Origin of the sequence: Streptomyces sp. UG1 (assembly GCF_049974585.1) — a bacterium.
Classification (GTDB): domain Bacteria; phylum Actinomycetota; class Actinomycetes; order Streptomycetales; family Streptomycetaceae; genus Streptomyces.
Map to the genome: position 1 here is coordinate 227,693 of NZ_JBNGGG010000005.1, position 52,812 is coordinate 280,504.

The 52,812-nt window shown below is 71.6% G+C and carries 40 protein-coding genes and 1 riboswitch (1 of these 41 running past the window's edge); of the genes, 23 read left to right on the forward strand and 17 right to left on the reverse strand.

Annotation, left to right across the window (positions count from 1 at the left end; genetic code table 11):
* Nucleotides 1-802, reverse strand: the 5' portion of a protein-coding gene (locus tag ACP4J3_RS08000; RefSeq protein ID WP_426531931.1) for a serine hydrolase domain-containing protein. Its footprint begins 284 nt before the window's first position; the window shows 802 of its 1,086 coding nt (coding positions 1-802); the start codon lies at nucleotides 800-802; its stop codon lies beyond the left edge, outside the window.
* A 210-nt stretch (nucleotides 803-1,012) separates the two neighbouring features.
* Here ACP4J3_RS08000 and ACP4J3_RS08005 point away from each other — a divergent pair, with 210 nt between their 5' ends.
* The 8 genes from ACP4J3_RS08005 to ACP4J3_RS08040 all read left to right on the forward strand — a co-directional run bounded on the left by ACP4J3_RS08005 (nucleotide 1,013) and on the right by ACP4J3_RS08040 (nucleotide 16,789).
* On the forward strand, nucleotides 1,013-3,247 hold the full coding sequence (locus tag ACP4J3_RS08005; RefSeq protein WP_426531840.1) for a serine/threonine-protein kinase: 2,235 nt from the start codon (nucleotides 1,013-1,015) through the stop codon (nucleotides 3,245-3,247).
* 186 nt (nucleotides 3,248-3,433) lie between these two features.
* Nucleotides 3,434-6,502 (forward strand): protein kinase, encoded by a 3,069-nt coding sequence (locus ACP4J3_RS08010; protein WP_426531933.1) that lies wholly within the window; start codon nucleotides 3,434-3,436, stop codon nucleotides 6,500-6,502.
* A 152-nt stretch (nucleotides 6,503-6,654) separates the two neighbouring features.
* Complete coding sequence (locus ACP4J3_RS08015; RefSeq protein WP_426531842.1) at nucleotides 6,655-8,370, forward strand: serine/threonine-protein kinase; 1,716 nt, start codon at nucleotides 6,655-6,657, stop codon at nucleotides 8,368-8,370.
* A gap of 119 nt (nucleotides 8,371-8,489) precedes the next feature.
* Entirely contained in the window at nucleotides 8,490-9,629 is a 1,140-nt protein-coding gene (locus tag ACP4J3_RS08020; RefSeq protein ID WP_426531844.1) for a serine/threonine-protein kinase, read from the forward strand.
* Nucleotides 9,630-9,739: 110 nt separating this feature from the next.
* Entirely contained in the window at nucleotides 9,740-11,416 is a 1,677-nt protein-coding gene (locus ACP4J3_RS08025; RefSeq protein WP_426531846.1) for a serine/threonine-protein kinase, read from the forward strand.
* A 38-nt stretch (nucleotides 11,417-11,454) separates the two neighbouring features.
* Nucleotides 11,455-13,221 carry a protein kinase domain-containing protein gene (locus tag ACP4J3_RS08030; RefSeq protein ID WP_426531848.1) on the forward strand — a complete coding sequence of 589 codons (1,767 nt, stop codon included), beginning with the start codon at nucleotides 11,455-11,457 and terminating at the stop codon, nucleotides 13,219-13,221.
* A gap of 131 nt (nucleotides 13,222-13,352) precedes the next feature.
* Complete coding sequence (locus ACP4J3_RS08035; RefSeq protein WP_426531850.1) at nucleotides 13,353-14,966, forward strand: succinic semialdehyde dehydrogenase; 1,614 nt, start codon at nucleotides 13,353-13,355, stop codon at nucleotides 14,964-14,966.
* A 29-nt stretch (nucleotides 14,967-14,995) separates the two neighbouring features.
* Nucleotides 14,996-16,789 carry a GMC oxidoreductase gene (locus tag ACP4J3_RS08040; RefSeq protein WP_426531852.1) on the forward strand — a complete coding sequence of 598 codons (1,794 nt, stop codon included), beginning with the start codon at nucleotides 14,996-14,998 and terminating at the stop codon, nucleotides 16,787-16,789.
* A 97-nt stretch (nucleotides 16,790-16,886) separates the two neighbouring features.
* Here the strand turns inward: ACP4J3_RS08040 and ACP4J3_RS08045 are convergent, their stop codons facing one another.
* Nucleotides 16,887-17,963 carry an LAETG motif-containing sortase-dependent surface protein gene (locus ACP4J3_RS08045; RefSeq protein WP_426531854.1) on the reverse strand — a complete coding sequence of 359 codons (1,077 nt, stop codon included), beginning with the start codon at nucleotides 17,961-17,963 and terminating at the stop codon, nucleotides 16,887-16,889.
* A 1,003-nt stretch (nucleotides 17,964-18,966) separates the two neighbouring features.
* Between ACP4J3_RS08045 and ACP4J3_RS08050 the strand changes: the two genes are divergently transcribed.
* On the forward strand, nucleotides 18,967-19,404 hold the full coding sequence (locus ACP4J3_RS08050) for a hypothetical protein (protein ID WP_426531856.1): 438 nt from the start codon (nucleotides 18,967-18,969) through the stop codon (nucleotides 19,402-19,404).
* Nucleotides 19,405-19,676: 272 nt separating this feature from the next.
* Here ACP4J3_RS08050 and ACP4J3_RS08055 read toward each other — a convergent pair whose 3' ends face one another.
* Nucleotides 19,677-19,808 (reverse strand): hypothetical protein, encoded by a 132-nt coding sequence (locus ACP4J3_RS08055; protein ID WP_426531858.1) that lies wholly within the window; start codon nucleotides 19,806-19,808, stop codon nucleotides 19,677-19,679.
* A gap of 22 nt (nucleotides 19,809-19,830) precedes the next feature.
* Between ACP4J3_RS08055 and ACP4J3_RS08060 the strand changes: the two genes are divergently transcribed.
* Together ACP4J3_RS08060 and ACP4J3_RS08065 are read left to right on the forward strand one after the other, a co-directional pair.
* On the forward strand, nucleotides 19,831-20,520 hold the full coding sequence (locus ACP4J3_RS08060; protein ID WP_426531860.1) for an RHS repeat-associated core domain-containing protein: 690 nt from the start codon (nucleotides 19,831-19,833) through the stop codon (nucleotides 20,518-20,520).
* Nucleotides 20,521-20,546: 26 nt separating this feature from the next.
* On the forward strand, nucleotides 20,547-20,915 hold the full coding sequence (locus ACP4J3_RS08065) for a hypothetical protein (RefSeq protein WP_426531862.1): 369 nt from the start codon (nucleotides 20,547-20,549) through the stop codon (nucleotides 20,913-20,915).
* Nucleotides 20,916-21,509: 594 nt separating this feature from the next.
* On the opposite strand, the gene ACP4J3_RS08070 is transcribed toward ACP4J3_RS08065, so the two are convergent.
* A complete protein-coding gene (locus ACP4J3_RS08070; protein ID WP_426531864.1) occupies nucleotides 21,510-21,881 on the reverse strand; it encodes a hypothetical protein in 372 nt (123 codons plus the stop codon).
* Nucleotides 21,878-22,141 carry a hypothetical protein gene (locus tag ACP4J3_RS08075; protein ID WP_426531866.1) on the reverse strand — a complete coding sequence of 88 codons (264 nt, stop codon included), beginning with the start codon at nucleotides 22,139-22,141 and terminating at the stop codon, nucleotides 21,878-21,880. Before ACP4J3_RS08075 ends, ACP4J3_RS08070 begins: the two co-directional genes overlap by 4 nt.
* Nucleotides 22,142-22,331: 190 nt before the next feature.
* Between ACP4J3_RS08075 and ACP4J3_RS08080 the strand changes: the two genes are divergently transcribed.
* Nucleotides 22,332-23,495, forward strand: a complete 1,164-nt coding sequence (locus ACP4J3_RS08080) for a hypothetical protein (RefSeq protein WP_426531868.1) — start codon at nucleotides 22,332-22,334, stop codon at nucleotides 23,493-23,495.
* Nucleotides 23,496-24,051: 556 nt separating this feature from the next.
* Here the strand turns inward: ACP4J3_RS08080 and ACP4J3_RS08085 are convergent.
* Nucleotides 24,052-24,333 (reverse strand): chorismate mutase, encoded by a 282-nt coding sequence (locus ACP4J3_RS08085; RefSeq protein WP_426531870.1) that lies wholly within the window; start codon nucleotides 24,331-24,333, stop codon nucleotides 24,052-24,054.
* 357 nt (nucleotides 24,334-24,690) lie between these two features.
* On the opposite strand from ACP4J3_RS08085, the gene guaA reads away from it, so the two are divergent.
* Nucleotides 24,691-26,265, forward strand: coding sequence for a glutamine-hydrolyzing GMP synthase (guaA, locus tag ACP4J3_RS08090; protein WP_426531872.1), 1,575 nt, complete (start codon nucleotides 24,691-24,693; stop codon nucleotides 26,263-26,265).
* Nucleotides 26,266-26,286: 21 nt separating this feature from the next.
* Here guaA and ACP4J3_RS08095 read toward each other — a convergent pair whose 3' ends face one another.
* The gene (locus tag ACP4J3_RS08095) at nucleotides 26,287-26,760 is read right to left on the reverse strand and encodes a pyridoxamine 5'-phosphate oxidase family protein (protein ID WP_426531874.1); all 474 of its coding nucleotides are present in this window, start codon (nucleotides 26,758-26,760) and stop codon (nucleotides 26,287-26,289) included.
* A gap of 151 nt (nucleotides 26,761-26,911) precedes the next feature.
* Here ACP4J3_RS08095 and ACP4J3_RS08100 point away from each other — a divergent pair, with 151 nt between their 5' ends.
* On the forward strand, nucleotides 26,912-27,718 hold the full coding sequence (locus tag ACP4J3_RS08100; RefSeq protein WP_426531876.1) for a class II aldolase/adducin family protein: 807 nt from the start codon (nucleotides 26,912-26,914) through the stop codon (nucleotides 27,716-27,718).
* A 30-nt stretch (nucleotides 27,719-27,748) separates the two neighbouring features.
* Here ACP4J3_RS08100 and ACP4J3_RS08105 read toward each other — a convergent pair whose 3' ends face one another.
* Nucleotides 27,749-28,633, reverse strand: coding sequence for a DUF4429 domain-containing protein (locus ACP4J3_RS08105; protein WP_426531878.1), 885 nt, complete (start codon nucleotides 28,631-28,633; stop codon nucleotides 27,749-27,751).
* Between the two features lie 356 nt (nucleotides 28,634-28,989).
* On the opposite strand from ACP4J3_RS08105, the gene ACP4J3_RS08110 reads away from it, so the two are divergent.
* Together ACP4J3_RS08110 and ACP4J3_RS08115 are read left to right on the forward strand one after the other, a co-directional pair.
* Nucleotides 28,990-30,270 carry a hypothetical protein gene (locus tag ACP4J3_RS08110; protein ID WP_426531880.1) on the forward strand — a complete coding sequence of 427 codons (1,281 nt, stop codon included), beginning with the start codon at nucleotides 28,990-28,992 and terminating at the stop codon, nucleotides 30,268-30,270.
* A gap of 393 nt (nucleotides 30,271-30,663) precedes the next feature.
* Nucleotides 30,664-31,194: a DoxX family protein gene (locus ACP4J3_RS08115; RefSeq protein WP_426531882.1), complete on the forward strand. Its 531-nt coding sequence runs from the start codon at nucleotides 30,664-30,666 to the stop codon at nucleotides 31,192-31,194.
* On the opposite strand, the gene ACP4J3_RS08120 is transcribed toward ACP4J3_RS08115, so the two are convergent.
* Both ACP4J3_RS08120 and ACP4J3_RS08125 read right to left on the reverse strand, forming a co-directional pair.
* The gene (locus ACP4J3_RS08120; RefSeq protein WP_426531884.1) at nucleotides 31,191-31,403 is read right to left on the reverse strand and encodes a hypothetical protein; all 213 of its coding nucleotides are present in this window, start codon (nucleotides 31,401-31,403) and stop codon (nucleotides 31,191-31,193) included. The two genes, ACP4J3_RS08115 and ACP4J3_RS08120, sit on opposite strands and share 4 nt — an antisense overlap.
* The gene (locus ACP4J3_RS08125; RefSeq protein ID WP_426531886.1) at nucleotides 31,390-32,763 is read right to left on the reverse strand and encodes a PspC domain-containing protein; all 1,374 of its coding nucleotides are present in this window, start codon (nucleotides 32,761-32,763) and stop codon (nucleotides 31,390-31,392) included. The genes ACP4J3_RS08120 and ACP4J3_RS08125 overlap by 14 nt, the downstream gene beginning before the upstream one ends.
* Nucleotides 32,764-32,906: 143 nt before the next feature.
* Here ACP4J3_RS08125 and ACP4J3_RS08130 point away from each other — a divergent pair, with 143 nt between their 5' ends.
* Nucleotides 32,907-34,232, forward strand: a complete 1,326-nt coding sequence (locus ACP4J3_RS08130; protein WP_426531888.1) for a PspC domain-containing protein — start codon at nucleotides 32,907-32,909, stop codon at nucleotides 34,230-34,232.
* Nucleotides 34,229-34,948, forward strand: coding sequence for a LuxR C-terminal-related transcriptional regulator (locus tag ACP4J3_RS08135; protein WP_426531890.1), 720 nt, complete (start codon nucleotides 34,229-34,231; stop codon nucleotides 34,946-34,948). Before ACP4J3_RS08130 ends, ACP4J3_RS08135 begins: the two co-directional genes overlap by 4 nt.
* 42 nt (nucleotides 34,949-34,990) lie before the next feature.
* Here ACP4J3_RS08135 and ACP4J3_RS08140 read toward each other — a convergent pair whose 3' ends face one another.
* Nucleotides 34,991-36,061: an NlpC/P60 family protein gene (locus ACP4J3_RS08140; protein ID WP_426531892.1), complete on the reverse strand. Its 1,071-nt coding sequence runs from the start codon at nucleotides 36,059-36,061 to the stop codon at nucleotides 34,991-34,993.
* A gap of 491 nt (nucleotides 36,062-36,552) precedes the next feature.
* On the opposite strand from ACP4J3_RS08140, the gene ACP4J3_RS08145 reads away from it, so the two are divergent.
* Nucleotides 36,553-36,906, forward strand: a complete 354-nt coding sequence (locus ACP4J3_RS08145; protein WP_426531894.1) for a hypothetical protein — start codon at nucleotides 36,553-36,555, stop codon at nucleotides 36,904-36,906.
* Here ACP4J3_RS08145 and ACP4J3_RS08150 read toward each other — a convergent pair.
* Together ACP4J3_RS08150 and ACP4J3_RS08155 are read right to left on the reverse strand one after the other, a co-directional pair.
* Entirely contained in the window at nucleotides 36,884-37,912 is a 1,029-nt protein-coding gene (locus ACP4J3_RS08150; RefSeq protein WP_426531896.1) for a tellurite resistance/C4-dicarboxylate transporter family protein, read from the reverse strand. The genes ACP4J3_RS08145 and ACP4J3_RS08150 overlap by 23 nt on opposite strands.
* A gap of 228 nt (nucleotides 37,913-38,140) precedes the next feature.
* Nucleotides 38,141-39,313 carry an NlpC/P60 family protein gene (locus tag ACP4J3_RS08155; RefSeq protein WP_426531897.1) on the reverse strand — a complete coding sequence of 391 codons (1,173 nt, stop codon included), beginning with the start codon at nucleotides 39,311-39,313 and terminating at the stop codon, nucleotides 38,141-38,143.
* Between the two features lie 8 nt (nucleotides 39,314-39,321).
* Nucleotides 39,322-39,488: riboswitch (cyclic di-AMP (ydaO/yuaA leader) on the reverse strand.
* A gap of 376 nt (nucleotides 39,489-39,864) precedes the next feature.
* Here ACP4J3_RS08155 and pcrA point away from each other — a divergent pair.
* Nucleotides 39,865-42,351, forward strand: a complete 2,487-nt coding sequence (pcrA, locus tag ACP4J3_RS08160; protein WP_426531899.1) for a DNA helicase PcrA — start codon at nucleotides 39,865-39,867, stop codon at nucleotides 42,349-42,351.
* Between the two features lie 71 nt (nucleotides 42,352-42,422).
* Here pcrA and ACP4J3_RS08165 read toward each other — a convergent pair whose 3' ends face one another.
* Together ACP4J3_RS08165 and ACP4J3_RS08170 are read right to left on the reverse strand one after the other, a co-directional pair.
* A complete protein-coding gene (locus ACP4J3_RS08165; protein ID WP_426531901.1) occupies nucleotides 42,423-43,925 on the reverse strand; it encodes a M23 family metallopeptidase in 1,503 nt (500 codons plus the stop codon).
* A gap of 237 nt (nucleotides 43,926-44,162) precedes the next feature.
* On the reverse strand, nucleotides 44,163-45,023 hold the full coding sequence (locus ACP4J3_RS08170; protein ID WP_426531903.1) for an esterase/lipase family protein: 861 nt from the start codon (nucleotides 45,021-45,023) through the stop codon (nucleotides 44,163-44,165).
* A 542-nt stretch (nucleotides 45,024-45,565) separates the two neighbouring features.
* On the opposite strand from ACP4J3_RS08170, the gene ACP4J3_RS08175 reads away from it, so the two are divergent.
* Nucleotides 45,566-45,988, forward strand: a complete 423-nt coding sequence (locus ACP4J3_RS08175; protein WP_426531905.1) for a cobalamin B12-binding domain-containing protein — start codon at nucleotides 45,566-45,568, stop codon at nucleotides 45,986-45,988.
* On the opposite strand, the gene ACP4J3_RS08180 is transcribed toward ACP4J3_RS08175, so the two are convergent.
* Both ACP4J3_RS08180 and ACP4J3_RS08185 read right to left on the reverse strand, forming a co-directional pair.
* Nucleotides 45,964-47,628, reverse strand: a complete 1,665-nt coding sequence (locus tag ACP4J3_RS08180) for a DUF5691 domain-containing protein (protein ID WP_426531907.1) — start codon at nucleotides 47,626-47,628, stop codon at nucleotides 45,964-45,966. The genes ACP4J3_RS08175 and ACP4J3_RS08180 overlap by 25 nt on opposite strands.
* 106 nt (nucleotides 47,629-47,734) lie before the next feature.
* Nucleotides 47,735-49,090, reverse strand: coding sequence for an SWIM zinc finger family protein (locus ACP4J3_RS08185; protein ID WP_426531909.1), 1,356 nt, complete (start codon nucleotides 49,088-49,090; stop codon nucleotides 47,735-47,737).
* A gap of 167 nt (nucleotides 49,091-49,257) precedes the next feature.
* On the opposite strand from ACP4J3_RS08185, the gene ACP4J3_RS08190 reads away from it, so the two are divergent.
* Together ACP4J3_RS08190 and ACP4J3_RS08195 are read left to right on the forward strand one after the other, a co-directional pair.
* Nucleotides 49,258-50,388 (forward strand): ATP-binding protein, encoded by a 1,131-nt coding sequence (locus ACP4J3_RS08190; protein ID WP_426531911.1) that lies wholly within the window; start codon nucleotides 49,258-49,260, stop codon nucleotides 50,386-50,388.
* A 379-nt stretch (nucleotides 50,389-50,767) separates the two neighbouring features.
* On the forward strand, nucleotides 50,768-52,812 hold a 2,045-nt coding region (locus tag ACP4J3_RS08195), incomplete at its 3' end, for a DUF5682 family protein (protein ID WP_426531935.1).

Sequence of the window (52,812 nt, forward strand, 5' to 3'; positions counted from 1 at the left end):
CGTAGAAGCGGTCGAGGTCGGCGAGCGTGGTCACCAACTCGCCGGCGGCGCCCGCCACCCGCGGGTCGAGTTCGGTGACATCGGCCCCGCCGGTGGAGTAGGCGCGGCCGTGCGGAGCGGGAAGCGAGGTGCGGGATCCAGGGAAGGAGGTGCCGGTCAGACCCAGCGGAGCGATGATGCGCCGCTCGGCCTCGGCGGCGTACGAGTGGCCGGTGACCCGCTCGACGACCAGGCCGAGCAGCACGTAGTTGGTGTTCGAGTAGGAGAAGCGGCCGGAGTCGGCCGGGGAGTGGGTGAGCGCGATGCGTACGGCCTGAAGGGGCGTCACGGGGACGGTGCCCCTGGTCGCGGCGGTGAAGTCGTACAGGCCACTGGTGTGGGTCAGCAGGGAACGAAGGGTCAGCGCGCGCCCGTCGTTGCCCGCCCCGCGCACCAGGTGCGGCAGGTGCTGCTCCACCGAGTCGGACAGGGACAGCCGTCGCTCGGCGGCCAATTGCAGTACGACCGTCGCGATGAAGGTCTTCGTCATGCTGCCGGCGCGGAAGTGGTCGGTGCGGGCGATGCCGTGGCCCGCCCGGACGTAACGGCTGTCCGTCTGCCCGCGGGTCAGCAGGGCCGCCGCGGGGGCCTCGCCCCGGGTGACGACCCGCGCGAGGAGGGCGTTCGTCGCCGGGGGCCTGGACACCGAGGAGGCGTTGAGGGCCGACCAGGAGATCGGCGCCACGGCGAGGAGTGCCGGGGAGACCAGGCCGAGGAGGGTCAGCAGCACAGGAACGGCCAGTGGTGTCCGCAGCGGCGGCATCGCCGGTCGCGCCATACGCGTTCCTCTCCTCGTCGAGGGCTCATCATGCCGGGTGGCGGAACGTGCGGTTCAGCGGGCCTCGGTCGCCACGGGGCCGGGACGTTCGGGCCGTGCGGTCGGGCGGCGGTTCGAGGGGCACCCTGGGCGCCGGGCACTTGTCGGGTGAGAGACAATGGAGGCTCTGTCAGGGCGGGTTGTATGAGGGGACGCATGTCGGAGGCGGAGCGGGCGGGGACATCTCGTCAGGACACTCGTCAGGACGACCTTGAACGTCTCCTCGCGGGGCGGTACAGGCTGGGTGGGGTCCTCGGCCGAGGCGGTATGGGCACGGTGTGGCGTGCCGTCGATGAGACGCTGGGGCGGACCGTCGCCGTCAAGGAGCTGCGGTTCCCGTCGAACATCGACGAGGAGGAGAAGCGGCGGCTGATCACGCGCACCCTGCGTGAGGCCAAGGCGATCGCGCGGATCCGCAACAACAGCGCGGTGACGGTGTTCGACGTGGTCGACGAGGACGACCGGCCGTGGATCGTGATGGAACTCGTCGAGGGCAAGTCGCTCGCCGAGGTCATCCGGGAGGACGGCCTGCTGGAGCCCAAGCGGGCGGCCGAGGTCGGCCTGGCGGTGCTCGACGTGCTGCGCTCCGCGCACCGCGAGGGCATCCTGCACCGCGACGTGAAGCCGTCGAACGTCCTGCTGGAGTCCGACTCCGACCGGGTCGTGCTCACCGACTTCGGCATCGCCCAGGTCGAGGGCGACCCGTCCATCACCTCGACCGGCATGCTCGTCGGCGCGCCCTCCTACATCTCCCCGGAGCGGGCGCGCGGCCACAAGCCGGGCCCCGCGGCCGACCTGTGGTCGCTGGGCGGGCTGTTGTACGCGTCGGTCGAGGGCGTGCCGCCGTACGACAAGGGCTCGGCGATCGCCACGCTCACGGCGGTGATGACCGAGCCGCTGGAGGAGCCGAAGAACGCGGGGCCGCTGAAGGACGTCATCTACGGCCTGCTCACCAAGGACCCCGAGAAGCGGCTGGACGACGCCGGTGCGCGGGCGATGCTCAACGCCGTCATCCACAGACCCGGGCCCAAGGCCGAGCCGGAGCCGGTGGACGCGACGAAGGTCGTGCCGTTGCCGCCGCAGCCCGACGGGTCCAAGGGCAAGGGGGACAAAGGACGTTCCGGTGCCGATGCCGGGTCGGCGGCGGTGGGCAAGCGGGGTGAGGAGGCCGGGGAGCGGTTGCGCGGGGCGTTTCGTTCCGTGCGGAAGGCCGCGGTGAGTGCGGGGGCGGCCGGGGCGGCTGCCGCTCGGAGCAAGTCCGGGGGCGAGAAGGCGGCTTCCGAGTCGGGCGGTACGGCGGCGTCCGGTGGATCGTCCACGGTGGCGGACGGGGCCGGGGCCGGGGTCGGGGCCTCGTCGCGGGGCGAGGGAGCGGGTCGTGCCTCCGGTGACGGGGGCGGGAGCGGGGCCGGGAACGGCGACGCTTCCGGTTCCGGCTCAGCCTTGGGTGCCAGTGCCAGTGCCAGTGCCAGTGCCAGTGCCAGTGCCAGTGCCGGTGCCAAGGCCGCGGCCGCGAATGCCGGTGGTGAGCGGGATGGGCAGAGTGGGAACGGGCAGAGTGGGGGTCGTAGTTCGGGGTGGCCCGTCGTGCCGCCGCCGGATCTGCCGCCGCGGCCGGTGCCCCGAGCGCCGCTCACGGATGTGGTGCCGAAGCGGACGCTGGTGATCATCGCGGTGGTCGTGGCGCTCGCCGTGATCGGTGTGGTGCTGGCCATCGCGCTGCGTGACGGCGGTGACTCGACGGGGGCGGCGAGCGGTGGCGGGGGCAAGCCCTCCGCCAAGGCGAGCGAGAGTGCCGACACCAAGAAGGACGAGGAGGACGGTACTCGTACGGACGGCGAGGAGTCCGCGACGAGCGGCTCCGGGTCGGAGTCCGGTTCCGGTGCGGGGACGACGCCGAGTGCCGAGGCGAGCGCGACCGGTGGGAGCGGTGCCGAGGCGGGGTCCGGCGGCGGCAGTGGGGCCGTCTTGACGTACGACGGCAGTCAGGGGTACTCGATCGGGCTGCCCGAGGGGTGGAAGTACCGGTCGACGGACGACGCGGGGGACCGGTTCACGGGTCCTGACGGGCAGAAGCTGCTCGTCGCCTGGACGTCCGCGCCGCAGGAAGAGCCGGTGGCGGACTGGAAGAACCAGGAGCAGTACATGACGCGCTCGCAGTACAAGAGGATCCGCATAGAGGCGGTGGACTTCAACGGCTGGAACACTGCCGACTGGGAGTTCACCTATGTCGAGGGCGGCACGAAGTACCGGACGATCGACCGTGGGTTCGTCGTGAACGACCAGCTCGGATATGCGCTGATGTACACCGCGAAGGATGCCGACTGGGGCAGTGATCTTCGCAAGGACACCTGGAAGACGCTGACCGATTCGTTCAAGCCGAAGTCGTGAAGTGAGCCGCTGCGGGGTTTGGGCCCGTGGAGACGGGGATTGAGCCGTGAGATCCGGCAACCCCTCTTTGCGGGTTGCCTCCGGCACGTATCGTGAAAGCTTGCGGACCGTGCGCATCCAGTCGTGCGTCCGGAACGGGACGCAAGACGAACGGAATTGACTGACATGGCGGCCGGGGGAGGCAACGTGGAGGAATACGCGGGGCGTGTGCTCGCCGACCGCTACCGCCTGCCGCTGCCGCCCTCCGACGAGTACGAACTCACCGAGACCCGCGCCTTCGACACCTACAGCGGGCAGGAAGTCCTCGTCCGGCAGGTGCCGTTGCCCGAAGTCGTCGAGGCGGAGGTGCTGGACGCCGAAGGGCTGCCCGACGGATTCACCGCACGGGACGCCGGGGAGCGCGGGGCGGGGCGGCGGCCCGCGGCGCGTTCGAGTACGCGCCGGCCCAGTGACCCCGCCGTGCGGCGGGCGGTCGAGGCGGCGCAGGCCGCGGCGCGGATCCCCGACCATCCCCGGCTGGACCAGGTCTTCGACGTGTTCGCCGAGGGCGGCTCGTTGTGGATAGTGAGCGAGTTGGTGGCCGCGCGTCCGCTGGCCGCACTGCTCGCCGAGCAGCCGTTGACGCCGTATCGGGCGGCCGAGGTCGCCTCCGACGTGCTCATGGCGCTGCGGGTGCTGCACGCGCATGGCTGGGTGCACCGCAACATCACCGCCCGCACGGTGCTCGTCTGCGACGACGGCCGGGTCATGCTGACCGGGCTCGCGGCCGGGGCCGCGGAGGAGGCGCTGTGCGGGTACGACCCGGTGCCGGCCGAGGACGGTGACGGCGGCGCGGGCGGCGGGGCCGTGGCGGTCGGGGGTGGCGCGGCCCCGGGCGGCGGGCCGGCTCCTGGCGGAGGCTTTGGCGGCGGGGGCGGTGTCGGGCCGGCCGGACAGCGCCCGGGGGCCGCCTCGGTGAGTGGGCCCGGCATCGACGGTACGGATCCGGAGGCTGCCCGGCGTGCCGCGATCGAGGCGCGTGCGGCGGGCGGGCTGCCGGTGGCCGCGGCCGATGAGGGCGACGGGACCGGGGCCGCGGGGCAGGCGCCGGGCGGTGCGCTGGAGACCGGCGGGGACATCAGGGCCGCGCGGGCCGGGGCGATCGCCGCGTATCGGGCGGGCGCCCGTGCGGCGGCCCGGGTGCAGGAAGGCCGGCAGAACGGACGCGTCGCGCTGCCCGGCGCCCGCCCGGAGCCCGAAGGCGGCCCCGCGTCCCAGACCAACGGCGCGGCGCAGCAGCCGTATGCCCCCGGCAACGGTGGCGCGACGTCGCCGGGGCAGCAGCCCTACGCCCCCGGCAACAGTGGCACGACGCCGCCGGGGCAGATCGCCGACCCGTACGGCGTGGAGGCCATGCCCTGGCACGGTGCCGCGTCGCGTATCGGAGCCGGTGGCACACCGACGGAAGAGGGCCCCGAGCGCACGGCACTGCCACCGGCGGGCCAGGGCACCCCGCCGGGGTTCCGTACACGTCCCGGCGAGGACCCGCCCGCACCGGGCTTCGGCGGGCTGCCGACCGGCGGCTTCTCCGAGGGCGACCCGCTCGCTCCCGGCTTCGGCGGGCGCCCTGGTGGTGGGATTCCGGCCCGTGAGGGCGGGGCAGGCTCACCCGCCCCGGGCTTCGGTGGGCGTCCCGGCGGCGGGATTCCGGCCCCTGAGCGCGAGGCGGGCTCGTCCGCTCCCGGTGTTCGGGGCTTCGCGGGGCCCGGTGGTCCTGCTCAGGGAGCCGGTGGCTTCTCCGAGGGCGGTCCGCTCACCCCCGGTGTTCGAGGCTTCCCAGCTCCCAGCGCCGCCCCCGCTCCCGGGCCCGATGGTCTCCCCGAGGGTGGTCTGCCCGCAGCCGGAACCACAGCCTCCCCCGCACAGGGCACCGGCACCCCGCCCCCGGCCCGCTGGAACGACCTCGTGGCTGGCACCCCCGGCACCCCCGGCCACCGGGGCACCCGCGGTCCCACCACCGCGCTCGCCGCGGAGCGGGCGCGGCAGGCGCGGATGGCTGTGGTCGGGCCCGTGACCGAGCGGTGGGCGCCGGAGCAGGCCGGGCCCGTGCACGAGAACTGGCAGCTCGCCGCGCCGATCGGGCCCGCGACCGATCTGTGGGCGCTGGGGGCGCTGCTCTTCCGGGCCGTGCAGGGGCACGCGCCGTATCCGGAGGAGTCGACGGCCGAGCTGGTGCAGATGGTGTGCGCGGAGCCGCCCGCCTTCGCCGAGGAGTGCGGGCCGCTCAGGCCGGTCGTGGAGTCGCTGCTGCGTCAGGACCCCACCGAGCGCCTCGACTTCGAGGAGCTGCGGGGCTGGCTGCGGTCGCTGGTGCGGTCGGCGCCCGAGCCGGATGCCGGTACGTATGTCGTCGCCGCGCCGCCGGTCGACCCGAACCGGCTGCCGATCGTGCGCCGCCGGGGCGAGCTGGTGCGCCGGCGGCGGGCCGGGCTGCCCGCGCACCACGGGCGGCACAAGCGGGCCAAACGGGAGGCGGCGCCCTCGCCCCGCAGGCTGGGGCGTACGTTGCTGGTGCTCGTGCTGCTGGGCATGGCCGCGGCGATCGCGTACGCCATGCTGTTCATGCCGAAGGCCGGCCAGGGCGACGGCGCCACGGCGGACGCCGGCCGCACCGGTGCCGCGGGCCAGGCCGACCAGGCCGAGCCCGAGGGCTCCGCCGAGGCGAGCAGTGAGCCGCGGCCCGACCAGACCTCCCCGGAGTCCGACGGCGGTCCCACGGAGTCGGCCGGTTCCACGGAGCCGCAGACCAACGGCCCCGAGGTCCCCGACGGCTTCACCCTGCGCAAGGACGACGCCGGCTTCCAGGTCGCCGTCGCCAACGGCTGGAACCGCACGCCGAAGAACGGAAGCGGGCAGGTCGTGTACTCGCACGGCGACTTCGACCTCATCGTCGTACCGGGGCGGGACACCACGGACCGGTACGGCAGCGACCCGATGGTCTACCAGCGGGAGCACGAGCGCGAGTTGCAGCCCTACCGCGACTCCAGTTGGGCCTCCTCCGGTGGGCTGAAGACCATTCGGGTCGGCGAGCGGGTCATGGCCGAGGGGCAGTTCACCTGGACCGACGACCAGGGGCGCGAGCTGTTCGTGCGCAATCTCGCGATCCTGATCGGCGGGCGGTACCACGTGGTGCAGTTGCGCGGTCCGGACGCCGAGCGGGACGAGGTGACCCGGCTGTTCGAGCAGGCGTCGGCGACGTACCAGGTCACCGGGTGATTGTGCCCGCGGACGCAGGGTGATGGTTGCTTCCGTTTGCCGAAAGCGACAACCATCACAGTGCGGTCTCCTTGGCACCCCCGTGGTTCCGGTCGCGTCGGCCGGTCCTTACCCTGACCCTGTCAAGACCATTGCGGGGCAACGTGAATCAGATGCAGGGCCAGCTCGTTTCGGGTCGCTACCGGCTCGCCGACGCGATCGGCAGCGGCGGTATGGGCCGTGTCTGGCGTGCCCACGACGAGGTGCTGCACCGGGCGGTGGCGATCAAGGAGCTGACCGCCGCGCTCTACGTCTCCGAGAGCGACCAGGAGCGGCTGCTCGCGCGCACGCGCGCGGAGGCCCGCGCCGCCGCGCGCATCAACCACTCGGCCGTCGTCACCGTGCACGACGTGCTGGAGCACGACGGCCGGCCGTGGATCGTGATGGAGCTGGTCGAGGGGTACTCGCTGGCCGACGCGGTCAAGGAGCGCGGACGCGTCGAGCCGGCCGAGGCCGCCCGGATCGGCCTGTGGGTGCTGCGGGCCCTGCGCGCCGCGCACTCCGCGGGGGTCCTGCACCGCGACGTCAAGCCCGGCAACGTGCTGATCTCCGCCAACGACGGCCGCGTCCTGCTGACCGACTTCGGTATCGCCCAGATCGAGGGTGACACCACCATCACCCGCACCGGAGAGGTCGTCGGCTCGGTCGACTACCTCGCCCCCGAGCGCGTCCGCGGCCACGACCCGGGCCCCGCCTCCGACCTGTGGGCGCTCGGCGCGACGCTGTACACGGCCGTGGAGGGCCGCTCGCCGTTCCGCCGCACCTCGCCGCTGGGCACCATGCAGGCGGTCGTCGAGGAGGAGGCCGCCGATCTGCAGCACGCCGGCTCGCTCGGGCCCGTGATCACCGCCCTGCTGCGCAAGGATCCGGCCACCCGGCCCGGCGCGGCCGAGGCCGAGCAGATGCTGGCCGAGGCTGCGGAGGGGCGGCGGCCGAGCGCGGCGCAGGTGTACGTGCCGACGCAGCACACCCGGTACGAGCCGGAGGCGCACAGTGCCGGGCACACGCCGGAGGCGCACACGGGCCGCGGGCACGCCGGCGCGCCCGCGGCCACCGGGGCGGCGACCGCGGCGACCGGCACGCCGTACCCCCCGATGGCCGGTCCGACGACGATCGGCCGACCGTACGACACAGGCGGCACAGGCGCCGGCACCGGAGCCCCGCCCGCCCCGCCGGCCCGCAAGCGCCGGAAGCTGCGCACGTTCGCCCTCGTCGTCGCCCTCGCCGCGATCGTCGGCGGCGGGACCGCGGTAGCGCTGCAGGAGTGGGGGCCCAAGGACGGCGGCGGCACCTCGGCCTCGGTCACGCCCGGTCCCACGGCGAGCGAGTCGCCGCGCCCGGAGGGAGGCGTTCCGGCGTCCTGGGAGCGCTACGAGGACCCCCTCGGCTTCAGCCTCTATCTGCCCAAGGGCTGGGAGCGGGAGGTGGTCGGCAAGGAGTTCGAGGGTCTCCAGCAGGTCGACTACACGCCCGACGGCGGCAAGCACTTCGTCCGGATCGCCGTCGACACCTCGCCCGACTTCGCGAACGCCTACGACCACCAGCGTGACCTGGACGACTATTTGAGGCCGAGGCTGGTCGACTACGCGACCGTGTCGCTGAAGAAGAACCTCTACCGCGACCGCGAGGGCTCCCTGTGGGAGTACACGTGGACCCAGCTGGCCAAGGACTCGCCCTTCCCCGGGCCGCGCCGCGCCATCGACCAGGCGTACATCGACCGGGACGGCACGGAGTACGCGATCCTCATGTCCACGCCGGAGTCGGACTGGGCGACGAAGCGCAAGCAGTTCTCGGCGGTCCTCAAGGGCTGGCAGGCGAGCGGTACCTGAGTCTCGAAGGGGCGGCCTTCCAGGCCGGCACCGGCGGCTTTTGAAGTCGTTTGCTCCTTTGCATAGTTGGCCGATCGGCGCCCCGGAGTCGATCCATCCGGTGCGGCATGATGGGGCGCATGGGGACCGAGAGCGCCAATTTCCGTGTGATCGCGGGGCGTTACCGCCTCGAGGCGAGGCTCGGTCGCGGCGGCATGGGTGTGGTGTGGCGGGCGACCGACCAGTTGCTCGGACGGCAGGTGGCCGTCAAGGAGCTGCCCCTCGACGAGACGCTCTCCGCGGTGGAGTCCCGGCGGCAGCGCGAGCGCACGCTGCGCGAGGCCCAGGCGGTGGCACAGTTGAGCCACCCGAACGTCATGGTCGTCCACGACATCGTCGAGCACGACGAACGCCCCTACATCGTCATGGAGTTGATCGACGGCGACTCCCTCGCCGACCGGATCGCGACACACGGGCCCGTCGACGCGCCGGAGGCCGCCCGGATCGGCGCCGACCTGCTGAACGCGTTGCGCACGGCGCACGCGGCCGGCGTCCTGCACCGGGACATCAAACCGGCCAACGTGGTCATCGAGAACGGCACCGACCGCGTGGTCCTCACCGACTTCGGCATCGCCCAGGTGCCGGGCACGCCCACGCTCACCGAGTCCGGGTCCTTCGTCGGCTCGCCCGAGTACACCGCGCCCGAGCGGATGTCCGGCGGCGGCACCGGCCCCGCCTCCGACCTGTGGTCGGTGGGGGCGCTGCTGTGTGCGGCCCTGAGTGGCGAATCTCCGTTCCGACGCGACTCGTTGAGCGGCACCGTGCTCGCCGTCGTGGCCGAGGAGATACGTCCGCCCGCGCAGGCGGCGCCGATCCTGGCCGTCGTACAGGGGCTGCTGGAGCGGGACCCGGGGCTGCGGTTGGACGCGGTGGCGGCGGAGCGGATGCTGCGGGAGTTCCTGGAGACGGGGCACGCCTCCGTGCCGAAACGGTTCAGCAGAGCGGAGCGTCCGTACTCGACCCGCAGTGTGCTGGCCACGGTCGTGCTGGTCGCCGCGGTGGCGGTGGCGGGGGTGTCGGCGGCGGCGCTGCTGGTGAGAGGGGGTGGGGACGGGGGTGTGGTGCCGACCGGTTCGGCGCCGGGCACGTCGGTCGGACGGCCGAGTACGGCGACCGCCTCCCGTACGCCCGGTCCGACTCCCTCGCTCACCCCGTCTCCGTCGCCGAGCACTTCGGGCACAACGGGTACGTCAGCTCCGGCGCCCGCCAACTCCGAATAATCCGCCAACTCCGAATAAAGGGGAGATAAGTAGCACTGTGAGTCACGGCTCTGTGACCGGAAAGCGATCCCTCTGGCTCCCGTACCGCCCGCCGCGATATGGATGGAGCCATGAGCAGCAACGGGGGAGCCCCTTACCGGTCCGACGAGCCGACGAGTTTTGAACTGCAACCGCCGCAGCGGAACCCGCCCGCGCCCGTCCCGCACCCGGACAACCCGTACGCGGCGCCCGCCGGGGCCGTACCGCAGCAGACGGCGCCCGCCCGGCCTGCGTCCCCCGCCGCGCCCACCCCCACCCCCGACCCGGGCACGGGTCGGTTGATAGCCGGCCGCTACCGGCTGCTGGCCAAGCTCGGGCACGGCGGCATGGGCACGGTCTGGCGAGCCAAGGACGAGACGGTGGACCGCGAGGTCGCCGTCAAGGAGCCCCGGGTACCGGATCATCTTCCCGAACGCGAACGTGACAACGCCTTCGAGCGGATGCGCCGCGAGGCCCGCGCCGCGGCCCGGCTCGACCACCCCGCGGTGGTGAACGTGCATGACGTGGCGGTCGTGGACGGCCGGCCGTGGATCGTGATGGAGCTGGTGCAGGGCCGTTCGCTGGGCGACGCGTTGCAGGAGGGCACGCTCGGGGCCCGGGACGCGGCGAGAATCGGCCTCGAAGTGCTCGGCGCGCTGGAGGCCGCGCACGCGGCGGGCATCCTGCACCGCGACGTGAAGCCGGACAACGTCCTGCTGGGCCGGCACGACCGCGTCGTCCTCACCGACTTCGGCATCGCCCAGATCGAGGGCGAGACCAACCTGACCGACACCGGCGGCTTCGTCGGCTCACCCGAGTACATCGCGCCCGAGCGGGTGCTGGGCCAGCGCCCGGGCCCGGCCAGCGACCTGTGGTCCCTGGGCGTCGTGCTCTACGCGGCGACCGAGGGCGTCTCGCCGTTCCGGCGCAGCAACACGCCCGCGACGCTCCAGTCCGTCCTCAACGCCGTGCCCGCGGCGCCCGCCGCCGCGCAGGGCCCGCTCGCCGAGGCCATCAACGGCCTGCTCCAGAAGGACCCGGCGCGCCGCCCGAACGCCGCGCAGACGCGAGCGCTGCTGGAGAAGGCGGCCGATCCGCCGGCCCAGGCCGCCACGCAGGTCGTGCGGATCCCCGAGGGCGTCAAGGCGGGCATCCGGCTGGGCCCCAAGGCCCTGCTGGGACTCGGCGCTGCGGTCGTCGCGGCGGCGGCGACGGCGTACCTGGTGATCGCCGACCCGTTCGCGGGACCGCTGCCGGACCACTGGACGACCCAGCAGGAGAAGGCGCTCGGCGCGACGCTGGCGGTGCCCGACGGATACAAGCGGGCCCAGCCCGAGAAGTCGGACGACGACCACTGGGTCACGTACACCGACGAGAGCGGCGCCGTCTGGATCGGCCTGTCGCTGGAGAAGAAGGCCGAGGACACGAGCAGGAACATCGCCGACTCCGCGGCCGCCGAGATGTACGACGACAACAGCGAATTCAAGGAGAGCGGCGACTACAAGCTCGGCATGTCCGAGGGCGCGACGACCGTGCCCGAGGGTGAGACCACGTACCAGGGCAAGCCGGCCGCCGAGAACACCGTCGTCTACAAGACCACCGACAGCCAGAACCCGCGCCCGCGCGAGATGAGGATCTTCTACTACAAGACCTCCGCCGGGGACATGTACAAGCTCACCATCAACTACCCCGGCAAGGGCGACTTCACCGACCGCGGTCGTGAGGTGGCGCGGACCGCCATCGCGAACCTGGACATCGACAAACTCTGAACTGGCGGAGTGCCCGCCCCGCAGGGTAGGCATGGGGCATGAGCGACGACGGTGGCGGCGCCGGACCCAACGGGCGTGTGATCGGCGGGCGTTACCGCCTGGTCGAGCGCATCGGCTCCGGCGGCATGGGCACCGTCTGGCGCGCGGTGGACGAGCTGGTGGGCCGCGAAGTCGCCGTCAAGCAGCCGAGGCTGCCCGGCGATCCGGAGGACGCGGGCCATCAGCGCGCCGCCCACCGGCTCTACCGCGAGGCCCGCGCCGCCGCCCGCGTCGACCATCCGGCCGCCGTCTCCATCCATGACGTCGTCGTGGAGGACACCCTGCCCTGGATCGTCATGGAGCTGGTCCGCGGCGAGTCCCTGCACGAGGTCCTCCAGCGCGGCCCCGTCGAGGCGACCGAGGCCGCCCGCATCGGCGTCGCCGTCCTCGGCGCGCTGCGCGCCGCGCACGCCGTCGGCATCGTCCACCGCGACGTCAAGCCGGCCAACGTGCTGCTCGGCCGGCATGACCGCGTCGTCCTCACCGACTTCGGCATCGCCCACATCCAGGGCGAGGAATCCCTCACCGTGAGCGGCGAGTTCGTCGGTTCGCTGGAGTTCATCGCGCCCGAGCGGATGTCCGGACGGGGCGCGGGACCCGCCTCCGACCTGTGGTCGCTGGGCGTCCTCCTGTACGCCGCCGTGGAAGGCTGGTCGCCCTTTCGCCGTACGACCCTGGAGTCCACGCTCGCCGCGATCCTCGCCGCCGACCCGCCCGAGCCGAAGCAGGCGGGGCCGCTGGGGTCGCTGATCGTGCGGCTGCTGGTGAAGGACCCCGAGCGGCGGCCCGGCGCGGACGAGGTCGCGGCGGTGCTGGAGGCGGTGGCGCAGGGCTGGCCGCTGCCGGAGCCCTTCGGGGGCGCGGCGGTGGCGGGGCCTCAGGACGCTTCGGGACTGCGGGAGTTCGCGGAGGACTCGGGGACGGTACGGCTGAGTGGTGGGGCGACGTCTGGCGGGGCGGAGCCCGACGGCGCGGAGCCCGACAGCGCGAAGCCCGACGGCGCGGGTGAGCCGGAGGCCGGACCGGAGCCCCAGCCCGAGCCCGATCCCCGGTCCGAGCCTGAGCCCGAACCGGCCACAGGAACCACCCCTGAACCCACGACCGCCTCCACACAGCACCCGAAGCCCAAACGAAAACGCCGCTCCTGGCTGCGCCCCGCCCCCTTGGCCGCCCTCGGTGTCCTCCTCGTCGCCGGCACCTGGCTCACGACCACCTCCTTCCTCGTCGACAAGGACCAGGACAAGGTCGACAGGGTCAAGGAGGTGACCGCCACCTCCACCCCGACCCCCACCACCGCCACTCCAACGCCCGCCCCCGGCACCTGGATCGAGCACCGCGAGCCGGACATGGACGCCGTCCTCTTCCTCCCCGGCGAATACAAGGAGGCCGCGCGGGAGGGCGGCGCCGGCGACCAGCCCCGGCTCGTCGTCTACGACATCGGCCTCGTCCAGGTCCGCCTCACCCAGTGGGACAAGGCGCCGCGCCCGCTGCTCGACCAGGCGCAGGAGGCGCACAACACCTGGGACAGGTACAACCACGACGCCAGCACCCAGGCCACCCGCACCGTCTTCAAGGGCTACGACGCCGTCCTGTCCGACACGACGTACGGCATGGAGGAGTCCCCGACCCGCGTCATGCAGCTCATCGTGGTCACCGGTGACGACCGTATGTACGAGCTGCGCGTCGACATGCCCAAGGGCACGCCCACGGAGAAGAAGGGAACCGCGGTCTTCAAGGGCGCCCGTGACCGACTCGAGATCGAGTGATTCGGCGAAGACTCGGCGACGCCCTGATCAGCGCGTTTGTTGCCAGTGGACACTGGCGCCATGTGAGCACTCGGTGAATCCGCGTTACCGACGGGTACACAAAGCCCCCGCTCCGGCATACCCTGCGCCTCATGACGGACGCGCAGGCCCCGGCCAAGACCGGCACCAACCCCCTCGCCCCCGCCCCGCAGGGCGCCCGTACCGCCGCCGACGTGGTCACCCCCGAGCTGGTGGCACAGCTCACCAAGGGCGTGGCCGGCTCCGGCCGGACCGCGAACCACACGCCGTTCACCGGTGAGAAGCTGGCCGACCTGCCGGAGTCGACGCCCGAGGACGTGGCGAAGGCCTTCGAGGCGGCCCGCACGGCGCAGGCCGTCTGGGCGCAGGTCCCCGTGCGGCAGCGCGCCGCCGTGCTGCTCCGCTTCCACGACCTGGTGCTCGAACGCCAGGCGGAGGTCCTCGACCTCATCCAGCTCGAGACCGGCAAGGCCCGGCTGCACGCGCACGAGGAGGTGCAGGCCGTCGCCGTCGCGGCCCGCCATTACGGCCGTAAGGCACCTGCGTACTTGAAGCCCAAGCGGCACGCGGGCGCCATGCCGACCCTCACCCGGGTCACCGAACTGCGCCACCCGCGCGGCGTCGTGGGCCAGATCGCCCCCTGGAACTACCCCCTCGAACTGTCCGTCGGCGACGCGCTCCCCGCCTTCGTCGCGGGCAACGCCGTCGTCATGAAGCCGGACACGGAGACCTGCCTGACCGCCCTGTGGGCCCGTGACCTGCTCATCGAGGCCGGTATGCCCGCCGAGGTCTTCCAGATCGTCCTCGGCGAGGGCCCGGTCGTGGGCCCCGAGGTCGTCCGGCACGCCGACTACGTCTCCTTCACCGGCTCCACCCGCACCGGCCGCGAGGTCGCCCGGGGCGCCGCCGCCCGACTGGTCGGCGTCTCCCTCGAACTCGGCGGCAAGAACGCCATGCTGGTCCTGGAGGACGCCGACGTCGAGAAGGCCGCCGCGGGCGCCGTCCGCGCCTGCTTCTCCTCCGCCGGCCAACTGTGCATCTCCATCGAGCGGCTGTACGTCCACGAGTCGGTCGCCGACGCCTTCGTCGAGCGCTTCGCCGCCCGCACCAAGGCGATGCGGCTGGGCAAGTCCCTCGCCTACGGCGCCGACATGGGCTCACTGGTCGGCGAGCGGCAACTGGAGACGGTCACCCGGCATGTGGAGGAGGCCGTCGAGAAGGGCGCCAAGCTCGTCGCGGGCGGTGTGGCCCGGCCGGACATCGGCCCGTACTTCTTCGAGCCGACGATCCTCGACGGAGTCGAGCCGGAGATGACCGTCTGCACCGAGGAGACCTTCGGCCCGGTCGTCTCCCTCTACCGCTTCAAGACCGAGGACGAGGCGATCGAGCACGCCAACTCCACACCGTACGGCCTCAACTCCTCGGTCTGGACGAAGGACGGCCGCCGTGGCCGCGCGGTCGCCGCCCGGCTGCGCACCGGCACGGTCAACGTCAACGAGGGCTATGCCCCCGCCTACGGCAGCGTCCAGTCGCCCATGGGCGGCATGAAGGACTCCGGCCTCGGCCGCCGCCACGGCTCCGAGGGCATCCTCAAGTACACGGAGGCCCAGACCGTCGCCCAGCAGCGGCTGCTGCCGATGGCGCCGTCGCTGGGCATGGACGACGAGAAGTACGCGCAGTTCATGAGCCGGAGTCTGAGGTTGATGAAGGCCTTGCGCTTCAAGTAACAACCCCCTGTTCTCAACGAGGAGAGCACGTGCCACAGGACGACACCTACGACTACGACGTGATCGTCGTCGGATCGGGCTTCGGCGGCTCCGTCACCGCCCTTCGTCTCACCGAGAAGGGCTACCGCGTAGGCGTCCTGGAGGCCGGCCGCCGCTGGACCCGCGAGAGCCTCCCGAAGAACTCCTGGGACCTCAGGAACTACTTGTGGGCCCCGCGGCTCGGCATGTACGGCATCCAGCGCATCCACCTGCTGGGCAATGTCATGGTGCTGGCCGGCGCGGGCGTGGGCGGCGGCTCCCTCAACTACGCCAACACCCTCTACGTACCGCCGAAGGCCTTCTTCGACGATCCCCAGTGGCGGGACATCACCGACTGGCAGGAGGAGCTGAAGCCGTACTACGACCAGGCCAGGCGCATGCTCGGCGTACGGCTCAACCCGACGATGACCCCCTCCGACGTCCATCTGAAGGCGGCGGCCGAGCGGATGGGCGTGGGCGACACCTTCCACATGGCGCCGGTCGGAGTCTTCTTCGGGGACGGGGAGGACGCCGAGGGGGAGGCGAAGGCCAAGCCCGGGCAGGAGGTCCCCGACCCGTACTTCGGCGGGGCGGGCCCGGCGCGCAAGGCGTGCACCGAGTGCGGCGAGTGCATGACGGGCTGCCGCCACGGCGCGAAGAACACCCTCAACGAGAACTACCTCTACCTCGCCGAGAAGGCGGGCGCGGTCGTCCACCCCCTGACGACGGTCGTGTCGGTCACGGACGACTCGCAGGGCGGTTACGCGGTGGCGACGCTGCCGACCGACGGAAGGAAGAAGGGGAAAGGGAAGGCGAAGGGGAGGCTGTTCAAGGCCCGCCGGGTGGTGATCGCGGCCGGTACGTACGGCACCCAGACCCTGCTGCACCGCATGAAGGCGGGCGGCCAACTGCCGTACCTCTCCCCGAAGCTGGGCGAGCTGACCCGCACCAACTCCGAGGCGCTGGTCGGCGCGCAGACCGACAACCGGCGTTACCGCAAGGCGACGGGCGAGCCCAAGGTCGACTTCACGCAAGGGGTCGCCATCACCTCGTCCATCCACCCGGACGAGAACACCCACATCGAGCCGGTCCGCTACGGCAAGGGGTCGAATTCGATGGGCGGCCTGTCCATCCTCCAGGTGCCGTACGCGGAGGGCTCGTCGCGGATCGCTGCCTGGCTGGCGAACGCCGCCCGCCACCCCCTGCTCATCCTGCGCTCCCTGTCCAACCGCCGCTGGTCGGAGCGGACGATCATCGGCCTGGTGATGCAGTCGCTGGACAACTCGCTGACGACGTACCTGAAACCGGACGGCGTCGGCAAGGGCCTGCTCACGGCCCGCCAGGGGCACGGGTCCCCCAACCCGAAGCAGATCAAGGCGGCCTCGGAGGCCGCGTCGGCCATAGCCGCCGACATCAACGGCTTCGCCGGCTCCAACGTCGGCGAGCTGATGGGCACCCCGCTCACCGCCCACTTCCTCGGCGGCTGCCCCATCGGCGACTCGCCCGAGACCGGCGTGCTCGACCCGTACCACCGGCTGTACGGCCACCCCGGCATCTCGGTCGTCGACGGCGCGGCGGTGTCGGCCAACCTGGGCGTGAACCCGTCCCTGACGATCACCGCGCAGGCCGAGCGGGCGATGTCGTACTGGCCCAACAAGGGGGAGGCCGACCCGCGTCCGGAGCAGGGGGCGGCGTACGAACGCCTGAAGCCGGTAGAGCCGAAGACGCCGGCGGTTCCGGCGGAGGCGTTCGGGGCGCTGAAGCTGCCGTTCCTGGAGATGCCGGCGGTGCCGCCCAAGAACTAAGGCACGTACCCACACATGGAGAAAGGACCTGCGCCCCCCTCCGAGCGCAGGTCCTCCCCTTTCTTGCGTTGAGCCAGTTGAGGCGGCGGCCTGAGCCTTACGCCTCGGCACCGACCTTGCGGCGCTTCATCGCGAACATCACGCCGGCGCCGGCGACGATGGCGATACCGCCGATGGTGGCGATGACCGGCAGGTTGGAGTCGGAACCGGTCTCGGCGAGGTTGCCCGTGATCTCCTTGACCTCACCCTGCGGCTTCTTGTCCGAGTCGATGCCCGAGGGCTTCTTGCCGTTCGGCTTGGCGTCGTCGACGTCACCCGGCTTGCTGCCCGCCGCCAGCACCTTGAACTCGTAGAACTCGCCGTTGCCGTAGCAGATGTCGGAGCTCTCGCCCGCGTAGATCGCCTGGCTCATGGTGTACGACGAGCCGGCCGGGGCGGACGCCTTCACTCGCACCCGAAGGTCCAGCGTGGCGGTGGAGTTCGCCTCCAGCGTCTCGAGGGAGGCGGCAAAGCTGCCGGTGAAGTGGATCTCGCCGTCCTCGGTCTCGAAGGACTCCTGGAAAGCGCTGGTCCACTTGCCGTCCTCCTTGACCTGGACCTCGGCCAGGTCCATGGAGAGCGAGTGGCCCTCGTTCACGCCCGCGTACTCGGTGAACGCCTCGATGAAGACGTTCTTCAGGTCCTTGTCGGAGTCGTTCGTGGCGACGAACTGGAAGTTGTGCCAGCCGGAGCCCGCGACGATCTTGTTGGGCAGGCCGGAGATCTGCGCGGTGAGGTTCTCGTCCGTCTCGAAGGACATGCAGTCCTCGTAGGGGTCCCACGGCTTTTCGTCCCCGGGGGCGCTCTCCGAGGGAGACGGGCTCGCGCTCGTGCTCGCGCTCTCCTCGGGGGCCGGGTCCTCTTCCTCCTCCGCAGGAGCCGACGTGGTCTCCTCGGGGGCCGGGGAGGTCTCCTCCTCCTCGGGCGTGGTCTCTTCCTGAGTCGGGGCCGACGGCTCCTCGGTGGGCGCGGTCGGCTCCTCCGTGGGCAGTTCCGCCGGGGCGGTCGTGCTCTCTTCCGACACCGGCGGCGTCGGGTCGTCACCAGTGGCGAACGCGACCGGCGCGGACAGCAACGCGATCGGCGCTATGACAGCCGTCGTGGCCGCGGCGGCCAGTGCACGGCGAAGCTTCATGAAGACCTCGGAAAGTCCGGGAGTGCTGCGACACAGCAGCACGCGCTGAAGGGAGGCCTCCGCGTGTGGGGCGCGGGTGTGGCCCTTGTTTCGCACGGTTGGATCGGCGACGCCTGTGAATGGTTGTGCCTTGACTAACAGATTTCTTATGTGGCCTGCGTCACATATCTGATGATCCTGATTTGGGCGCTCTTGTCATGCGACGGTCACCACATCGAGATGTGGAGCTCCGTGGAGACCTTGTGCCACTTCGGTAGATCATTTTAGGAAATCCCCCACTTGTTCAACTGGGGTGGGGAGAACCGTGCGCTCGGCACGTCCGCTTGTTGTCGCTGTCGCCTTCGTTCGGGCCGTCATCGCCGGAACCGAGCAGGTCGCACTGGCTGTCGACCCGTCGACGGGCGGTTCCTCCGCCGAAGACGCGCCTGATCAGCGATGGGGTTCGGCGGAGGAACCGCCGCCACACCGCGTCCACCGACGCGACGGACGCCGCCGCGAAGGGCGGCCACGACGGACCGCTCACCGGCCGCGGCGAACTCCCCGCAGACGAAGGCCCGCACGACCTACACGTACGACGCCCTGGGCCGCATGGAGAAGCAGGTGGAGCCGGTCTCCGCCACCGAGTCCATCGCCACCACCTTCGGCTACGACGAGGTGGGCAACCGCACCCGGCTGACCGACGGACGCGGCAACGAGACGGTCTACACCTTCAACGGCTGGGGCCTGCCGGAGTCGACGATCGAGCCGTCCACGACGGCCCACCCGAACGCGGCCGACCGCACCTGGACCACGGTCTACGACAAGGCCGGCCAGGCGGTGACGGAACTCCTCCCGGGCGGGGTGAAGCGCGAGCGCACCTACGACGGCCTCGGCCGCCTCACCCACGAGACGGGTACCGGCGCGGAGGCGATCACCACGGACCGCACGCTGTCTTACGACCTGGCGGGCCGCATGACCTCCGCCGGCACCGACGACCCGCTCACGCCGAACCGCCGACGGCCATATGACCGAGCGGACGGACGGGAAGTACACCACCTCCTACGGCTACGACGCCGCCGGCCGCCCGGAGTGGCTGTGGAACGAGATGACCGGCGCGGACATCTGGTACGACTTCGACGCCGCCGGCCGCCCGGTCATGGAGCAGTACGCCATCCAGCCGGACGGCTCGACCGAGTGGATGGAGGCGGCGCGCCGTTCCTACGGCTACGACAGCCTGGGCCGCCTCACCGACGACATCATCACCACCCCGGACGAGGCGACCGAGATCGCGTCCACCACCTACGCCTACGACCTCGATGACCGCCTGACCTGGAAGCAGACCAGCGGCACGGCAGGCGCGGGCGAACACGTCTACGGCTACGACCAGGCTGACCGCCTCCCTACTGGACCCACGACGGCTCGACCACCTCGTACGCGTGGGACGCGGCCGGCAACCGTGTGAAGGCCGGTTCGGCCACGGTGACGTACGACGAGCGCAACCGCCTGCTGACCGACGGCACATCGACGTACACCTACACGGCGCGCGGCACGCTCGCGGCGGTCGAAACGGGCGCGAACTCCCGCTCCCTCGCCCTTCGACGCCTTCGAACGCAAGGCGACCGACGGCGCCACGACGTACACCTACGACTCCCTGGACCGCGTCGCCAGGCACGGCACCACCGCGTTCCGCTACGACGGCGGCTCCAACAACCTCCTCGGCGACGGCACCACCGACTACAGCCGCACCCCGGACGGCTCCCTGCTGGCCGGCACCGACGGCACCACCACCCCGTGGTCCATCACCGACCAGCACACCGACCTCGTCGCGGGCCTGTCCATCGACGGCACCACGGTCACCGGCTCCACCGCCTACGACCCCTTCGGCACCGTGACGGCCACCAACGGCAGCACCCCGGCCCTCGGCTACCAGTCCGGCTGGACCGACCCGGACAACGGCGACGTCAACATGGCCGCCCGCTGGTACCAGCCCGGCGCCGGCGCCTTCTCCTCCCGGGACACCTGGCTCCTCGACCCAATACCGTCCTCCGAGGCCAACCGCTACACCTACGTCGGCGGCGACCCACTCGGCTCAACCGATCCCACCGGCCACATACGGCACATCGACTCCGGCGGCGGATACGCATCAACCGGCGCCCTGGGCAGCAGGGCTCCTTCTGGTCGCAACACACGCCCGCGCGCCGGCACTGGAGCCAGAGCCGTCGGCAAGGTTACGAGGCCCCGGGTGCACCGCCCGAAGCCCAGACGCACCCAACGGGATCCCGCATCCACCAGCCGTCCCTACCCTTCATCGGGCCGTCCGGTAACCGGGCGCCCAGCCAGCCGACCGACTACCTCCCATTCGACCAGCCGCCCGAACTACGGCACCGCCTACAGAGGCAACACCCCTGACCGCCCGAGCGGCACACCCCGTACCTCGCCCAACGTCCGACCGCCCAAGCCTCCCACCCCACAGAACCCCAACCGGGGCTCGCGCCCCACGCCGGCGCCCGTGAGACCGGCACCGAAGCCACGCGTCGATGTCGCCCGCATGCAGCGAGCTCCTTGGAGCGGGCTGTAGTGGTGGACCAGCGGATATTCACGGAAATGGCTTCGGCAGAAGCATCGTTGGAGTCGAGCGACCTGACCGTGATGGATCCGGTCATTGTGCAGGAGGCCGAGACGGGGGAAGGGGGCGCTGCTTCTTTTGAAGGGCCTGATCGTGACCGCAATATCGTGTACCTGCCGCGTAGAGAGCATGCCGGTCAGTGCGTTGCGACCGGCGCCTTCGCCAGCCTGACGCAGGCGGACTACACTTCGCCGCCACGGAAGAAGCTTGATTTTCCGCTGCCTGGTCTTCAGACGCTCCCAGTGGACAACCGGGCACGCGGTCACTTGATCGGATTCACGATGGGCGGCTCAGGCCGGAAGTTTCGTTCAGGTGGTTCCCGTTTATGGCGATCCCAAATTAAGTGATGTCGCATTTGAATGAGCTGCGGCGAATTCTGGGGCCGTCCCCTTGGAACGAGGAGCGCAGCTTTTCAGACGTGGAGCGCAAGTGGGGGATCATTGTGCCCTCAGATGTCAAGGATGTCGGCCTCCTTTACGGCGACGCGATGGTGAGTGACTTCCTGTTCATCTTCGGGCCGGACCACTATGGTTCCGAAAGGGCATTGGGGTCATGCGGTCGATGGTGACAGACTCTTCCTCGAAGACCAAGGGAATGGATTGTGGACAGTTTCTGCCTTTCGCCGGGACTGGGGGGGCTGGTGCGAAACCGACCTCCCGCTCATTGATTGGCTTGTGAGGGTTTTCGAAGGGAGGTTGGCGACGGAGTGGATGCCTGAATGGCCCGAGACTCATTGGTTTGAGACTGTCTGATCAGTCGCTTGGTGGCCGTCCCTTGATGCATGGCCCCGCTGTCGAAGAGCGCATCTGCGTCGCATAAAGGGGGCCCGCAGCACCATGGCCGACAAGCCGTCCGAGCACCACGGAGCGGAACCGTCGGTCGACCGTCTCGCAGAGCGGTGCGGACTGGGGGCTCTGGGTTTTGGAGGTGATAGTGCACCCTCACGGTTTGCCGATGTCCACCGCCCATACACCCATCCCGTCATAGGCCTCGGGAGTAGCGGTGAGCACCTGGCCCTCGGCGGTGTCCGAAGCCGCGGCGTAGACCGCGTGCCCGAAGGGCCAGTCCAGCCCGGCGGCCACCACCTGCTCCACCGCGGCGGCGCCGGCGAAGTCGAGGGGCAGGAACTCCAGGCCGGGCAATGCGCCGACATGTGCCGCGGCGCCCGGAAGCTCCAGGCTCGCGGCGACCAGACACAACGCTGGAACATGCGCCCGCTGGGCGGGGTCGTCGACCTCGACCACGGCGAGCCCAGAGAGTAGTCGGTGCCCACGGCACAGGGCGAGGACCGCCGTGTGATCCAGAATGATCACCTGCGACTCCCTACCTGCCTGGCGGCAATCGCGGCACGCCACTCCTGCGCCTCGCGCACATCGTCGTCGGTGAAGTCAGTCCGCAGGTGAGCCCGGACGTAGGTAACGGCGCGAGCAGTCCGCTCGGCGCGCTCGGCCTCGGTGGGCGTCGCGGACACCACGCGCTCCACATATGCCCGTGTGCTCAGACCACGCTCCTCGGCCAGCGTGCGGAGTCGGTCCCTTGTCGATTCGCTGATCTTGATCGTGGTGTCACCCATGAAGGAAGAATACAACTGAATACCACCTCATGGGTCGCAGAGCCGAAGTGGATTCTGTCGCCAACGGCTGGGGCAGGGGCCGTCACACGGGTGAGGTGGCCGACGTACGCTCAGCTGCCCAGTAGCCGACCGACAGGAAGTGCACAGCACCGTGGCAGACAAGCCGTCCGAAGGGTCCAGACCGGAATCCGTGCCCGAGACCGAGGCCGGTTCCGGTTCGCCCTCGTCCGCACCGGAGCCCGTAGCGGACGACGTGTGGGAGAAGTTCGTCCAGGACACCGAGCGCGACATACGGGCCTCCGCCCCGAAAGAGCCGTCCGCGCGAGCCCGCATGGTCACCGAGCGGCTCCGGCAGCAGGAAGCGCGGGGCGAGTTGCCGCCGGGGTGGCGTACCGGGCCCGCCTGGCAGGAGATGGACGGGCGGGCCGCCCGGCGTCGTCGGCGGTGGGCGATCGTCGGTGTGCCGCTCGCCGTGGCCGTCGCTGTCGTGGCGATACGGCCCTCGCTGATACCCGGTGAGCCATTCGGCACCAGCAGCACCACCGCCTCGTCCCCGGAGGGCCCGGCCGCGTCGCCGCTCCCGGCGGAGACCGCCGCCCCGACGGCCCCGCCCTCTATGGCTGCTCCCGAAACACCCACCCTGACCCGGCCGTTCGCCGGCTCGCCGGCCGAGCGCTGGGCCGACGGCGAGGCCGGCATCACACCGCCGAAGGCCACCCCGGTCGGCTCCCTGTCCAAGGGCCAGGTGGAGCAGGCGCTGCAACAGACCAGAAAGCTCCTGGTCGACGCCAACCTCGACCCGGCCACGCTCCGCGGCGAACGCCCGGAAACCGCCCTCGGCGTCATCGAGCCCCGCCAGAAGGAACTGCTCGACCTGCTGACCACCGCGCTGCGCAAGCCGGACAAGGACCACGACCCGCTGTGGATGTTCAGCCGCTTCGACCCGGACGAGGTGCGGCTCGCCGGTGACGTCGTCAAGACGCGCGGGCGCATGACGTTCAAGGCGGGCGAGCACGCCTCCGTCGTCGTGCACGCCGACTACACCTTCGTCTACCCGCTCGTCCGCGAGGGCTCGACCGAGGTGGCCCGCACCATCATCCGCCGGGTCGTCGACGTCGAACTGTCCGACCCGGCGAAGTACCAGGTCACCCCGGGGAAGATCGCCGTACTGCGCTACGACCAGGAGATCGGCAACTCGGCCTGCGACGTGTACGACGGCTATCTGCACCCGCAGTTCGACTCGGCGCCGCCCACCGGCGCACCCCCCACCGGCCCGACGACGGATCCGTACGACCGCAGCAAGGACCTCGACGTGGACCGCGCGCAGGAGTGCGGAACCGTCTCCCGCACCTGACACATGGCGCGACCGGCATGAGAAGGGCCCCGCAGGGCGGAGCCGCGGGGCCCTTCTATCGTCAGCACCGACGTCAGGGCAGCGTCGGTGCCTGGGGAAGCGGCGCCGGGGGGTTGCGCCGCTGTTCATGGTCCATCGGTGGTCTCGACCTCTGGCAGTGCGGGGAGGCACGACCGGGCCGGGGGCAATGCGGGATGGGGCTGTGGGACTGGGGGCGGTGGGACCGGAGCTTTGCTACGCATCGTGCTGGAAGGAACCGGCCTCCGCAACCTTTCGAACGGGCCTTGTACTCCTTCTTACCTTCTCGCCCTTTCCGCCGGTCGGCCCCGGGCGTCCCCGGAGCCGACCTCTCTTGGGTGACCGGGCTGCTGTCCCCTGCCGTCCGGTCACTCTTCTGGAGCGAGGTCCCACGGCGCACGGTGTGAACCGTCCGCCTCATCGCTCCAGCGAGCCACGCGTGGTTCTCTCGGGCCCGCCCCTGGCTGGCACGGACACCGGTTCCAACGAAGCGATGCAGGACGCGTCACGCTCCGTACGGGTGAGAGGGGCACCGAACTCAGATGCGACCCCGGCACAGTTCGAGCAGCGTCATGGCCAGGGACGTGCCCGGCTTGCCCAGCGCCTCGCTGTAGTGGCTGAGGACCTCCATCTCACGGGAGAGGTTCACCCGCCGGCCGCCGGAGGTGATCCGCGCCTCCTGGATGACGGCCGAGACGGCCATACGCTCCTGGATCAGACCGATGATCCGGTCGTCCAGGGCGTCGATGCGTTCACGGGCACCGGTGATCACGTCGGCGGCCTCGGGGGTGCGGGCGCCGGTCACGTCGATGGTGGTCATGGGGGCTCCTTGTCTGCTCTGCGTTCTGCAGGGGTGTTCTGTGTTCTGCAGGGGCCGCCCCGGAGCGACAGGGCCCGGAAACGTCAGGCGCCCCGGACCTTGTCGGCCCGGGGCGCCTGGGAAGTCGCTTGTCAGTTGCTCAAGCAGCACGACCATGGCAGCCGGCGGGCCGGGTGCCATAGGTAAAGAGGAAGGTCGGGTGCGTGAGCATGGGGCCAGTATGCCGGGCCCCGCGGAGGTGTCCAAGCCGGTTCGCATCCTGAGACAGGCTGAGACGGGGCTTGGCCAGGAAGGGGCCCCGCGGATCCCGGTAGACTCGGCCCCACACACACCTCGCTCACCGCCGGAAGGCAACCCGTGTCATCAGCGAACCCCGCCGCCACCGACACCGTCCTGGTCGTCGACTTCGGCGCGCAGTACGCCCAGCTCATCGCCCGTCGCGTCCGCGAGGCCCGGGTCTACAGCGAGATCGTGCCGAGCACCATGCCGGTCCAGGAGATGCTCGCCAAGAACCCGGCGGCGATCATCCTCTCCGGCGGCCCCTCGTCCGTGTACGAGGAGGGCGCCCCCCGTATCGACCGCGCGCTGTTCGAGGCCGGCGTCCCCGTCTTCGGCATGTGCTACGGCTTCCAGCTCATGGCGCAGAGCCTGGGCGGCACGGTCGACAACACCGGCGCCCGCGAGTACGGCCGCACCGACCTGCACGTCTCGAAGTCGTCCTCCACCCTCTTCGAGGGCACCCCGGCCGAGCAGCACGTGTGGATGTCGCACGGCGACGCCTGCTCCGCCGCCCCCGAGGGCTTCACGGTCACGGCCTCCACGGACGTCGTCCCGGTCGCCGCGTTCGAGAACGACGAGCAGAAGCTCTACGGCGTCCAGTACCACCCCGAGGTCATGCACTCCACGCACGGCCAGCAGGTGCTGGAGCACTTCCTGTACCGGGGCGCGGGCCTGAAGCCGGACTGGACCACCGGCAATGTCATCGAGGAGCAGGTCGCCGCGATCCGCGAGCAGGTCGGCGACCGGCGCGCCATCTGCGGCCTGTCCGGCGGCGTCGACTCCGCCGTGGCGGCGGCCCTGGTCCAGAAGGCCATCGGCTCCCAGCTCACCTGCGTGTACGTCGACCACGGCCTGATGCGCAAGGGCGAGACCGAGCAGGTCGAGAAGGACTTCGTGGCCGCGACCGGCGTCCAGCTCAAGGTCGTGGACGCCGAGGAGCGGTTCCTGACCGCTTTGAAGGGTGTCTCGGACCCCGAGGAGAAGCGGAAGATCATCGGCCGCGAGTTCATCCGGGTCTTCGAGCAGGCCCAGGCCGAGATCATCGCGGACCAGGGCCCGGCGGTGGAGTTCCTCGTCCAGGGCACCCTGTACCCCGACGTGGTCGAGTCCGGTGGCGGCACCGGCACCGCCAACATCAAGTCCCACCACAATGTCGGCGGCCTGCCCGAGGACCTCGAGTTCAAGCTCGTCGAGCCGCTGCGCAAGCTGTTCAAGGACGAGGTCCGGATGGTCGGCCAGGAGCTCGGCCTGCCGGACGAGATCGTCCAGCGCCAGCCGTTCCCGGGCCCGGGCCTGGGCATCCGGATCGTCGGCGACGTGACGAAGGAGCGGCTCGACCTGCTCCGCGAGGCCGACGCCATCGCCCGCGAGGAGCTGACCGCGGCCGGCCTCGACCGGGACATCTGGCAGTGCCCCGTGGTCCTGCTCGCGGACGTCCGCAGCGTGGGCGTGCAGGGTGACGGACGGACGTACGGCCACCCGATCGTCCTGCGGCCGGTGTCGAGCGAGGACGCGATGACCGCCGACTGGTCGCGGCTGCCGTACGACGTCCTGGCGAAGATCTCGACGCGGATCACCAACGAGGTGCGGGACGTGAACCGCGTCGTTCTCGACGTGACGTCGAAGCCGCCGGGGACGATCGAGTGGGAGTGAGCCCCATGGGCTTCACGGGCCCTAGGTGCGCCTGATCGTGCGCAAGGGCTCGCCGGGCTGCCAGATCTGGACGACGAGGTACTTGTCGTCCTCGATGTAGGTCCGCACGACCTCCGTGAGCTCGGTACGGAAGAGGTGGAACGGCTCCGGCGGTTCCACCTCTTCGCCGTACGCGGCCTTCTGCGCCGGGTCCTCCACCTCGATCGCCCGGCCGCAGATCCGTACGTCACCGCCGCCCATCGACTGCCCCTCGCCGGGGTTCGCCTGGAGCGCGAAGCGCGGGTCGCGGCGCAGGTCGAGGGCCTTGAGGGAGTTCGGCATCATGCCGAGCCACAGCTCGCCGTTGAGGAAGCGGACCTCCAGGCCGGTGGTGCGCGGGGAGCCGTCCTTGCGGAGGGTGGCCAGGACGTGGTGCGTGAAGGCGCCGAAGCGGTGCTCTGCGGTCTTCGCGAGCTCCGGTTCCGCCTCGGTGAAAGTTGCCCAGTTCGCTGTCATACGGCGAGTGTGGCGCTCATATCCGACATCTGCTGTCCGGTTTCGGGGAGCACGGGCAGCACGGGCATCGAATCTTTACGGAACATCTCTGTTCTCCTGCGCTGACCGACGGTAACTTCCGCCCCGTAAGCAACCCAGTGCTGGAGGACACATGCACGGGACGCCCCTCGGGCCCACACCGCCCTCGCCGCTGCCGACCGACCAACTGCGGTTCGCGATGCCGCCGATGCACGAGTCGGTCGAGGACGAGCGCCGGCATCGCAAGGAGCGGCTCGCGGGCGCGCTGCGGATCTTCGGGCGGCTCGGGTTCGAGGACGGGGTCTCCGGGCACATCACCGCGCGCGATCCGGAGTTCAGCGACTGCTTCTGGGTCAACCCGTTCGGGATGCCGTTCAAGCACGTCACCGTCAGCGATCTGGTCCTCGCCAACTCCGAGGGGCAGGTGATCGACGGCCGCTACCACGTCAACCAGGCGGCGTTCACCGTGCACTCCCAGGTCCACGCCGCCCGCCCCGACGTCGTCGCGGTCGCCCACTGCCACTCGGTGCACGGGCGCGCGCTCGCGGCGCTCGGCGAGCTTCTTGAGCCGATCACCCAGGAGAGCTGCGCCTTCTACGAGGACCACACGCTCTACGACGCCTACTCGGGGGTCGTCGTCGACGGCGTGGAAGGCCGCCGGATCGCGGGCGCGCTCGGCTCCCACAAGGCGCTCGTGCTGCGCAACCACGGGCTGCTGACCGTCGGCGACTCGGTGGACGCGGCGGCCTGGTGGTTCCTGTCCATGGAACGGTCCTGCCAGGTGCAGCTCACCGCCAGGGCGGCGGGGCGGCCGGTGCTGATCGAGCATCGGCAGGCGGTGGCCACGCGGGAGCAGTTGGGCGGGGACCTGGTGGCGTGGATCAACTATCAGCCGCTGTGGCAGGACGTCAGCCGGAGCGAGCCGGACCTGCTGAGCTGAGAGGGCCGGTGGCAGTTCGGCGACTTCTGGTCAAAAGCCCCGTAGGACCACCGCCTTCGTTCTCGCGAACTCCTCGTCCGTGAGGACGCCGTCGCGGTGCAGCTCGCCCAACTCGCGCAGCCTGCGCAGGAGCACGTCGTGGTGGTCGGCCGCGGGCGGGACGGAAGCCGCCAGCCGGGGACGGTCGGCGGAGTCGAGGCCGGTGCGGGTGGACGGGTGCGGCAGCCGGGCGGTGACCGCGGTGGCGACCAGGGCCGTGAGCAGGTCGCGGCGGGCGCTGCCCCACAGGTCCAGGGCGTACGGGTCCTTCTCCGGCGGCAGTTTCGAGAACACCGTCTCCCGGGTCACGAAGCGCAGGAAGCCGTCCTCGTAGCCGGAGTTGGGCAGCCACTCGATCTGGACGAGGTCGCTGATGTCGATGATGCGCGGGCCGGTCGCCCGTTTCACGCGGTCGGAGGTGTCGGACCAGTCGATGCGCACCTGGGTGCCGTCGAAGGAGACCATGCCGTCGGAGGAGCGGACGGAGACCGGGACCGGCGGGCCGGGGAGCAGATACGCTTTGGTCGCCTCCTTGGGAATCTGGTCCAGCAGCAGGGCCTGGCGGATCTCCTCGGCGACGTACTCGGCGACCCCCGCACGGTCGATGTCCACCGCCAGCCGGTACGGATCCGCCGCGTCGGGCAGTCTGCCGCCGGTCGCCTGGAGCAGCGGGTCGGCGCCCTCGCGCAGCCGGATGCGCAGCCGGCCGTGCTTGCGTTCGGGCTCGAACACGATGCTCGCGACGGCCTCGAGGGGTACGGCGATCTCCCCGTACGTCTGCCGGAACAGTGGCACGGAGCGGTGGAGTCCCGGCGTGATCCGGACCGTTGTGCCGTCGAAGGCCCAGGTCCCGTCGCGCTGGATGATCTCGGCCATAGGGAAATTCTCGCAGCCGGGTCAACACAAGGGTGCGGTCATCACCCGCGCCGGGCGGACCTGGCGGATGCGGCGCGGGTGGCCTACGGCACAATTCGCTGTCGACGCAGGGGAGTTGTGCGCGGCGGTGTGCGTGGTGCGGGTGGTGGCCGAAAGCCGTGGTGATCGGTATGTGAGATCCGGCTGCCGGGGGGCGGGCTGTGGGTTATAAGGCCATGAGTCCATGAGTCCATGGGGTCATGAGGTCATTTGGTGATCTGGGCGCTTGGTCGGTGGGTCGGTGGGTCGGTGGGTCGGTCGGCCTGAGGGGTGCGGTGCCCCGAGGGTGAGAGGTCTGAGGAAGGCGGGCGTCGGGCGTGGCGGTGCAGGAGGCTGGGCAGGGCGGCGCGGTGCTGGGCGCGCATGGAGGCGGCTGCACCTGCGGGGACTGTCCGCACGGGGCGCGTGCGGGGCATCGGCGGGCCGTCGCCGAATTTCTGCTGAAGCGGGACGAGTTCGCGGCCGGGCAGGGGCTGCCGGCGGCGGTGGCGCACTCGGCGTCGGCCTCCCGGCAGTGGGTCTCCGAGGAGCTGACGCAGTCGGCGGAAGTCGTCGCCGAGCGGGGGCGGGCCGAGGGGGAGGCGTGGCTCGCGCGGCTGTGGTGGCGTACGGCGTGCACGGTCTGGGGACTGGTCGTGGCGCTGCTGCTGGTGCAGGCGCTCACGGCGATCGGCGCGGGGTGGACGGCCGCGCGTACGGCCGGGCTGCTGGCGGCGGTCGTGACGGCCGGGGTGCTCACGGCGGCGTCGTGGTTCCATCGGGCGCGGGGCGGGGCGCTGGCGCCGGTCATCGGTGAGGACAACCGGCTGTCCACGTCGCGGGCGGTGGCCGGGGCGTGGGTGCTGTTCGTGGCGTACGCGGTGTTGGTGCTCGTGGGGCGGCTGGCGGCGGCGTCCGGGCACGCGGAGCGCGATGCGTTGATCGCCGGGCTCGAGCTCCGGCGGGGTGCGGGTGTGGTGACCGTGCTGGCCGTGGTGTGCGCGATCGCGGTGCTGGTGCGGCGGGTCGTCGGGATGCGGGTGCTCGGGCAGCGGCTGCAGAAGGTGCGGGCGCATCGGCCCCGGGCGGCGGATCTGCTGACGGATGACGCGGGGCGGGGGACGTTCGCGGACATCCAGTACGTCGTCATCGGCGGGGTCGCGTTGCTGTTCGCGGCGGTGCGGTTGGCGCGGCGGCCGGATCAGTTGCCGGATCTGCCGTGGGGGCTGGCGGTGGTGGTGCTGGTGTCGGCGGCGACGTATCTGGCCGGGAAGTATGCGGAGGGGGGTCGGCCGGTGATTCTGTCGGTGGTGCGGGCGCGCGAGGCCGGCGATCTGGACGCGCCGATCCGGACGGGGGACGACATCGAGATCCGGGGGGCCGGGTTTGTGCCGCCCGGGGCGCAGGGGGCGGACCGGTTGTCGCGGATGGTGGTGCGGATCGGGGCGGTGCATGTGCATGTGCCGTTGGTGCCGGTGGCCGGGGGGTTCAGCAATCCGACGGATGCGGTGCTGACGGTGCCGGTGCCGGCGGATGTGGAGCCGGGGCGGGTGGGGGTGCAGGTGGTCACCGCGGTGGGGGTGGAGACCAATCGGTACCTGATCGATGTGACCGATTGACGGTTGCCTCCGGCTGGTGGGGGTTCGCGTTGATGCCTGCGGCGCCGCTGCGGGTGGGGTGGGGTGCGCGTAGCGCCTGCGGGTGTGTTGTGGGCCGGGGCCGTGGCGGGGGGTGACCGTCCTCGGACCGGCGGTTGGGGTTGGGCAGGGTGCTGAGCGTTTCTTGACGCCGGCCACTGCGGGCGGACACCCCCCGCCACGTCCCCTTCCCGCCGTACGCGGCTTTCCGTGCGTGGGGCGGCCCCGTCCGTACGGCTCCGCTTTTCTGACGGCCGCGTGGGCTCCGCTTCGGTGGGTAGGAAACCGGTCGCGCAGGGTTGAGCGGCGCGGCCACTGCGTACGTATCGTTTTTTGAGGGGTCACGGCACGGCGGGCGAGAGGCGGCTACGGGCGATGACTCACGGTATGCATACGGACACGCACACCCCTTACCTTGACGGCGACCGGAACTGGCGGGATTCCGCTACCCGTTACGCACTGCTCCCGCTCCGCGTCTTCCTCGGCGTCACCTTCATCTACGCCGGTCTGGACAAACTCACCGACAGCGCCTTCATGAAGGACTCCGGGGCGGGCTCGATCGGTGACATGATGCGGGCCGTTCGGGACTCGTCGGCCATCCCGGCCCTGGTGGACATGGCCCTGGACAACCCGGTCGCCTTCGGCTACGCCATCGCCTTCGGTGAACTGGCCGTCGGCATCGGCACCCTCATCGGCCTGTTCGCCCGTCTGGCGGCGCTCGGTGGGGCACTCATCTCGCTGAGTCTGTGGTTGACGGTGAGCTGGGCCTCCGATCCGTACTACTACGGCAATGACCTCGCCTATCTGATGGCCTGGCTGCCGCTCGTGCTCGCGGGTGCCCCCATGCTGTCGCTGGATGCGGCGCTGCGGGGTCGGCGACGGCAGCGGTTCGGCGGGTACCGCTAGCCCTCGGTCGGGTGCCTGCGGCGCTTTCGTATCGCCCGGGTCAGGAGTGCTGTCACGCCTGCCAGGAACAGGCCGCCGAGGACCAGGGGGATCACCGCGAACCACGGTGTCTCCCAGGCGTCGTTCGCGTCCCCGATGTAGGTGATGCCCGCTACGGTCAGGAACGCGCCGGCGACCAGCCTTCCGGGCTGGAACTCATGACGCAGCACGGCTCACCTCCGCCTGTCCGACGCCGACGCTCAGGTCGAGGTCCAGGGTGCCCGCGCTCTTGGTGCCCGTGGGCGGGGGCAGGGTCAGTTCCTTGTGCTTGCCCGGTGCCACGTCGACGTCCTGCTCGTCGTCGCCCGGCAACTGGATGTCTCCCACGCCCACGTCGATGCTCACTTTCACGGTCGCGTCCTTGGGGACGATCACCTTGAGATGGCCGACGCCCACGTCGGCTCTTGTCGTCACCGTCTGGCCCTGGGTGAACTCCAGCCCGGTCAGGTCCAGAGTGCCGACCCCGGTCCCCAGGTCGTACTGGTTCTGTACGTCCGCCACCGCAGCCGGGCGCCAGTCCCGTTCGATCCACCGGGTGCCTATGTCGTTGGGCAGGGCGGCCGCGGCCGCCAGTAGGCCCGCGGTGATGACGGCCAGGAAGACCGAGCCCGCTCCGGTGCGGCCCAGGAACGCGCTGATCGCCATGCCCAGGCCTATGACCAGCAGCGCGCAGGCCAGGCCGGTCTGGAGGCTGGCGCTGAGTGAGTGGTCCTCCCAGGTCCCGCCCGTGCCCAGGGCGCCCGCGAGGATGGCCAGCAGGAACACCCAGCCGCCGATCCAGCGGGGGCCGCGAGGCTTGGGCTGGGGCGGGCGTCGGGCCCCTATGTCCTTACGGCTGGTCCATGTGGCGCCCAGGCCGATGTTGACCGCCGCCGCGATGTCCCGCTCACGGGAGTCACGGGGGCCCCAGAGATAGCCGGTGCCGCCCTCGTGCGTGCCGTCCTTGACGATGGGGTCGCGCCACCAGGAGGGGTAGGCGGCGGGGACCGGCGGGGCCTGGGCCTCCGGCGGGGCGTCGGCGACGGCCTGGGCGGCGAGGGGGTCGGGGTCGGGGGTGCCGCGGTGCCGTGACCAGTAGCCGGCGCCGGCGAGGAGGAGCGAGAGGACCACGGCGAAGGCCAGCACCCCGCCGTTGCTCAGCATGGTCAGGAACACCCCGCAGCCGACCAGCGCGAACAGCACGGCCGTCAGCGCCTGGCCGTCGACGCGGCCGGTCAGCAGCTTGCGCACCTCGTTCTTGTCCTCGTCCTCGTACGGGACGAAGAGCCAGGCGAAGCCGTAGAAGATGAGGCCGATGCCGCCGGTCGCGGAGAGCACGGCGAGGGTGATCCGGAAGATCACCGGGTCCATGTCGCACTGCCGCCCGAGCCCGGCGCACACGCCGGCCAGCATCTTGTGCCGCCGGTCGCGCCGGAACCTGTGCGGCGGGGCGAGCGGGCCCGCCTCCGGGGACGCCTCTGCTTCCGCGCCCGCGGGGGGCACGGCGTCCGGCCCGGGCACGGAGTCCGCGGCGTGCTGGTGATCAGTCATGTGTCCATGGTGACGGGCGGGTCGGCCCGGCGGGAGTGGGAATGACCCTGGTCGGACCCTGATATCCGCCCTGAGGCGGGGACGGGGGAAGCGTTCGAGGCGGGCGGCTGTGAAGATCAGGGGAGTCTAGGGGGTCGACCCTGATGCCCCGCTGGGCCGGGCGTGTGAACATCGATGGCATGCCGGAAGCCGCAGCACCGCCACTCGCCGAACCGCGGCCGCCGCGCAAGCTCTACCGCAGCAGTGACGGACGCTGGCTCGGGGGCGTGGCGCGGGGGCTGGCCGGGCATCTCGGCCTGCCCGTCGTCTGGGTGCGGCTCGTCTTCGTCGGCCTGTTCATGGCGGACGGCCTCGGTGCGCTGCTGTATGCCGCGTTCTGGTTCTTCGTGCCGCTCGGCGTCGGCGGTGTCGACGCGCAGCGGCCTTCCCCCTTCGCCACCGAGACCGCGGCCGACGGCCGCCGCAGACTCGTCGCCCGCAAGCCGGACAAGGGACAGATCGTCGCGCTGCTGCTGATGGTGGCCGTGGCGATGGTCTTCGTCGGCAGCGTGGACCTGGGCAACGGCGCCAAGGCCTATCTGCTGCCCGCCGTACTGGTCGGCGCCGGCGTCGCCCTGGTCTGGCGCCAGGCGGACAACGCCCGCCGGGCCCGCTGGATGGAGGTCGGCCGGCATCGGCGCACCCTCACCCTGCTGCGGGCCGCGGGCGGCGTCGTGCTGGTCACGGCGGGCGTCTCCGGCATCTTCGTCCTCCAGGGCTCCGCCGCCCACCTCGGCTCCGTCCTGCAGGCGGCCCTCGCGGTTCTCGTCGGCATAACGCTCCTCGCGGGGCCGTACCTGGTCCGGATGACGCAGGACCTCTCCGAGGAACGCCTGATGCGCATCCGCGCCCAGGAGCGCGCCGAGGTCGCCGCGCACGTCCATGACTCGGTGCTGCACACCCTGACCCTGATCCAGCGCAACGCGGAGAACGCGAACGAGGTGCGCCGCCTCGCCCGCGCCCAGGAGCGCGACCTGCGCACCTGGCTCTACAAGCCCGAGGGCACCGGCAAGGACGAGGCGGACGAGCCGGCGAACCTGGCCGACGCCGTGCGGCGTAACGCCGCCGAGGTGGAGGACAAGCACGGCGTCCCCATAGAGGTCGTGGTCGTCGGCGACTGCCCGCTCGACGAGAGAATCGGCGCACAGATGCAGGCCGCGCGCGAGGCGATGGTGAACGCCGCCAAGTACGGTGGCGAGGGCGGCGCCGTGCAGGTCTACGCCGAGGTGGAGGGGAAGACCGTCTTCGTGTCCGTCCGGGACCGCGGTCCGGGCTTCGACCTCGACTCGATACCCGCCGACCGCATGGGCGTCAGAGAATCGATCATCGGCCGCATGGAGCGCAACGGCGGTACGGCCCGGCTGCGGGCGGTGCCCGACGGTGGCACGGAGGTCGAGCTGGAGATGGAGAGGGCGGAGAAGACGTCATGAGCGAGCCGACCGAGGCGAACGAGCCGGTGGAGCCGACCGGCGGGAGCGCGGGCCAGCGGCATGTGCGCGTGGTCCTCGTCGACGACCACCGCATGTTCCGTACGGGAGTCCAGGCCGAGATCGGCCGCACCGACCAGACCGGCGTCGAGGTCGTCGGCGAGGCCGCGGACGTCGACCAGGCGGTCACGGTCATCACCGCCACCCGGCCCGAGGTGGTCCTCCTCGATGTGCACCTCCCGGGTGGCGGCGGCGTCGAAGTCCTGCGTCGCTGCGCCCCGTTGATGGCCGACGCCGAGCAGCCCGTGCGCTTCCTCGCGCTGTCCGTCTCGGACGCCGCGGAGGACGTCATCGGGGTGATCCGGGGCGGTGCGCGCGGATACGTGACGAAGACGATCACCGGCACGGACCTGGTGGACTCCATCTTCCGGGTCCAGGACGGCGACGCGGTGTTCTCGCCGCGCCTCGCCGGGTTCGTCCTGGACGCCTTCGCGTCGACGGACGCGCCGCCGGTCGACGAGGACCTGGACCGGCTCACCCAGCGCGAGCGGGAGGTGCTGCGGCTGATCGCGCGGGGGTATGCCTACAAGGAGATCGCCAAGCAGCTCTTCATCTCCGTGAAGACGGTCGAGTCCCATGTCTCGGCGGTGCTGCGCAAGCTCCAGTTGTCCAACCGGCACGAGCTGACGCGGTGGGCCACGGCGCGGCGCCTGGTGTGAGCCGTGGCCCGCAGCGGGGCGCGAGGCCGGTGTGCTGCCAGCTCACACCACCCGCGTCGCCCCCGCGAACGGCATCTCGTCCAGCGGGGCCACCCGGACCGGCGCCGAGGGGTTCGGGGCGTGGATCATCCGGCCGTTGCCGATGTACAGGCCCACGTGGCTGATGCTGGAGTAGAAGAACACCAGGTCACCGGGGAGCAGTTCGGAGCGGGAGACACGGCGGCCGGCGTCGATCTGCGAGTAGGTCGTGCGCGGCAGGGAGATGCCGGCCGCGCGGTAGGCGGCCTGGGTGAGGCCGGAGCAGTCGAAGGCGTCCGGGCCGGTCGCGCCCCAGACGTAGGGGCTGCCGAGTTTGGCGTAGGCATAGGAAATGGCCTCCGCCGCACGGGAGTTGGGAGCCCGGACGGTGCCGGGCAGGGCGTCGCGGGCGCCTGTCGAGGAGCGGGCGGCGCGGTCCGTGCCGCCCTGCTGGAACTCGGCCCGCTCCTCGGCGGTCAGCCGCGCCAGCAAGGTGCGGGCGGTGTCCAGCTTGCCGGTGATCGTCTTCTTGTGGCGTTTCAGCTCGGCCTGGCGGGACTTCAGCGAGGTCAGTTCGATGTGCGCGGCGCCGCGCAGTTGCTCGATCTCGCGCAGTTGCCTGCGGACGCTCGACACCGACGCCGACTGGCGGTTGCCGGCGCGTTCGGCGAACTCGGCGCCGTCGAGATAGCGGTCGGGGTCCTCGGAGAGCGCGAGCCGCAGGGCCGGGTCGAGGCCGCCGTCGCGGTAGTGTGCCGCGGCCATCGAACCGAGGGCGTCCCGCGCCGAGTTGAGCTTGTCGGTCTTGCGCGCGGCCTCGTCCTGGAGCGCCCTGACGTGCTGCTCGGCCGCCTCCGCCTTCTCCTTCGCCCCGTTGTACTTCTCGGTGGCGACCTCCGCCTCCTGGTACAGCCTGTCCACCTTCGCCTTCACCTGCGCCGGTGTGAGCTGCGGCTCGGCGTGTCCGGTCCCCTCGAAACCCGTCGCCGTCGCCGCGCCCGCGAGCGCGATCGTCCATGCCGTGCGGGCCGTACTGCCGCCGACACTGCCGATACCGCCGGCCGGCCGCCGACGGGGCTTTCGGTGAGCTGCCACGTGGACTGCACGTCCTTTCGTACGACCGCCGCGCCCCGCGTACGCCCGCCCCGCGGGAGCGGCGGGTGCACGAGCGCCTGGGGGGAGCGGACGTACGACCGCCCGGGGGCGGGTGACGCGTCCGGCGGCGGCCGGCACAGGGGGAGCAGGCCGCCGCCGGACCTTTCTCGGCGGTGGTGTCCGACTGCCGCCCCTGGCCCGGGCGGCGGTGGGGAGCCGGTCACCTGGTGCAGGACGCTAAACCTCGCCGTGTCGGGTCGGTGACGGGTTGTGCGGAACTGCTGGGAGCGGACCGCCGGTGACCGCAAGTGAGCTTGATCCCGGGATGAGGGCGTCGCGTTCACGCTGTGTGCTGACCGATGTGGCGGTTCGGGGGGTGCGCGGCGGCCGCGGGGTGCTATGGCGCGCATATATGCGGCATCGGGGATGGGGCGAGGACACGCACAGGGCGGTGTCGGGTCGGTTTGCCCTGGTGGTTAGGCTCCGGCTCCATGGACGTACTCATCCACCTGTTCGTCGGTCTGCACATCATCGGCATCGCCGCGCTGCTCGGTGGCTTCTTCACCCAGATGAAGGCGATGGGGCAGGGCACCGCCCGGTTCGTCCCCGCGATGCTGCACGGCGCGCTGACCATGCTGGTCACCGGGGTGATCCTCGTCGGCCTCAACCAGGCGGACGACCAGTCCGTCAACAACATCAAGATCGGCGTGAAGCTGGCACTGCTGATCGTGATTCTCGGGCTCGTCTATGTGAAGCGGGACGAGGAGACGGTGGACAAGCGGCTCTTCGGCTTGGTCGGGCTGCTGACCACGGCGAACGTCTTCATCGCCGTGCTGTGGACCTGACGTCGGTCTCGGGGGGCGGTGCGTCGGTGCCGTCCTTGGACGGGCGGCGGGTGTAGCGCCGTACGGCGGCCGCGGTGGCCGTCAGCCATGCCGCCACCGCGATCCACGTCAGTGCCTCGCCGGGGGTTTCGAGCCATGGGACGTCCAGGGCGGTGGCGACGGAGAGCGTCGCCGCGGCCGTCATTCCCATGGGGAAGGCGGTTGCCCAGCGGCGTACGTCGTAGTGCGGGCGCGGCCATCGCATCTCGGCGATGAGCAGGACGGCGTACCAGGTCAGGTCGAGGACGAGCAGGGCGGCGGTCACCGTGCGCAGGACGTCGGTGTCGTCGTTGTTCCAGAGGTACAGGTCGGGGCCCTCGGCGCCGAGGAGCTTCGCGCCGGCGAGGGCGGAGATGGCCATGGCGCCGCCCGCCACCCAGTGGTCGCCGGCGCCTCGGGCGATCTGGCGCAGGTCGAAGCGGGCCAGGGCGACGGCGTAGAGGACCAGGCCGAGCCAGAAGAGAACCAGAGCCGCGTGGGCCGGCCAGGCGGTGTTCTGGGCGGCGGCGAGTGTCGCGGCCAGCACGACGAGTCCCTGGGTGGCCACGCAGCCCAGGAAGACCGCGCCGGGCATGCGGTGGCGCCAGTGGCGTACGACGGCGAGGAGGAGGCCTGGCCAGAGCAGGGCCGCGAGCGCCAGGAGCGCCCAGGCGAGGGGCTCCCAGCCGAGGGCGGCAAAGCGGGTGCCGAGGACCGCGGTCGCGGCGATGCCGGTCAGGGCGGCGGGGGTGGCCGCCTCCTCCAGCCATCTGGGGCGGTCCCACAGCAGGCGTGCGATGAAGGCACCGGCGAGGCCGAGCCAGGTCGCGCAGGCCAGGACGAGGGCGATACGGGACAGGTTTTCGTAGCCCGACTGGTGCAGGGCCACCGAGACGATGCCGGTGGCCATGACGGCGGCGCCGGCGGTGGGGGGTCGCTGCGACCACCAGGTGTGCAGGAGGGATGTGGGGGTGGTGCTGGCGGGCATGAGGCCGATGCTATGGGCGTGGCGGGGGTGCGGAGGGTGCCTGCGGCGGCCTGTGGGGCTGAGTGGGGGTGTGGGTAGCGCGTACGGGTGCGTTTGAGTGTGTGGGTGCGTGGGTGCGTCCACCCGCGGTCTCGGTCCTCGCAGCCCTGTGCTCCACGCCCGGGTCTTCGCGGCCCTGCGCTCCACGCGCGCGTGCGCCAAAGACGGCCACGCGCGCGTGCCTGTACGTCAAGCGGGGCGGACCACGCTGTGGATCGACGACTCCCCGTCGTAGTAGATCGACTCCTCGCGGACGTACGTGCCGGGCTTCGGGGCGTGGATCATCATGCCGTTGCCGATGTAGAGGCCCACGTGGGTGACGTCGTCGTAGAAGAAGATCAGGTCGCCGGGCTGGGCGTTGGCGAGGGGGACCGTGGTGCCGGCGTTGACCTGGTCGTAGGTGACGCGGGGGATGTCCACGCCGGCGGCCTTCCAGGCGGCCTGGGTGAGGCCGGAGCAGTCGTAGGAGTCGGGGCCGGTGGCGCCCCAGACGTACGGCTTGCCCATCTGGGAGCGGGCGAAGGCCAGGGCCTTCTCGGCCTTGGTGGCGTACGAGGAGTCCGAGGCGGACGAGTCCGAGGTGCCGGAGTCGGCCGGGGGCTGGGTGGTCTCCTGCTGCTGGGCTGCCTCCTGGCGCTCGCGCTCGGCCTCGGCCTCCGCCTGCTGGCGGGCCAGCTCGGCCGCCTTGCGGGCCGCCTCCTCCTGCTTGCGCTTCTCGATCGCGGCGAGGCGGGCCTTCTCCTCCGCCGTCAGCTTCGAGAGAAGTTCGCGTGCGTCGGACAGCTTCTGCTGGACCGTGGTCTTGGCGGTCTGCAGGTCGTTCTGCGACTCCGTGAGCGTCTTCAGGCTCTGGGTGGCCTCCTGGCGCTTCTTCATCGTCGCGGACTGCTCGGTGAAGTACTCGTCGACCGACTCCTTCTGACGGTCCGTCATGCGGCCCATCAGCTGGCTCTGGTCGAAGTAGTCCTGCGGGGTGTCCGCCAGGAGGAAGGTCGCCGTGTCGGGGGCGGTCGCTCCGGTGCGGTACTGGGCGGCGGCGGAGCGGCCGAGTTCCTCGCGCGCGTCGTTGAGCCTCTGGGTGCGCTTGGCGACGTCGTCGAGGAGGGTGTCGACGCGCTTGCGCTGCTTGGCGGTCTTCTCCTTGGCCGCGTTGTACTTCTCCGTCGCCGACTCCGCCTGGCGGTAGAGGTCGTCGACCTTCTTCTCGACCTCTTCGAGGCTGGGCTTGTCGTCCGTGGAGGGGCTCGCGTTTGCCGTCTGGGACAGCAGGGCCACGGACGTGAGGGCCGCCGTGGCGAGGGCGGGGGTCCGTATGCCGGCTACGCGCGTACTCGCGGGACGCGACTTGCGGTGCGACGCCAAGGGAGGCGACTCCTTCCGTGCTCCGCCTACCGAGTTAGCTGTCGGGTTCGGGCGGGTGGTTCGGAAGGGTTGCCCTACGGCCTTTCCCGGGAGGGGAGTTCGGCCGATTCACCCCAAGGTCGGTGGGTCCCCGGCTCCGGTCGCCATGGCGTACCGGACTCGGCGGAGGCCGTGCGGCCCGGCGTCGTTCGCCGGTGGAGGTCGTACGGCCTGCCCGGCACCGTAGCCAACTCGTGTGGCCCCTGTGAAGGTTGATGTTCGATATGCCCGATACATTTTCGTGACCTTGGGGTCGGGTGGCGCCGGGCGCGGTTGATCTGGGGTCGTGTGTGGTGGTGTGGAGGGTTTCTGGTTGGAAGTTCGATTTCGTCCTGTGTGGCGGTCGCGGTGGGGTGGCGGATCGACCCCGGGTGCGGATCGTGATGCCGCGGTTGCGGAGGGTGGGGAGGTTTTGCGGTGGGGCCCGGGTGGAAGATCATCCGGTTTCGGAACGTGTGATGTTCTCGGGGTGGCCGCGGGCTGTCAGTGGGGCGGCCTAGACTCGGAGAGCGATGAGCAGCCTCTTTGACGACAGCTTCCTGGCGGACCTCCAGGCCCCTCGGGCCCACGGGGAAGAGCCCCCGCCGCCGCCCGAGGACGAGCACGCTCCGGAGCCGGTTCCGGACGATCTGTTCGGTGGGAAGTTCGACGTGCCGCCGGACCGGGACGCCTACTACCGCGACGGCGCCCCACGCCCGGCCATCGACGCCGCGGCACTGCTGGACGGGCTGAACGAGAACCAGCGCGCGGCCGTCGTCCACTCCGGCACCCCGCTGCTCATCGTGGCCGGCGCCGGATCCGGCAAGACCCGGGTGCTCACCCATCGCATCGCCCATCTGCTCGCCGAGCGCGGCGTGCATCCGGGGCAGATCCTCGCGATCACCTTCACCAACAAGGCCGCGGGCGAGATGAAGGAGCGCGTCGAGCAGCTCGTGGGCCCGCGGGCGAACGCGATGTGGGTGATGACCTTCCACAGCGCCTGCGTACGCATCCTGCGGCGGGAGAGCAAGAAGCTCGGGTTCACCTCCTCCTTCTCGATCTACGACGCCGCCGACAGCAAGCGGCTGATGGCGCTGGTCTGCCGCGATCTGGAGCTCGACCCCAAGCGGTTCCCGCCCAAGTCCTTCAGCGCCAAGATCAGCAACTTGAAGAACGAGCTGATCGACGAGGAGGACTTCGCCGCCCAGGCGAGCGACGGCTTCGAGAAGACCCTCGCCCAGGCCTACGCCCTGTACCAGTCGCGGCTGCGGGAGGCCAACGCCCTCGACTTCGACGACCTGATCATGACGACGGTCAATCTGCTGCGCGCCTTCCCGGACGTCGCCGAGCACTACCGCCGCCGCTTCCGGCATGTCCTCGTGGACGAGTACCAGGACACCAACCACGCCCAGTACGCGCTCGTGCGCGAACTCGTCGGGACCAGCGAGCACCCCGTCGACGTGCCGCCCGGCGAGTACGACATCCCGCCCGCCGAGCTGTGTGTGGTCGGTGACGCCGACCAGTCGATCTACGCCTTCCGCGGGGCGACGATCCGCAACATCCTCCAGTTCGAGGAGGACTACCCGGACGCGACGACCATCCTGCTGGAGCAGAACTACCGCTCCACGCAGACGATCCTCACCGCCGCCAACGCCGTCATCGAGCGCAACGAGTCCCGCCGGCCCAAGAACCTGTGGACCAACGCGGGCGCGGGCGCGCGCATCACCGGCTATGTCGCCGACACCGAGCACGACGAGGCGCAGTTCGTCGCCGACGAGATAGACCGACTGACGGACGCGGGAGACGCCAAGGCCGGCGACGTCGCCGTCTTCTACCGTACGAACGCCCAGTCCCGTGTCTTCGAGGAAGTCTTCATCCGCGTCGGCCTGCCCTACAAGGTCGTCGGCGGGGTCCGGTTCTACGAGCGCAAGGAGGTCCGGGACGTCCTGGCCTACCTGCGGGTGCTGGCCAACGCCGAGGACTCGGTGCCGCTGCGGCGGATCCTGAACGTGCCCAAGCGGGGCATCGGCGACCGCGCCGAGGCGATGATCGACGCCCTCGCACAGCGGGAGAAGATCAGCTTCCCGCAGGCGCTGCGGCGGGTCGACGAGGCGTACGGGATGGCCGCGCGGTCGGCCAACGCCGTCAAGCGGTTCAACACGCTGATGGAGGAGCTTCGTACGATCGTCGAGTCCGGCGCGGGACCGGCGACCGTCCTGGAGGCGGTGCTCGAGCGGACCGGCTATCTCGCCGAGCTGCAGGCCTCCACCGACCCTCAGGACGAGACCCGGATCGAGAACCTTCAGGAACTCGCGGCCGTCGCCCTGGAGTTCGAGCAGGAGTCGGCTGAGGGCGAGGCCTCCGGCGGGCTCGCGGACTTCCTGGAGCGGGTCGCGCTCGTCGCCGACTCCGACCAGATCCCCGACGAGGACGAGGAAGGCGCCGGCGTCATCACCCTGATGACCCTGCACACCGCCAAGGGCCTGGAGTTCCCGGTCGTCTTCCTCACCGGCATGGAGGACGGCGTCTTTCCGCACATGCGCGCCCTCGGCCAGACCAAGGAGCTGGAGGAGGAGCGGCGCCTCGCCTATGTCGGCATCACACGCGCGCGTGAGCGGCTGTATCTGACGCGGTCGGCGATGCGCAGCGCGTGGGGGCAGCCGTCGTACAACCCGCCGTCCCGCTTCCTGGAGGAGATCCCGGCCCAGCACGTGGACTGGAAGCGCACGGGTGCCGCCGCGCCGGTCTCCTCCGGGCCGGCGTCCGGAGTGGCCGCCTCGCTGTCCTCGTCCCGCTCGCGCTCCTCGGCATCGGGCGCGTCCGGCTTCGCCACCCGCCGCACCTCCGAGAAGCCGGTCGTGCAGCTCGCGGTCGGCGACCGGGTCACGCACGACCAGTTCGGGCTGGGCACGGTGACGGCGGTGAAGGGCTCGGGCGCCAACGCCGAGGCGACGATCGACTTCGGGGACACCAAGCCGAAGCGGCTGCTGCTGAGGTATGCGCCGGTGGAGAAGCTGTAGCACTCATGCGTGTGCGCCCCCGCCGAGGGCGGGGGCGCACAAGGGACGTCGTCACGCGTCGCTGAGGTGGCTCACGTCGGGTCGAGGCCGTGGCTGCGCAGCCAGGACAGCGGGTCTATCGCCGAGCCGCCGCCGGGGCGGACCTCGAAGTGCAGGTGCGGGCCCGTCGAGTTGCCGGAGTTGCCGGAGTACGCGATCGGGTCGCCGGCCTTGACGGTCGTACCGGAGGCGACGCGGTAGCTGGAGAGGTGGCAGTACCACGTCTCCGTGCCGTCCTTCGCGGTCACGATCATCATGTTGCCGTAGGCGCTGTTCCACTGCGTCCGCACGGTGCCGTCGGTCGCGGCCATCACGGTCGTGCCGTACGAGACGGGGAAGTCGATGCCGGTGTGCACGGACATCCAGTTGATTCCGGACTGCCCGAAATAGGCGCTCAGACCGTGGTTCGCGACCGGGATCGCGAACTTCGGGCGCAGCCGCTCCTTGCGGGCCGCCTCCTCGGCGGCCTTCCGCTTCTCGGCCGCCTGCTGGGCCTTGAGGTCGATGCGCTCCTGGGTACGGCTGGCGCGGTCGGCGAAGTCGTCGGCGCCGGCGGAGAGGCTCTCGAGCTGGGTGTCCAGCTTGTTGTTCGCGGCGGACGGCTTCACGGCCTCGCCGTCCGAGGCCAGCGTGGACGCGTCCTTGTCGTCGGTCAGGTTGCCGACGGAGGCGGCGGCGATGCCCGCGACGCCCATCACGCAGGCCGAGGGCACGGCGACCGTCAGCAGCGCGGAGCGCTTGGGGGGCGTACGGCGGCGGGAGCGCGCCCCGCTGCGGGAGGCGGCGCGCGGGGAGGGGACCGGGGTGGCCTCCTCCTGGCCGTCGAGGAGGGGATCCGGGGCAGGGGGCTCGCCGGTGGCGGCCGACTCGGCGTCGTGCTGGGCCGGGTGGTCGTACGCGGCGGGATCGTCGTACGGCGACGGGTCGTCGTAGCCCGTGGGGCCGGCGTGCTCGATCTGCTCGAAGTGCGCGGTGGCCTGCTGGTCGAAGGATTCTGCGGGCTGCTCGTAGTCGCCGGTCGTGTGCGCGGTGGCGCCGTCGGAGTTCCACTGCGTGGCGTCGTACGCCCCGGTGTCGAAGGTCTGCGTGCCCCATTCCCAGTGCTGGGTCTGGTCGGCCGGGGCGGCGGACTGGTCGGGCTGAAGCCAGGCGTTCGCGTCCCACTGGCCGGAGACGTCATGGCCGCTTGCCTGCTGCGGGACGAAGGCGAGGCGCTCGTGGTCGGTCGTCCAGGCCGCGGTGTCGTACGCGCCGCTGTCGTAGCCGGCATGGTGCTGGGCTGCGTACGCGTCGTAGTTCAGGGTGTGGTGGCTGCCCGTGGACCACTGCGTGGCGTCGTACGCGCCCGTGCTCTCGCCGGGGAGGCTGCCGAACAGAGGGTCCGCGTCGAAGGTGGGGGCGGCGTGGCCGACGGCGGCAAAACCGTTGGCGTCGTAGCCGGCGTACGTGGTGGAGTCACCGTAGTGGGCCTCCTGGGTGCCGTACGACGCGTAGTGCGCCGGGGCGGCATCGGAAGCCGAAGCCGGAGACGTCATGGTCCCCGACGGGTGACGATCGTTCACCAACTTCTCTCTCGCCTCGACAACAGGGGCTGCCAGAGCAGTGCGGCGACTGTACCCGGCGGTACGCGGGCACGACAATCTTCGGCAGGTTTCGCGCGCGCAGGAAACGGGCATTCGGCCGTGTTTTGGCGGACTGTGGGCGCGAGTTTGGTCTTGTGTTCGAAGATTGTTCGAAGTTGGACGGCTGTCGGGGCTCGTGTGGGCCGGTGGCTACGCCACCGTCAGGCCGTCGGCCTCGGCGGCGGCCTCGGCTCCGGTTCCCGTGGTGTCGAGGGCCTGCCGGATTCCGGTCGCGACAGCGGGATGCACCGGCAGGGCGAGATGGCCGACGCCGCTCACGCGGACGTTCTGCGCCATCAGGTCCGGGTGATCGATGCAGGCCGTCTCCAGCGGGTCCATCAGATGGTCGAGGTCGCTCCAGAAGCTCACGAAGTGCGTACGGCAGCCCGGCGCGGGGCGGGCCAGCTCCTCGAGGATCGGTGAGCCGGGGCGCATCTGGCGCACGATGGGGTGTGCGTTGGCCAGCGGGACGACACGGGTGCCGGAGTGCGGGGTGCCGAGCGTGACGAGCGTACGGACCCTGCGGTCGCCGCCGAGGCACTGCACGTAGTAGCGCGCTATCAGCCCGCCGAGGCTGTGCCCGACGACGTCGACCTGCCGGCTTCCGGTGCGCTCGCAGATCTCCTCTATGTGCCGGCCGAGCAGTTCGGCGGCGGTGCGGATGTCGCAGGTCAGCGGGGAGTAGTTGAGCGACTCGACCTGGTGCCTGCCGTGCTGGGCCAGGCTGCGGCGCAGCAGGACGAAGACCGAGCGGTTGTCGATGAAGCCGTGCAGCAGGACGACGGGTGGTTTGGTCTCGGTCGGCAGTTGGGTGGCGTCCGCCGGGGGGAGCGTGGAGGTGGCCCGGCGCTCCTGTGCGATGCCGGAGGGGTAGAGGAGCAGATGACCGGCGAGGATCGCGATCTCCAGGGCGGTCGCCTTCAGCAAGGCCAGGGAGAGGCCGGCGAGCCTGCTCGGGAGCAGGCGTCGGTAGCGCGGGAGAAAGGGGAATGCTGCCCCGGTGACCTTCATGGCCGACCTCCTTGTGGCACGTAGGAGGACGGCTCCGGCCCCCGTGTGCCCTCGTGGGAAGTCGCGGCGGAGGTGCCGGCGGGGGCATGAGCAGGGTGCGTGGGGCGAGCGAGGCGCGCGTTGCGTGAGCCGGCCCTGGTGGCCTTGGTGCGCCCATGACCTGGCGGGGCTCCCTGCCGGTGTGGCGACGAGGCTTCCCCGCTGTCGTGCCTTACCTGCCCTACGTGCCCTTCGTGCCACCGTCGATGCGCCGCACCGCCACGTCGCGCGGCCCGGCGGCGCGGTGGTGCGGCGACCTCGTTGCGGCTCCCGTTGCGCTTGGTCCCGCTGTGACGCGCGTGCCGCGGACTGCTGCGGCCCGTGTGCCGCAGAGATGTGGAACGGTGCGCGGCGAACGTGTCCCACCGTGTGATTTCCCCCTCGGTCCGCACCGCGAAACTGCCGGTTGCGGGATGCTGGCGATAACGTTCGTTCACTTCATCACTCCTGTGTGAGCGATGCTTGTCGGTACGGATGGATGTAGTCGCTTCATGGAGGCAGTGATGGGTGTGGCAGCCGGTCCGATCCGCGTGGTGGTGGCCAAGCCTGGACTCGACGGCCACGATCGCGGGGCCAAGGTGATCGCGCGGGCGCTGCGCGACGCCGGTATGGAGGTCATCTACACCGGTCTTCACCAGACACCCGAGCAGGTGGTCGACACCGCGATCCAGGAGGACGCCGACGCGATCGGCCTGTCCATCCTGTCCGGGGCCCACAACACGCTCTTCGCCGCGGTGATCGACCTCCTCAAGGAGCGCGACGCCGAGGACATCCTCGTCTTCGGCGGCGGGATCATCCCCGAGGACGACATTCCCCCGCTGAAGGAGAAGGGCGTCGCGGAGATCTTCACGCCCGGGGCCACCACCCAGTCGATCGTGGACTGGGTGCGGGCGAACGTGCGTCAGCCGGCTGCCTCCGGCGGTTGAGCCGGCTTGTGGTGCGGATGAGGTGGTTCCAGCTCCTTGATCATGGCCGCCCGCAAGCGCAACGTCGTGACCAGCCGCTGGAACGCCTCCGCCCAGTACCCACCGGCCCCCGGCGACGCGTCCTCCGTTTCGTCCGGTACCGCCAGCAAGCCGTCCAGACGGCTCGCCTCGGCCGGGTCGAGACAGCGCTCGGCCAGGCCCATCACTCCACTGAAACTCCATGGATAACTCCCCGCGTCCCGCGCGATGTTGAGCGCGTCGACCACCGCCCGCCCGAGGGGCGCGGCCCACGGCACCGCACACACCCCGAGTAGCTGAAACGCCTCCGACAGGCCGTGCGTCGCGATGAACCCCGCGACCCACTCGGCCCGCTCCGCCGAGCCCAGCGTGCCCAGGAGCTTCGCCCGCTCGGCCAGCGACACCGCCCCCGGACCACCGGCCTCGGGGGCCGAGGGAGCCCCGAGCAGCGCCCTGGCCCACTCGGCGTCCCGCTGCCGCACCGCCGCCCGGCACCACGCCGCGTGCAGCTCGGCCTGCCAGTCGTCCGTCACCGGCAGCGCCACGATCTCCCGGGGGGTACGCCCGCCCAGTCGGCCCGGCCAGGCGCTCAGCGGCGCCGCCTCCACCAACTGCCCGAACCACCACGACCGTTCACCCCGCCCCACCGGAGCCTTGGCGACGACCCCGTCGCGTTCCATGGACGGGTCGCACTCGTGCGGTGCCTCCACGCCGATCGCCGGCCCGTCCCCCGTGTGATCCAGCGCCACGCAGGCCCCGGCCCGCACCGCCATCCGCGCCGCGAGCGCCGAACCCGGCAGCGCCGACAGCAGCTCCGCCGCCGTCGCCCGGACATTGCGGCTCCGGTCGGCCAGCGCCTGCTCCAGGAACGGCTCGTCCTCGGGGCCCAGTCCGGTCCGCAGCGAGTCGAGGAACATCAACCGGTCCTCGGCCCGCTCCGTCGCCCACGTCGTGGACAGCAGCTCGCGCGCGGCGCCGGGCTCGCGTGCGCGTATCGCGGAGAGCAGGGCGACCCGCTCGGCGAACAGCCCCTCCTGCCATAGCTGCTGGACCTTGGCCGAGTCGTCGAGATGCGGCAACGCGGCGCCGCCTCCCGGGGTCGCGCGCAGGGCGAACCGCCAGTCCGGGTTGAGCCGGGCGAGCCACACCGCGCGCGGGCCCGCGAAGGCCAGCGCCGCGGGGCGCAGGTCCGTACGCCCCCTCGCCGCGTCCAGCAGGGCGGGCAGTACCTCGGGAGGTGGCGCGAGGCCCCGGTCGTTCGCCCTCGCCAGCCACTCCGGCAGCAGCTCCACGAGGTCGGGCGAGGTGCCTCTGCGGCCGCCGCCGGCCGCGCCGGGACGGTCGGCCAGCAGCATCGCCAGCCGACGGGCCGCCGCCGGAGGCAGCGCCGGGCGCGGATCCTCGGGCGCGGGCTGCGGCCGCTGTGCCGCCCGCGCCGGCCGCAGCCCGGCCCGCCGCCGTACGGTCTCCGCGGCCGCCGCGTCCAGCAACGCCACCGGCGCCTCCCGGCCCGGCGCACAGCCCGGCGGCGTACGCCGGTCCGTCCCGAGCAGCGCCGCCGTGACGAGCTCCTCCCAGGCGCTGGGCGTCGGCGAATCCACGGGAACGGAGGGACTGTTCATCGGGTCATTCCTCTCTTTCTGCGTGCTGGATGCCGCCGTGGAAGGGGTGGAGTGGGGAGGGGGTGGGCGGGCTGGGGACGGGCGTGGAGGGCGCCGGGGCGGTCGCTCAGTACAGCGGTACGGCGTCGCCGGCGCCCTGCGGCCAGGCCGTCAGCGGGGTGAAGCCGCGGTGGCCGCACTCGCCGAACACCTTCACCGGCGCACCGCCGGACAGCGCCACCAGGCGCCACAGGCCCGGGCGGGCGCGGGCGGCCGGGGTGAGCGGCAGCGCCGTGTCCGCGTCGGCGTCCGTCAGCTGCCACGAAGCGCCGTCCGGGGTCGGTATGACCCGGTCCAGGGTCACCGGGACGGAATCAAGCCACGGATCGTCGCGGAGCGCATCGCCGTAGCGGGCGGTCGCCTCGGCCGTCGTCAGGCCCGGTGGCCGTATCGCCGCCGGAGCAGGCGCCGCGAACTGCTCGCCCAGGGCCGCTCTGAGCTGCCCGGCGCCCGGGTACGCCGTCAGCTCCGCGTCCAGGGCCAGTCCCACCGGCAGCGTCAGCTCGGGGGCGCGGCCGGCGGCGCCGTAAGAGAGGAGCAGCGCCGTGCGGCCCGAGTCGGCGCCGTGCAGCCAGATCCGGCGCGTCGTCAGTTTCACGTCGGCCGTGTCGTACTGGGCCAGGACCAGCCATCGGTCCCGCACGGGCGGGCCGTCCGCCGAGGCGGGCAGGCCGATACGGGAGCGGACCGTGTCCGCCAGGCCGTCGGGCAGGCGCTCGCGGCGCAGCCAGCCCTGGTCGAGGAGGTGAAGCAGGGCGCACTCCTCCAGCAGGCGGACCGGCCAGCCGGGGCCGGATGCCGGGATCGCGCCCAACTCCCTGACCCGCGCGGCCAGTCCCGGTGCCTGGGCGTCGACCATACGGGCCGCCGTCTCCTCCCACAGCCCGTACCCCGACTGCTCCGCGCCGGCCAGACCGCCGCGCAGCAGGTCCGCCAGACGCTGCTCCAGTTCCGTAGCCCCTGCCGTGACCCGCACCGCCCGGCGCTCGGCCCTGCGCCGTGCCGCCTCCGGATCAGCGGAGCCCGTCGAGGAACCGGGCGCATCCGCCGACCGCTTCTCCTCGGCGCGCTGCCTTCTCCCCTTTATCCACTGCTCCGCCCAGTCCGGCGGCTGCCCCGGCGGCACCGCACCGTCCCCGCCCGCCCAGAGCAGCAGCAGCCCGAGAGCGTGCTTGCACGGAAACTTCCGGCTCGGGCAACTGCACTTGTACGCGGGCCCGGACGCGTCCGCGATGTCGATGACCGTCTGATACGGCTTGCCGCCACTGCCCTTGCACAGCCCCCACACCGTCCCTTCGCCGGCACTCCCCGCCTCGGACCACGGCCCCGCCGCCCCGAGCTTGCTTCCCGCTTTGCGCGACGCGGCGTCAGGCGCCAGTGCCAGCACCTGATCCGCGGTCCAGCGCACCCCCTGCTGAGTCATGCCATCGAAGGTAGATCCCACCACTGACAATCGGTCCGGCGCATGATCCGGCGAGCGGTCCCGCGAGGGCGTTTGCGCAGGTCGGAACGCATTGTCAGTGGCGTGGTGCACGGTTGATGCCAGATCCGAGAACGGCTGAACCGGCCGAGCTGGAGGGGGACTTTGCCATGCCTGTTTCCGTAGAACCAAAGCCCGTCGAAGCCGGCGGGGCGGAATCGACCGAGGCGTTGCGGCCGCATGCCGAGGACGCGTTCGCCCATGAACTCGCGGCGCTCGCGGCGCAGGACGACCGTCCGCGCCCGGCCCGCTGGAAGCTGTCGCCGTGGGCCGTGGCCACGTATCTGCTCGGCGGCACCCTGCCGGACGGCACGGTGATCACACCGAAGTACGTCGGCCCGCGCCGCATCGTCGAGGTCGCCGTCACCACCCTCGCCACCGACCGCGCCCTGCTCCTGCTCGGCGTGCCCGGCACCGCCAAGACCTGGGTGTCCGAGCACCTGGCCGCGGCGGTCAGCGGCGACTCGACGCTGCTGGTGCAGGGCACCGCGGGCACACCGGAGGAGGCGATCCGGTACGGCTGGAACTACGCGCAGTTGCTCGCCCACGGGCCGAGCCGTGACGCCCTGGTGCCCAGCCCCGTCATGCGGGCCATGGCGGAGGGCATGACGGCCCGTGTCGAGGAGCTGACCCGTATTCCGGCCGATGTGCAGGACACGCTGATCACGATCCTGTCGGAGAAGACGCTGCCGATACCGGAGCTGGGGCAGGAGGTGCAGGCGGTCCGCGGCTTCAACCTGATCGCCACGGCCAACGACCGGGACCGGGGGGTCAACGACCTCTCCAGCGCTCTGCGCCGCCGCTTCAACACGGTGGTGCTGCCGCTGCCGGAGAGCGCGGAGGCCGAGGTGGACATCGTCTCCCGCCGCGTCGACCAGATCGGCCGCTCCCTCGACCTGCCGGCGGCGCCCGACGGCATCGACGAGATCCGCCGTGTCGTCACGGTCTTCCGAGAGCTGCGCGACGGGGTCACCGCCGACGGCCGCACCAAGCTGAAGTCGCCGAGCGGCACGCTCTCGACGGCGGAGGCGATCTCCGTCGTCACCAACGGCCTGGCTCTGGCCGCGCACTTCGGCGACGGAGCGCTGCGTCCCGGCGATGTCGCCGCGGGCATCCTCGGCGCCGTCGTCCGCGACCCGGCGGCCGACCGGGTCATCTGGCAGGAGTACCTGGAGGCGGTCGTGCGCGAGCGCGACGGCTGGACGGACTTCTACCGCGCGTGCCGGGAGGTGAGCGCGTGAACGACGACGACCTGGGGTGGGGGCGCCCGCGTGGTGGGTCGACGGCGAGTGGATCCGTGGCGGCCGTGGGCCATGGGGGCGGGGCGGTGACGGGTGACGACTCGTGGTGGCCCCGGAGCTGACGGGTGACCTCTCGTGGTGGCCGCGGAGCTCACGGGGGCGTGTGGGCCGCGGGGACGGTACGAGCGGGGGCGATGCGTGATGGCGGCGAAGGTGAGGGGTCGAAGTGACAGGCGTTGACGGGGCTGAGAGCCGGGGGCTGGACGCGGGCGTCGTCGGGGGACCGTCGGGTGACGTCGACGTGGTGCGGGCGGGTGCCGATTCGGTGGAGGGACAGGCGGGGTCGGATCCGTCGGCAGCCTCCGTCTCCGCCTCGGCCGTGAAGCCGGCGGGGCCGTTGCTGCTCGGGGTGCGGCATCACGGGCCCGGGTCGGCGCGGGCCGTACGGGCGGCGTTGGACGCGGCTCGGCCGCGGACCGTGCTGATCGAGGGGCCGCCGGAGGCCGATGCCCTGATCCCGCTCGCCGGTGACGAGGCGATGCGGCCGCCGGTCGCCCTCCTCGCCCACGCCGTGGACGAGCCCGGCCGCTCGGCCTTCTGGCCGTTGGCCGAGTTCTCCCCGGAGTGGATCGCGATCCGCTGGGCCGTGGAGCACCAGGTCCCGGCCCGCTTCATCGACCTGCCGGCCACGCACACGTTGGCGTGGGGGAGGCAGGACGAGGCCCAGCCAGGGACCGACGGGAGCGGAGGCGGCAAGGAGGGCGACGCTGCTGATGACGGCACGTCGGAGTCCGGTCCGGCGGGTGGCCGCACGCCCGATGCCGACGCCGACGCAGGCGCCGAGGCAGACGCGGGCGGTGCGGGCGGGCCTCGTGTCGACGTCCGGGTCGATCCCCTCGCCGTGCTGGCCGAGGTCGCCGGTTATGACGATCCCGAGCGGTGGTGGGAGGACGTCGTCGAGCACCGGGGGGTGGGGGACGGGGACGCGTTCGCGCCGTTTCTCGGGCTTGAAGAGGCCATGGGGGCGTTGCGGGAGGCGTACGGGAGCGGGGGACATGAGCGGGATCTCGTGCGGGAGGCCTATATGCGGCTCCAGGTGCGGGCCGCGCAGCGGGAGTTCGGGGACGACGTGGCCGTGGTGTGCGGGGCGTGGCATGTGCCGGCGCTCCGGCACAAGAGCACTGTGGCCGCCGACAAGGCGCTGCTGAAGGGGCTGCCCAAGGTCAAGGCCGACATGACCTGGGTGCCGTGGACACACCGCCGGCTGGCCCGGGTCAGCGGGTACGGGGCGGGGATCGACTCGCCGGGTTGGTACGGGCATCTGTTCGGTGCGCCGGACCGGCCGGTCGAGCGGTGGATGACCAAGGTGGCCGGGCTGTTGCGGGACGAGGACCGGATGGTGTCCTCGGCGCATGTCATCGAGGCGGTCCGGCTGGCGGAGACGCTGGCGGCGATGCGCGGGCGCCCGTTGCCGGGGCTGAGCGAGACGACCGACGCGGTGCGGGCGGTGATGTGCGAGGGCTCGGACGTGCCGTTGGCGTTGGTGCAGGACCGGCTGGTCGTGGGGGATGTGCTGGGGGAGGTGCCGCGGTCGGCGCCGGCGGTGCCGTTGCAGCGGGACCTCGATCGGATCCAGCGTCGGCTGCGGCTCAAGCCGGAGGCGCAGGAGCGGGAGTTGGAGCTCGACCTGCGCAAGGAGAACGACGCCGGGCGCAGCAGGCTGCTGCACCGGCTGCGACTGCTCCGCGTGGAGTGGGGCGAGCCGGTGGCGTCGCGGGGGAGCACGGGGACGTTCCGGGAGACATGGCGGTTGCGGTGGGATCCCGAGCTGTCCGTGCGGGTCGCGGAGGCCGGGGTGTGGGGGACCACCGTGTACGCGGCGGCGACCGCCAAGGCGGAGTCCGATGCCGTCGCCGCGCAGGGTCTCGCCGACGTCACCGCCCTGGCGGAGCGCTGCCTGCTGGCCGAACTGCCGGACGCGTTGCCCACGGTGATGCGGATCCTCGCCGACCGGGCCGCCCTCGACGCCGATGTCGGCCACCTCGCCCAGGCGCTGCCCGCGCTGGTCCGCTCGCTGCGGTACGGCGATGTGCGGGGCACGGACACCGGGGCGCTCGCCGAGGTCGCCGCGGGGCTCGCCGAGCGCGTCTTCGTCGGCCTGCCCCCGGCCTGCGTCTCGCTGGACGCGGACGCGGCCGAGGAGATGCGGCGCCATGTGGATGCGGTGCATGGGGCGGTGGGGTTGCTGGGTGACGCGGTGAGTTCGGGGGCCGACGCGCGGGGTGCGGGACTCGCGCCGGGGCAGGGGGATGCGGGCGGCCCGCCGACGGCTCTCGGGCACGGCGCCCCGGGCAGCTCGCCCGCCACTCTCGGCCAGGACACCTCGGGCAGTCCGGCTGCCGTCCTTGGTCACGGCGATTCCGG

What these genes read in the sequence shown, in the direction of transcription:
- ACP4J3_RS08180 (WP_426531907.1), bottom strand. Translation starts at nt 47,628, where the DNA reads ATGAACAGTCCCTCCGTTCCCGTGGATTCGCCGACGCCCAGCGCCTGG.
- ACP4J3_RS08125 (WP_426531886.1), bottom strand. Translation starts at nt 32,763, where the DNA reads ATGACTGATCACCAGCACGCCGCGGACTCCGTGCCCGGGCCGGACGCC.
- ACP4J3_RS08025 (WP_426531846.1), top strand. Translation starts at nt 9,740, where the DNA reads ATGAGCAGCAACGGGGGAGCCCCTTACCGGTCCGACGAGCCGACGAGT.
- ACP4J3_RS08150 (WP_426531896.1), bottom strand. Translation starts at nt 37,912, where the DNA reads ATGCCCGCCAGCACCACCCCCACATCCCTCCTGCACACCTGGTGGTCG.
- ACP4J3_RS08115 (WP_426531882.1), top strand. Translation starts at nt 30,664, where the DNA reads ATGACTCACGGTATGCATACGGACACGCACACCCCTTACCTTGACGGC.
- ACP4J3_RS08170 (WP_426531903.1), bottom strand. Translation starts at nt 45,023, where the DNA reads ATGAAGGTCACCGGGGCAGCATTCCCCTTTCTCCCGCGCTACCGACGC.
- ACP4J3_RS08075 (WP_426531866.1), bottom strand. Translation starts at nt 22,141, where the DNA reads ATGGGTGACACCACGATCAAGATCAGCGAATCGACAAGGGACCGACTC.
- ACP4J3_RS08185 (WP_426531909.1), bottom strand. Translation starts at nt 49,090, where the DNA reads ATGACTCAGCAGGGGGTGCGCTGGACCGCGGATCAGGTGCTGGCACTG.
- ACP4J3_RS08175 (WP_426531905.1), top strand. Translation starts at nt 45,566, where the DNA reads ATGGGTGTGGCAGCCGGTCCGATCCGCGTGGTGGTGGCCAAGCCTGGA.
- ACP4J3_RS08095 (WP_426531874.1), bottom strand. Translation starts at nt 26,760, where the DNA reads ATGACAGCGAACTGGGCAACTTTCACCGAGGCGGAACCGGAGCTCGCG.
- pcrA (WP_426531899.1), top strand. Translation starts at nt 39,865, where the DNA reads ATGAGCAGCCTCTTTGACGACAGCTTCCTGGCGGACCTCCAGGCCCCT.
- ACP4J3_RS08105 (WP_426531878.1), bottom strand. Translation starts at nt 28,633, where the DNA reads ATGGCCGAGATCATCCAGCGCGACGGGACCTGGGCCTTCGACGGCACA.
- ACP4J3_RS08020 (WP_426531844.1), top strand. Translation starts at nt 8,490, where the DNA reads ATGGGGACCGAGAGCGCCAATTTCCGTGTGATCGCGGGGCGTTACCGC.
- ACP4J3_RS08065 (WP_426531862.1), top strand. Translation starts at nt 20,547, where the DNA reads ATGGCTTCGGCAGAAGCATCGTTGGAGTCGAGCGACCTGACCGTGATG.
- ACP4J3_RS08100 (WP_426531876.1), top strand. Translation starts at nt 26,912, where the DNA reads ATGCACGGGACGCCCCTCGGGCCCACACCGCCCTCGCCGCTGCCGACC.
- ACP4J3_RS08015 (WP_426531842.1), top strand. Translation starts at nt 6,655, where the DNA reads ATGCAGGGCCAGCTCGTTTCGGGTCGCTACCGGCTCGCCGACGCGATC.
- ACP4J3_RS08145 (WP_426531894.1), top strand. Translation starts at nt 36,553, where the DNA reads ATGGACGTACTCATCCACCTGTTCGTCGGTCTGCACATCATCGGCATC.
- ACP4J3_RS08135 (WP_426531890.1), top strand. Translation starts at nt 34,229, where the DNA reads ATGAGCGAGCCGACCGAGGCGAACGAGCCGGTGGAGCCGACCGGCGGG.
- ACP4J3_RS08130 (WP_426531888.1), top strand. Translation starts at nt 32,907, where the DNA reads ATGCCCCGCTGGGCCGGGCGTGTGAACATCGATGGCATGCCGGAAGCC.
- ACP4J3_RS08165 (WP_426531901.1), bottom strand. Translation starts at nt 43,925, where the DNA reads ATGACGTCTCCGGCTTCGGCTTCCGATGCCGCCCCGGCGCACTACGCG.
- ACP4J3_RS08190 (WP_426531911.1), top strand. Translation starts at nt 49,258, where the DNA reads ATGCCTGTTTCCGTAGAACCAAAGCCCGTCGAAGCCGGCGGGGCGGAA.
- ACP4J3_RS08035 (WP_426531850.1), top strand. Translation starts at nt 13,353, where the DNA reads ATGACGGACGCGCAGGCCCCGGCCAAGACCGGCACCAACCCCCTCGCC.
- ACP4J3_RS08050 (WP_426531856.1), top strand. Translation starts at nt 18,967, where the DNA reads ATGACCGAGCGGACGGACGGGAAGTACACCACCTCCTACGGCTACGAC.
- ACP4J3_RS08030 (WP_426531848.1), top strand. Translation starts at nt 11,455, where the DNA reads ATGAGCGACGACGGTGGCGGCGCCGGACCCAACGGGCGTGTGATCGGC.
- ACP4J3_RS08045 (WP_426531854.1), bottom strand. Translation starts at nt 17,963, where the DNA reads ATGAAGCTTCGCCGTGCACTGGCCGCCGCGGCCACGACGGCTGTCATA.
- ACP4J3_RS08005 (WP_426531840.1), top strand. Translation starts at nt 1,013, where the DNA reads ATGTCGGAGGCGGAGCGGGCGGGGACATCTCGTCAGGACACTCGTCAG.
- ACP4J3_RS08085 (WP_426531870.1), bottom strand. Translation starts at nt 24,333, where the DNA reads ATGACCACCATCGACGTGACCGGCGCCCGCACCCCCGAGGCCGCCGAC.